Here is a 55,777-nt window from a genome sequence, read left to right on the forward strand (position 1 = left end):
GTGGCGACCGACCTCGCCGAACACGACGACGCCCAGCCGTGGCGCATCGTGCGCGAGAAGGAACACCCCGCGGACCCGATGACCGTCGACGACGCACTCTTCCAGATGGAACTCGTCGGCCACGACTTCTACCTGTTCCATGACAAGGACAGCGGCCGCCCGAGCGTCGTGTACCGGCGCCGCGGCTACGACTACGGCATCCTCAGCCTGGAGACGACCGCCTGACCTCAGGGCGAGGGTCCGCACGGCATCCGACAGGCCGCCGTGGAGAGCGCGGCTCCGGCCGGCGGACCACTCGCGCAGGACGGCGTCCGGCCGGCCGCCGCACAGACCGGCGTCCGGCCAGGTGTCGCACCGTCCCGCGCCGCAGGCGCAGGTCAGGTGCCGCATGGGACGGCGTCCCGCCGTTGCCGCCAGGAAGCCGACGCGTCACTGCCCGGCCGGGCTCACCACGTCCCCGGGCAGTCTGTCCGACCGGGCGGGCACCACAGCGCCCGCCGGTCGGCCACCGACCTGCAGCGGGGCGATCGCGCCGCCGATCGCCCTGCGACCCTTCCCGAGGAACGGCCGTGGTGCCGGCCGCGGGGCGGACAGCGGCGGCCGCCACCGCCGCGCGCCGAGAATGGCGGCCGATCGAAATCAGACAAGACGCCGCGACCCGCGCCTCCCGGCCGGCGGTCCCGGGTCACCCGTCCAGCCGAGCCCCCTCCGCCAGCAGATCCTCGGCCAGCAACGCGAACTGCACGTCGTCATTGCGCCGCCCGTCGCCTCCGGGCAGCCGCGACCGCAGGTAAGCCTCCCGCTTGAACCCGGCCTTCTCCAGCACCCGCTGCGACCCCAGATTCGTCGGTAGCGCCCCGGCGATCAGCCGTGCGATCCCCGTCTCCGCGAACGCCCACAGCGACAGCAACTGCGCGGCCCGTGTCGGATAGCCCCGTCCACGCCAGGCCGGCAGCATGCTGTACCCGATCATGGCTTGGCCGGTCGGCGGCTCCTGGTAGTAGAGGTCGATGCTTCCGGTGCTCGTACCGGTGGCCGTGTCGACGATGACCAGGTCCGCGCGGTCCCCGGCCAGCCAGTGTGCCTGAGCGCGGTCGCACCGGCGCAGCATCTTCTCGTCGCTGGGCGGCACCGGCGGCACCGAGGTCGCGACGACGTCCTCGAGCGTGTGCAGCTCCCGGTAGAAGTCGAGGTCCGAGGGCAGCAGCGGGCGCAGGGTGACCACGCCGTCGGTGAGTTCGCCGCCGGGGAGGTCGGGCAGCAGCCGGTCGGTGGGGCCGGGCGGGTCGTCGGCCAGGCGGGCGTACGCGAGGACGTCGTCGCGCCGGCCGTCGCGGTCCGGCAGCGCCCCGCGGCGTACGCCTTCGCGCTGGAAGCCGGCGGCGAGCGCGACGCGCTGACTCGGCACGTTCTCCCAATGGGTGAGCAGTTCCAGTCGTGACAGCCCGGTGTGGAAGGAGTGCTCGGTGAGCGCGCGGACCGCCGCGGTCGCCACGCCGCGTCCGCGGGCCCACCGGCCGGTCCAGTAGCCGATCTCCGCCTGGCCGCGTCCCGGTGAGACGCGGTCGATGCCCACCCCGCCGAGCAGCCGGTCCGTCACGGGGTCCGCCACCGCGTAGAAGCCGCCGCCCGCCGCGAACAGCCGCGGCACGAGCTCCGTCACGTACTCCTCGGCCTGGGCCCGGGTGAACGGCGTCGGCAGGTGCGCCAGCCAGCGCCGCATCTCCGGGTCGTTGTAGCCGGTCACGAGGTCGTCGAGGTCGTCCTCGCGCAGGCCGCGCAGGCGTACCCCGTCGCCCGGGATCGTGGGGGCGATCACGCCATGTCCTCCCTCAGCAGCGAACCGATCCAGCAGTCCCGGCGCGTGCCGCCGGTCACCAGTGCCCGCCGCAGCAGACCTTCCATCGTGAATCCCGCCTTCTGCGCGACCCTCCGGGACGCGTCGTTGCCCACTTCGGCACGCCATTCGACGCGCTCCAGCCCGAGCGCCTCGAAACCCCACCGGCAGACCGCGGTCAGCGCCGCCGTGGCGTAGCCCCGTCCGCGCGCCGCCGGCGCGACGAAGAAACCCACCTCGCCCGCCGCCGGGTCCGTGCCGCGCACTCTCAGATCAACCGATCCTTGGTACGCGTCATCGGCGCCGACAACCGCAAATACGGCTTCTTCGCCTCTGGACCACCACGCGGGCACCTCGACGGTGACATACCTGAGCGCGTCGTCGTGGGTCCACGGGTGCGCCACGCCGAACCATCGGGCGATCTCGGGATCGTTGTGGCACCCGGCGATGGCGGCGGCGTCCCGCTCCTCGGGCCTGCGGAGGGTGACGGGCCCCGCCTCGAGCCTCGGATGCCCGGTGCCGAAGGTTCGCGCGCTGCGGCGTACCGGATCGGCGACGTCCGTGCCCGCTTCCCGGCGGTGTTCCCCGGGCGTCTCGCCGCCCGCGGCCGGATCTTGACACGCCCGGGCGGCCGTTCCGGCGTCGCCGGGCGGCCGACGGCGGGCGGACGACTCGTCGGAGGGGGGATCCGGGTCCGGCACGCCGCCATCGTGCCCCGGCCCCGTTCCGCTCTGCCACCGCTTTGCGGCTCCGCTGTCAGCGAACTCTCAGCCCTGTTTCGTCCTCTTTGCGAGATTCCTGCGGGGCTCGGCTCACGGACTTCCCCACGAGACGCCTACGATGGTTCGGCAGACCGTCTAGGGGAGCGTTGACCCGTGTCGATTTTGGAAAAAGTCCTTCGTGCCGGCGAGGGCCGCATGCTGCGCCGCCTCAAGGCGATCGCCGAAGCGGTCAACTCGATCGAGGACGAGTACACCGACCTCACCGACGACGAGCTGCGCGAGCAGACCCAGCAGTTCAAGGAGCGCTACGCCGACGGCGAGTCCCTCGACTCGCTGCTGGTGGAGGCGTTCGCGGTGGCCCGCGAGGGCGCGCGGCGGGTGCTCGGGCAGCGGGCGTACGACGTGCAGCTCATGGGCGGTGCCGCCCTGCACTTCGGGAACATCCCGGAGATGAAGACCGGTGAGGGCAAGACGCTCACCGGCGTCTTCCCGGCGTACCTGAACGCGCTCAGCGGTGACGGCGTGCACATCATCACCGTGAACGACTACCTGGCCCAGCGCGACGCCGAGTGGGTCGGCCGGGTGCACGTCTTCCTCGGCCTGACCGTGGGCGTGATCCTGCCCAACCGGCCCGCCGCCGAGCACCGCGCCGCGTACCAGTGCGACATCACGTACGGCACCAACAACGAGTTCGGCTTCGACTACCTGCGCGACAACATGGCGTGGGCGAAGAGCGAGCTGGTGCAGCGCGGGCACAACTTCGCCATCGTCGACGAGGTGGACTCCATCCTCATCGACGAGGCCCGCACCCCGCTGATCATCTCCGGCCCGGGCGAGCACTCCGCCCGCTGGTACGGCGAGTTCGCCGCCCTGGTCGGCCGCCTGCAGAAGGGCAAGGACGGCGAGGGCGACTACGAGGTCGACGAGGCCAAGCGCACGGTCGCGATCACCGAGCGCGGCGTCGCCCGGGTCGAGGACCGCCTCGGCATCGACAACCTGTACGAGTCGGTGAACACCCCGCTGGTGGGCTACCTGAACAACGCCATCAAGGCCAAGGAGCTCTACAAGCGCGACAAGGACTACATCGTCGACGAGAACGGCGAGGTGCTCATCGTCGACGAGTTCACCGGCCGCATCCTGCACGGCCGCCGCTACAACGAGGGCATGCACCAGGCCATCGAGGCGAAGGAGGGCGTGGAGGTCAAGCAGGAGAACCAGACCCTGGCGACCATCACGCTGCAGAACTACTTCCGCCTCTACAAGAAGCTCGGCGGCATGACCGGTACGGCCCAGACCGAGGCCGGCGAGTTCAACCAGGTCTACAAGGTCGGCGTCGTGAGCATCCCGACGCACCGGCCGATGATCCGCGTGGACCACCCGGACGTCATCTACAAGACCGAGAAGGCCAAGTTCAACGCGGTCATCGAGGACATCGCCGAGCGGCACGCCACCGGCCAGCCGGTGCTCGTCGGCACCGTCTCGGTCGAGAATTCCGAGATCCTCTCCACGCTGCTCCGCCGCCGGGGCATCCCGCACAGCGTCCTCAACGCGAAGTTCCACGCCCAGGAGGCGCAGATCATCGCGCAGGCGGGCCGCAAGGGCGCGGTCACGGTCGCCACCAACATGGCCGGCCGCGGCACCGACATCCTGCTCGGCGGCAACCCCGAGTTCCTGGCCTCCGCCGAGCTGCACCAGCGCGGCCTGGACCCGGTCGAGAGCCCGGAGGAGTACGCGAAGGCGCTCGAGGAGGTCCTGCCGGCCTGGAAGGAAGCCTGCGAGGAGGAGGCGGCCCAGGTCATCGCCGCCGGCGGTCTGTACGTGCTCGGCACCGAGCGCCACGACTCGCGCCGCATCGACAACCAGCTCCGCGGCCGCTCCGGCCGTCAGGGCGACCCGGGCGAGTCCCGCTTCTACCTGTCGCTGCAGGACGACCTCATGAAGCGGTTCCGCGCCGGCGCGGTCGAGGCGGTCATGGAGCGCTTCAACATCCCGGAGGACGTCCCCATCGAGTCGAAGATGGTGACCCGCCAGATCCGCAGCGCCCAGACCCAGATCGAGGCGCAGAACGCCGAGATCCGCAAGAACGTCCTGAAGTACGACGAGGTCCTCAACAAGCAGCGCATGGTCATCTACGCCGAGCGCAAGCGCGTGCTCGACGGCGAGGACATGCACGACCAGGCCGAGCACATGATCGACGACGTGGTCGCCGACTACGTCACGGCCGCGACCTCCGACGGGTACGCGGAGGACTGGGACCTCGAGCAGCTCTGGGTGAACCTCAAGCGTCTGTTCCCGCTCAGCCTCACGATCGAGGACGTCATCGAGGAGGCCGGCGGCGAACGCAGCAGCCTCGACCAGGAGTTCCTCGTCGCGCAGATCAAGGAGGACGCGCAGCGGGCGTACAAGGCCCGCGAGGACGAGCTCGGCGAGGAGGCGGTCCGCGAACTGGAGCGCCAGGTCCTGCTCGCCGTGATCGACCGCAAGTGGCGCGAGCACCTCTACGAGATGGACTACCTGCAGGAAGGCATCAGCCTGCGGGCGTACGCCCAGCGCGACCCGGTGGTCGAGTACCAGCGCGAGGGCTTCGACATGTTCAACCAGATGATGGAGGGCATCAAGGAGGAGGCGGTCGGCTTCTTGTTCAACCTGGAGGTCCAGGTCGAGGAGGCCCCCACGGTCACGGTCGACGCCTCCCAGGCCCGCCCGCTGCCCACCGCAGAGGAGCCGGAACAGCACGTCGAGGTCCGCGCCAAGGGCCTCGGCGGCAACCGTCGCCCCCAGGCCCTCCAGTACACGGCTCCCGCCATCGACGGCGAAGCCGGCGCCGGCGCCCCGCAGATCCAGCACCAGGACCAGCAGGCCCCGGCCCTCGGCATCGGCCCGGCCCCGGTCGTCCCCGCCAGCCCCGCCCACACCGGAGCCCACCGCAGCGGCGGCGCCCGCACCTCCGGCCAGGCGGAAGCCAGCAACGGCCCCTCCCGCAACGCCCCCTGCTACTGCGGCTCGGGCAAGAAGTACAAGCGCTGCCACGGCGCCCCGGGCGCCGTCTGACCGGACCACCGACCGACCGGCCCGGCGCCCGCGACAACGCTTCGCGGGCGCCGGGCCGTTCCACTCCCGGGGCGCTGCCCACGTGCGAGCTGCCCAGGCGCTCGTTCGCTTCCCACCGCCGTTTCCTCGCTGCCGCTCTTCCTTCGGCCGCGATGCCGTCACGTCGCCGGCCCGCCCCGGATCATCGTCGCCGGTCTGCCCGGTCGGCGGTCTGCCCGGTCGCCGGTTTGCCCGGGCGGAGGTTCGCCCGGTCGCCGGTTTGCCCGGTCGCCGGTCTGCCCGGTCGCCGGTTTGCCCGGGCGGAGGTTCGCCCGGTCGGCGGTTTGCTCGGGCGGCGGTTTGCTCGGGCACCGGTCTGCCGCGGTCGCCGGCCTACTTCGGTCGCCGGCCACCTTCGCGCCGGCGCCGGGCCGCCGTCGGCGCGCTCGCGGCCGGATCCGCCGGGCAGGCGAAGCGGGCCCACGTCGGTCTGGTGGTGGTGAGGCCCAGGACGGCCGCCGCCTGCACTGCTCAGCGGACGCCCCGGGGGCCCGGCGTGGTCCGTGGCCGGTCGGCGTCCTGCCGGCTCAGATCAAGCGCAGCACCGTGGCCAGCCACACGTCGTCGTGACGTTCGAGGCGCAGCGCCATCGCCCACGCCCGGTCGCCGATGACCAGCACCGCCGCGGCTTCCACCGCTCCGGGCCGGGGCTCGCAGAGGCTCACCTTGACGACGGCCGCGGGGGCCGGGCGCCGCGACCGGGGATGCCGTTCGGTCCCGTGGCGAGTCGCCGTTTTCCGCCGGGCCTCGGCGACTCTGTGCGCGGCTGTTACGCCCTGCGCCACCACGGCGGCCGCTTCCCGGGGCTGGGCGAGTCTGCGGAGGTGCGCTGCCGGTCGGTAGCCGTTCACCACCTCGACGCACAAACCGATGAACCGGCGGACGGCCAGGCGCGCGTCCGGGGACACGCCCGTCGAGGACGCGGCGGCCGCCGCCCCCGGCCGGGTGGGAGCGGCGGGTCCCGCGGGCGCCTGACGGGCCGGGGGCCGACGAGCGGTGGGCGTGGCCAAGGCCGGGGCCGGCGTCGTGGTCGGGGCCGTCGGCAGGAGGCGGGCCAGGTCGAAGGCGAGTTGGTGTGGCGAGGACCAGGAATCCGGCTCGCGCTCGTCGTCGTACGGCGGGTCGCTGTGGGGCGCCCGCCGGAGCCTGATAGCGGGTTTCGTGTCCTGCCGAGTCATCTGCGCCGTCGACACACCGCACCTCGATCCTTGCGTTTGCCTTCGTTTGCCTACGACTAGAAGTGTCTAGAGGGCGCGCTCCACCGTCAATGCCAGGTTCGAGTCCTGTGGATAACGCGAGGGGGAAGCCGGGAGCGGAACGTCAGGGCAGGTCGGCGTCCCGCTCGTTGAGCGGGTTGTCCCGCACCCATGAAGCGGTCTCCGCGTACTTCTGCTGGATGTACTCCTCCAGCTTCGCCCGCTCCACCCGCCACTGTCCTCGCCCGCCGATCTTGATCGCGGGCAGTTCGCCGCTGCGGACCATGTGGTAGACCTGCGAGTCGGACACGTTCAGCTCCGCCGCCACGTCCGACAGCAGCATGAACCTGGCCTCCACGGCTCCTCCGCTCGCAATCCCGGCTCGATTCCTCGGATAGCCTCAGTTTGCCATCGTTTGGCCGATGGCAACCGGCCAGCCCTCTCCCTGTGGATCGTGCCTGCTACTCCTGGGGGTCGGCCGAGGACACGGCCCGGCCCGGCAGCGGGCTGGAGTACACCACGCTTGTCGTCACCGAGCCCAGACCCGAGATCCGGCCGGTGACCTCCTCGAGATGCCGCATCGACCGGCACAGCACCTTGAGCACGAAGCAGTCCTCGCCGGTCACGTGGTGCGCCTCGATGATCTCCGGGGTGGTGTCCAGCAGCGCGTGGAACGGCTTGTAGTTACCGGTCGGGTAGCGGAGCCGGACGAAGGCCATCACGGTGAGCCCCACCCGCTCCGGATCGATCCGCGCCCGGTAGCCGGCGATCACGCCGGTCTCCTCCAGCCGGCGTACCCGCTCCGCGACAGCGCTCGGCGACATCGCCACCGCGCGGGCGAGGTCGGCGTAACTGGCACGGCCGTTTCGCTGCAGCTCCGCGAGAAGCCGCCAATCCGTACGGTCCAAAGCGCTGTCAACGGCCACATCGGGAAACTACCGGGGATTCCACGGCGGCAACGTCGATCGTCCGTGGTTGTTTTCTGGAGCCGCCGCTTGATCGTTCGTAGCGTCGTGGCCATGCGTACTCCCGAGGAAGTCTTCGCCGAGCGCCTGGCCACGCAGACCGACGTCGCCGACGTCCGCGATGCCGAGCCCGGCGCCTTCGTCCTGGTCGACTCCCGGTCCCGGCAGGCCTGGGACCAGGGGCACATCCCCGGCGCCGTTCACCTGCCCACCGCCGACATCCCGCTGCGCGCCGCCGAGCTGGTCGACCGTGGGATCCCGGTCGTCACGTACTGCTGGGGGCCCGGCTGCAACGGCGCGACCCGCGCGGCGCTGGCGTTCGCGCGGCTCGGGTACGAGGTCAAGGAGATGCTGGGCGGCGTCGAGTACTGGATCCGGGAGGGTTTCGCGTTGCGGACCCCGGAGGGCGACGTGGCCCTGCCGCCCGACCCCCTGGTCGCCCCCGCCGGCGCCGCCTGTGGATGTTGACCCCCAGGACGGACACGACCTGTGGAAAAGCCTTCCGGTAGCGTGCGCGGCGGTGTACTACAGGGACGGTCGAGTCGCCGGGGGGATTGCTAGTGCCGATCACCGATCTGGTCCGGGTTTACGTGCCCGCCACCGTGCCGATGCTGGCGGCGCTCAAGTCGTCGGGGCAGCTGGGCGACGTCCCGGTGGTCGCGCACGCGGTCACGCCCGCGCTGCGGGAGTGGTACGCCGAGGGCGACGAGGAGGAACTGGAGTACGTCGCCTTCACCCGTGCCGCCCAGGCCGCCCTGCAGCTGTTGCGCCACGATCCGGCGGCCCCGCGGCGGCGGGTGGTGGTCTCCGCCGACGTGGCGTCGACCGCGCTGGTCCGCGAGGACGTCGAGCTCGGGTCGAGCACCGTGCGGCTGCCGCAGCCCCTCTCCCTCAAGGAGGTGGCGTCGATCCACGTGGACGGGGCCGACGCCGCCGAGCAGGTCGCGGCGGCCGCGGACGTGGTGGAGGAGGCGCTGGCGGGTGACCCGGACGCCCAGTTCACGGTCGACGGGGCCGAGGACCACGAGCTCGAGTGGTACGCGGTCAGCGAGCTCGACGACCTGACCTGACTGCCCGGTCAGTCGTCCTTGGCCGTGGCCGCCACGGCGGGGTCGTCCTCGCGCGCGGCCTTCTCGATCTCGTCCGGGTCGGCCGGCGTCGCCGCACGGGCCGGCGCCTCGGGCGCGGGGTCCGCCGGCGTGGGGGAGTCTACGGCGGGGGTGCCCAGCGTCCGACCGACCGCGACCATGGCCGTGAACGCGCCCACGAACAGCACGATCAGCCCGTTGTTGAGCCGGGAGCCACTGAGCATCTGCTGCACGGTCAGTTCGAGCGGGCTGACCTTCCCGGCGAGCTCCAGCACCCGCGATCCCGCCGTACGCGTCAGGACCTCGCCGGCAATCAGCAGCAGGCCCGGTCCGGCGCCCGCGAGGGCGAACAGGGGCCACCGGAGGTCCGCGTCGCTGCGGTGCCGGGCCCGGCGCAGGAAGCGGTAGGCGACGAGGCCGGCCGCCAGGCCGCCGAGCGCGCCCTGCGCGAAGCCGAAGTAGCCCGCCGCGTCGGCCTGCGACGCCGAGGTGTCGCCGGCGCCGAAGACGGGGAGCAGGTCGTCCTGCAGGAAGGTGAGCACCACGCCGACCAGGAACACCGCGACCGCGCCCCAGCAGACGGCGGCCATCACGCGCGGGTAGCGGAAGCCGGCCAGCGCGCCGCCGATCGTGGCCGCCGCGGCGACCGTGCCGCCGACGACCGCGTAGATCCAGCCCTCGGTGTTGATCGTGATGATCGAGACGGCGCCGAGCAGGCCCACGACGAGACCGGCGCCGGTAGCGATGAGGAAGCGAATCGTGGCCCCGGGCTCGCGCCCGCCGCGGGCGACGAACGCCATGACGGCGAGGGCGACGGCCGCGCCAGCGACCAGGCTCGCGGAGACGGCGCCGGGCAACGCGTACGCGGTGGAGGTGACCTCCATCTCGGCGTCCGTGCGGCCGGTGATCGTGGCCCGGGCCGACCACAGCATCGCGGCGGCCCAGAGGACGCCCACCAGGGCCAGGAGCAGGCCACGGGAGGTCGCCCGATCCGGCCCCTGATGCGCCGTTCCGGCCGCCCTGACCTCGCTGTCCGCCTCACTCATGGCCTTCAGCGTACGCGGGCCCACCGACGCTTTCCGACCCCCGGGGAGGGCCTCGCGCGCATGCGAGGATGGACCCGACACACGATGTCGCACAAGCCGAACCCACGAGGTCGAGGAGTACGTGATGGACGCCCAGTTTTCCGTGCCGGTGCCACGGAACGAGCCCGTACGCGCCTATGCGCCCGGCAGCCCCGAGCGGGCCTCGCTGCAGGCGCGCGTGGAGTCCCTGGCCGCCGAGCGGCTGGAGCTGACCAACACGATCGACGGCGTGCAGCGGATGGCCGGCGGCGAGCGGATCGACGTCGTCCAGCCGCACAAGCGGCACCACGTGCTGGGCGTCACCGGCAACTCCACGCACGAGGACGCCGCGGCCGCCGTGGCCGCCGCCAAGCGGGCCGCTCCGGCGTGGCGGGCGCTGCCGTACAGCGAGCGGGCCGCCGTGTTCCTGCGCGCCGCCGAGATGCTGGCGGGCGGCTGGCGGGACACCCTGAACGCCGCCACGGTGCTGGGGCAGTCGAAGTCGGCGTACCAGGCGGAGATCGACTCGGCCTGCGAGCTGATCGACTTCCTGCGCTTCAACGTCGGCTTCGGCGAACAGATCCTGGCCGAGCAGCCGCAGTCGTCGCCCGGCATCTGGAACAGGTTCGACCACCGGCCGCTCGAGGGCTTCGTGTACGCGATCACCCCGTTCAACTTCACCGCGATCGCCGGCAACCTGCCCTCCGCGCCCGCGCTGATGGGCAACACGGTGGTCTGGAAGCCGTCGCCGACGCAGCAGTTCTCGGCGCACTTCACGATGCGGCTGTTCGAGGCGGCCGGCCTGCCGCCCGGCGTCATCAACATGGTCACCGGCGACGGGCTCGCGGTCTCCGACGTGGTGCTCGCCGACCCCGACCTGGCCGGCATCCACTTCACCGGGTCCACGGCCACCTTCCGGCACCTGTGGCGCGAGGTCGGCTCGAACATCGACCGCTACCGGTCGTACCCACGGCTGGTGGGGGAGACCGGCGGCAAGGACTTCGTCTTCGCGCATCCCAGCGCCGACGTGGACGCGCTGCACACGGCGCTGGTCCGCGGAGCGTACGAATATCAGGGCCAGAAGTGCTCGGCGGCCTCGCGGGCGTACGTGCCGCGCGGCATCTGGGAGGGCGGCCTGCGCGACCGACTCGCCGCGACCGTCGCCTCGATCCACTACGGCGACGTCACGGACCTGTCGGTCTTCGGCGGCGCGGTGATCGACGGCCGCGCGTTCGCCAAGCACGCGGCGGCGCTGGACCGGATCAAGAACAGCGCGGCGTGCACGGTGCTGGCCGGCGGTACGGCCGACGACGCCGAGGGCTGGTTCGTGGCGCCGACGCTGGTGGAGTCGAGCGACCCGGCCCACGAGATCTTCACGACCGAGTACTTCGGGCCGATCCTCGGCGTGCACGTCTACGAGGACGGCGACTTCGAGGGCGCGGTGGCACAGGCCGAGTCGGTCTCCCCGTACGCGCTGACGGGCTCGATCTTCGCCACCGACCGCTCGGTCGTGGACTGGGCGGCGACCGCCCTGCGCAATGCGGCCGGCAACTTCTACATCAACGACAAGCCGACCGGCGCAGTGGTGGGCCAGCAGCCCTTCGGCGGCGCGCGCGGCAGCGGCACGAACGACAAGGCCGGCTCGGCGCTGAACCTGCTGCGGTGGGTGTCGCCGCGGACCATCAAGGAGACGTTCGAGCCGCCGACGTCCTGGCAGTATCCCCACATGGGCTGATTGTCCGGTTCGCGGGTCGTCGTCTTTTCTTCAGACTTTTTCCGGGGAAGAAAGGGCGGCGATCCGCGCCGTTTATGAGCGTTCCGGACTTCGAGCGCCGTCTGACCGTTTTCGCGCTCCATTTTACCGCGCGAGACCCGTCCTCAAGGGCGAAACGCCCGGTCGCGACCCTCGTGGTCGGACTGTCTGTGCGGGACAGTCGTTTGTGGAGACGCAAATTGGACGGATCGGGCGAAATCCTGGACGCCGGAGCAACAAAGTGGCAGCTTAGAAGGCATGCCCGACTCTCAGATCAACCCTACGGCTGCCGCTCTGCTCGGCCTGCTCCACGATGGGCCGATGACCGGCGGACAGCTCATGGCGGCCGCAGAACGCCGTCTCGGGCCCTACTGGTCGATGACGCGGAGCCAGGTCTACCGCGAATTGCCGGTTCTCGCCGAGATGGGATATGTCCGCCTCGGAAAGCCGGGACCACGGTCCAGCCAGCCCTATGCCATCACCGCCGCCGGCAAGCGTGCCTTCAGCCGGTGGCTCACCGAATCTCCCGGCCGCGACGCCATCCGTAATCCGGTCGCGCTGCGTGTCGCATTCGGTCAGCAGCACGCCGGTGGCCAGCTCAAGAACCTCTACACCGGCGCCAACGAGTTCCACTCGGAGGCCCTGGCCATGGCTCGCGAGCAGGCCAAGGAGGCCAAGAAGGCCGGCGACCAGTACGGCGCCGCCGCCCTCGAGTTCGCGGTCGCGTACCACAAGGCAGCCCTGAGCTGGCTCAAGACCGCACCGGCGGAGTAACGACGCATCATGGGCCGCCCGGCCTGCGTACGGGCCGGGCGGCGTATTCTTGACCGTCGTGAGTGCAGCCGACTTTCCTGACCAGCTCAAGGCCCTCGACGCCACCCTGCGCAACATCGAGAACGTGCTCGACCTCGACAAGCTGCGCCGGGACCGGGCGGAGCTCGAGGAGCAGGCCTCCGCCCCCGACCTGTGGGACGACCAGGCCCGCGCTCAGGACGTCAACTCCCGGCTGTCGTACGTCTCGGGCGAGATCTCGAAGATGGAGAAGCTGCGGACGCGGCTCGACGACGCAACCCTGCTGCTCGAGATGGCGCAGGCCGAGGGGGACGCCGACTCGGTCGCCGAGGTCGGCGACGAGCTGGTGAAGCTTCACAAGGCCATCGAGGAGATGGAGGTGCGCACCCTCCTCTCCGGCGAGTACGACTCCCGCGAGGCGGTCGTGGCCATCCGGGCCGGCGCCGGTGGCGTGGACGCCGCCGACTTCGCCGAGATGCTCCTGCGGATGTACCTGCGCTGGGCGGAGCGGCACGGCTACCCGACCGAGGTGTACGAGACCTCGTACGCGGAGGAGGCCGGCCTCAAGTCGGCCACGTTCGCCGTGAAGGTCCCGTACGCGTTCGGCACGCTCAGCGTCGAGTCCGGCACCCACCGCCTGGTCCGGATCAGCCCGTTCGACAACCAGGGGCGGCGCCAGACGAGCTTCGCCGGCGTCGAGGTGATGCCGGTCGTCGAGCAGACCGACCACATCGACATCCCCGAGAACGAGCTCCGCGTGGACGTCTACCGTTCGTCGGGTCCTGGTGGACAGAGCGTTAACACCACGGACTCCGCGGTGCGCCTCACGCACATTCCGACGGGCATCGTCGTGACGTGTCAGAACGAGAAATCTCAGCTCCAGAACAAGGCCTCCGCGATGCGCGTGCTGCAGGCGCGACTGCTCGAGCGCAAGCGTCAGGAGGAGGAGGCGAAGCTCGCCGGCCTCAAGCAGGACACCACCGGATCGTGGGGCGACCAGATGCGCTCGTACGTCCTGCACCCGTACCAGATGGTCAAGGACCTGCGCACCGAGCAGGAGACGGGCAATCCGTCGTCGGTCTTCGACGGCGAGATCGACGACTTCATCGAGGCCGGCATCCGGTGGCGCAAGCAGACGCAGATGGCGGCCGGCTGAGCCGGCGGCCCGGCCGACACGCCGTCTGAACGAAGAGTCAGGCGGCGTTCACGGCCCGTGTCGGAACGCCCCGGCGGCGGCCGACATCGTGCAAAAGACGGCGACCGCCGGGCTTGGCGATTTCGTTACACCGCGTAGACTCTCCACCCGTGATTCAGCTCGAGAACGTGACGAAGACGTATCCGAAGGCGTCTCGGCCGTCGTTGGACGATGTCAGCGTCGGTATCGAGAAGGGTGAGTTCGTCTTCTTCATCGGCCCCTCCGGTTCCGGCAAGTCGACGATCATCAAGCTCCTGCTGCACGAGGTCGCCCCCTCGCGCGGCAAGGTGGTGGTGAACTCCAAGGACGTCACCACGATGCGGTCGTGGAAGATCCCGCACTTCCGCCGCTCGATCGGCTGCGTGTTCCAGGACTTCCGCCTCCTGCCCAACCGCACCGCGTACGAGAACGTGGCGTTCGCGCTCGAGGTCATCGGCAAGACCAAGGCGGTCGCCCGCCGGGTCGTGCCCGAGGTGCTCGAGCTCGTCGGCCTCGGCGGCAAGGAGCACCGCTACCCGCACGAGCTCTCCGGTGGTGAGCAGCAGCGCGTCGCGGTGGCCCGGGCCTTCGTGAACCGGCCGCTGATCCTCCTGGCCGACGAGCCCACGGGCAACCTCGACCCGGACACCTCCATCGAGATCATGCGCCTGCTCGACCGGATCAACCGGACCGGCACGACGGTCGTGATGGTCACGCACGACTCCAACATCGTCAACCAGATGCGCCGCCGGGTCATCGAGATCGAGAGCGGGCGGATCGTCCGCGACCAGGCCCGCGGTGTGTACGGCTGAACCAACCGGGCCGCGCCCGCTCATCTTGCAGTCCTGATCTACGAACGCGGAGTCCCGGAAGGAACCCCCGATGCGTTTCAAGTACGTCCTCAACGAGGTGCTGGTCGGCCTGTGGCGCAACGTCACGATGACCATCGCCATGATCATCACCATGTCGGTGTCGCTGACCATGCTCGGCGCCAGCGTGCTGATGTACATGCAGGTCGACCAGATGAAGAACTACTACTACGGGGAGATCGAGGTCTCGATCTTCCTGCGTGAGGACGTCACCGAGGCCCAGCGCAGCGCGATCAACCAGGCGATCGACCAGAGCCCCCTGGTGCAGCAGAAGACCTACGAGAGCCGCGAGGACGCCTGGAAGAAGTTCCAGGTGCTCTGGGCGGACTCGCCGGACTTCGTCAAGTCGGTCGGGCCGGACAGCCTGCCGGAGTCGTTCCGCGTCAAGCTCAAGGACCCGGAGCAGTACCAGGCCTTCGCCGACCAGATCAAGACCCAGCAGGGCATCCAGGACATCGTCGACCAGCGCGAGCTGCTCGAGAAGGTCTTCAAGATCTTCAACGCGATCCAGGTGATGGCCTTGGTGGTGGCGGCCTTCATGGCCCTGGCGGCGCTGATGCTCGTCGGTAACACCATCCAGGTGGCCGCGTACAGCAAGCGCCGCGAGGTCGCGGTCATGAAACTCGTCGGCGCGTCCAACTGGTTCATCCAGGCGCCGTTCGTGCTCGAGGCGGTGGTCGCCGGCCTGATCGGCGCGATCCTCGGCTTCGTGTTCATCTTCGTCAGCAAGGTGGTGCTGCTCGACGGCCGCCTGCAGGCGCTGACGAACGTGCTGACGCCGATCCCCGACGGCAACGTCTGGCTGATGCTGCCACTGCTCGCCGCGGTCGGTGCCGGCGTCAGTGCGATCACCGCGTGGATCACCCTCCGGTTCTACCTGAAGGTCTGAACGAGCCGTTTCGCCCATCGCCGCGCCCTCCCGTACGGGAAGGCGCGGCGATGGCCGTTCTGGGGGATTTCGGCGATTAGTGACGTTACGTCAGGGTACGGTGACTCTTCGTGGAGTCCTATCGTCGTCGACATCGCCGGTTCCGTACCGCGCTGACCGCTGGCCTGAGCGTGCTCTGCGCCGCCGGCCTCGCGCTCGCCGCCCCCGGGTCCGCGTACGCCGACCCCAGCGCCGCCGACGCCAAGAAGGCGAGCCGGGCGGTGGACCGGGCGGAGGCGATCCTCGAGGACGCCACCGTGACGGCCCGCAACGCCGCCCGGCGCCTGGAGGCGGCCACCGCTGCCCTCCCGGCGGCTCAGACCAAGGTCGCCAAGACCCGCGGTGTGGTCGCCGCCGCGTCCGTGCAGGCGGCCACCGCCCGGCGCAAGGCCGACGCGGCCCGGGCGGCGTACGAGCAGACCGCGTCGAGCTTCCAGCTGGCCCAGGGCCGGGTCGACCAGGCGCACGACCGGGTCAACGAGATCGCCGCCGCCTCGTACAAGGGCGGCAACTTCGCCACCGTCAACGTGCTCGTCGGCGCGCGCGGCCCGCAGGACGCCATGGACCGGCTCGGCCTCATCGACCAGGTGATGCGCTCGCAGCAGGAGGACGTCGACGAGCTCATGGTGGCCCGCCGGGAGGCCCGCGTCGAACAGGACCGGGCCGGCCTGGCCAAGCAGGCCGCCGAGGACGCCGAACGCGAGGCCGCGGACAAGCTCAAGGCGGCGCGCGACGCGCAGGCGGCTGCCCAGCGCGCCCGCGCCGCCGTCATCGAGCTCGCGCAGAGCCGCAAGGCAGCCCTGCGCGTCGCCCGCTCCCAACGCGCCGCCGTCCTGGCCAAGTACGAGCAGGCCAAGGCCGAGGAGGCGCGCATCCAGGACGCGCTGCGCGGCTGGGCGCACAAGAACGGCGGCGGCCGCTACGCCGGCGGCGTCCTGCTCATGCCGGTGCACGGATGGAAGACGAGCGACTTCGGCTCCCGGTACGACCCGTACTACCACGTGTGGCAGCTGCACGCCGGAACCGACATAGCCGCGCCCGGGGGCACACCGATCCACGCGGCGGCGAGCGGTCGCGTCATCCAGGCCGGCTGGAACGGCGGGTACGGCAACTACACCTGCATCGTCCACGGCAAGAAGCAGGGCCGCAGCTTCTCCACCTGCTACGGCCACCAGTCCAAGATCCTGGTCCACGACGGCGAGTACGTCCGCCGCGGCGAGGTCATCGGCAGAGTCGGCACGACGGGCGCCTCCACCGGGTACCACCTGCACTTCGAGACGCGCTTCGACGGCGTACCGAAGAATCCGCTGAGCTATCTGCCCGGCTGTCTCTGCTGACCGGAGCGCTAGGATGGAAAGGTCCGGCCGAACGGCCGGGCCTTTTGTCTGTAAGGAGCCCGGACATGCCGCGCGAACAGGGGCGCAAGGTCGTGGCCTCGAACCGCAAGGCGCGGCACGACTACACCATCCTCGACACGTACGAGGCGGGCATGGCGCTGACCGGCACCGAGGTCAAGTCGCTGCGCGCCGGACGGGCCTCGCTGGTCGACGCGTTCGGCCACGAGAACCACGGCGAGATCTTCCTGCACGGCATGCACATCCCCGAGTACACCCAGGGCACCTGGACCAACCACGAACCCCGCCGGGTCCGCAAGCTGCTCCTCAAACGCGAGGAGATCCACAAGCTGATGGGCAAGCTGCGCGACGACGGCGTCACCCTCGTGCCGCTGCAGGTCTACTTCCACAACGGGTACGCGAAGGTCGAGCTCGGGCTGGCCAAGGGCAAGAAGGCGTACGACAAGCGGCAGGACCTCGCCGCGCGCGACGCCAACAAGGAAATCCAGCGCGCGATGGGCCGCCGCAGCAAAGGCATGGACTGACCTGTAACCTCGCCGGGCCCCCTGCTGTCTCGCGCGAAGGACCCGCCGTTGCCCGGCAAGCACTCCACAGGACAACTCGGCCTGCCCCGCTACTCCTTCATCGCGGCGGCCGCGACCCTGCTCGTGATTCTGGTCGCCTGGGTCGCCGTCCGGGCCGCCGGCCCCAGCGAGCACCCGAAGGCTCCCGTGCTGGTCGTGCCCCCGTCGACGCCGGTGGTCGAGGCCGGAGCGGTGCTGCCGGCCACGACCCCCGCCTCGCCTTCGGCCTCGGCCTCGCCTTCGGCCAGTGCATCACCCTCGCGTACGCCCTCAGCGAGCCCGACGCCGTCCCCGTCCCGCACGTCGGCCAAGCCGTCGGCCCGCGCCACCACCAAACCGGCGCCCGTACGTACCACCACCCCACCGCCGGCCGCCGCATCCTTCACCGCCCGCTACCAGACCGGCGCCACCTGGGACCGCGGCCTCATCGCCGGCGTCCAGGTCACCAACACGGGCGCAGCCCCCGGCACCTGGCGGGTGACGATCAGCTACGACTCCCGCGCCGGCATCCGCGTCACCAACGTCTGGAACGCCCAGGTCAGCGGCGGCGGCAACACCTGGACCTTCACCGGCGGCCCGCTCGCCCCGGGCGCCGGCATGAGCTTCGGCTTCCAGGCCACCAAACAGACCCGCGGCACCGTACGCCCCACCGCCTGCGCCATCGGCGGCACGCCGTGCAGCGGGGCCTGATACCGGAATGAATCCCGGGAGCGGACGCGTTAGGCTTACATAGCTGGCGCAGAAGCGGCAGCCCTACGAGGGGGTGACTGGTTTCGACTTCGTACGTGGAGACAGGGGAAGCGAGCCGAGGAAGCCGACGTCGTCTCGAGAATCGGTCGTCGGAAACCAATAAGCGCCAAGGATAACTCCCGCGCTGACTTCGCTCTTGCCGCCTGAGGTAAGTAGCAAGTCTGTCGGACTGAGCACACCTCCGGCTCAGATCTCCGGCATCAGCTAGGAGGTTGGCCAACCGGTCCCGGTCGCGGGGACCGCACGGCGAGATCAATCAGCGACTGGGCCCGTCACACCGACTCGCTCACATGATCGGTGGGGCCGAGTAGAGGCACAGTGAGCTGCGCTCGGAGAAGCCCTGACAAAACAACGAAGGACCCGGGTTCGATTCCCGGCACCTCCACCAGAGGGTTGTTACTTGAACCCATAGCGGCACCGCCCACCAGGGCGGTGCCGCTGTCGTCTCGGACGTAGGTGACCAGCGGAGACACCAGGTCGGCCAGTTCGTCGGCCGCCACGTACGGCCCCTGGTCGTCGGCGTCGAGGTAGAGCTTCGCGAAGAACGCCTGGTTGAGGACCCGTCGACCCCGCTCGCCGGCCCGGCGGTACAGCACTTCCGGGTCCGCCAGCAGGTCGAGCAGGTGGGCGACGGTACCCCGTGCGGCGTCGAAGCCCGGCGCCTGGTCGTCATCGGTCTGCCGTTGCAGACGGGCGCGCTCGTCTCGGACGTCCCTCAGCCGCGCCGCGATCTTGTCCTGCGGCCAGTCCGGGTCGCCCAACAGGTCGAGGAAGCGATCCTCCTTCACGCTCAGCTCTCGCAGCCGGGTTCTTACGCGCGCCTGCACCTCGGCTTGAGCTTCGTGGGAGCCGGTGACCACGTCGTCCATCAGAGCCGTGATCCTGGCCCCGAGGCCCGTGGGCAGAGCCACCGTGGCGTAGTTGTCGAGGACCGCAGACTCGACCTTGGCGATCGGCAGGTAGGGCAGGTCGCAGACGTGCTGCTGACGGCCCCGGCAGAAGTAGTAGAAGTGCAGGGCGCCGGTCTTGCTCTTGCCACGCATGACCATCAGCCGGCGCTTGCAGCGGGCGCACCAGACTGCGCCCTTGAGGTAGTGGTTGTGAGTCCGCTCGCGGACGCCGCCCGCGCGCCGCAGCTCCAAGGCCTGCTGCACCTGCTCGAACAGATCGGGCGTCACGAGTGGTTCGTGCCGACCCTGGAACTCCTGCCCTCGGTATTCGACCCGGCCGAGGTAATAGCGGTCGCGAAGCAGGTTGCCGAGCGAGTTGATCGAGATGGGCAAGCCAGTGGGGTAGCGGCGCGTCGGCTTGGTGCGTAGACCGGCGTCCGTGAGGGCTTCGATGAGCGCGTGGAAGCCGTAGCCCCCCGTGGCGTACAGCTCGAAGGCCATTCGGACCAGCGGGCCTCGGACTGGGTCGACGGCGACAGTCCGTACCTCGCGTCCCTCGAAGGTCTCGCGGACGTTGAGGTAGCCGATCGGTGCCCGGCCGACCGAGCCGCCGCGCATGATCTTCTGGCCCATCTTGTAAGCGATGTCGGCGCCGGACGCCCGAGACTGGTACTCATTGACGCCGTCGAGCACGGTCGCCACCAGGTCTCCGATGGCGTTGTCCTCGGTGTAGTCCATGACCGAGATCAGCGTGACGCCGGCCTTGCGTAGGTCCCGCTTGGTGATCGCGGCGTCGATGCTGTTGCGGTGCAGCCGCGAGCGGGCGTAGACGAGCACGTAGTCGATGCCCTGCTCGGCCTTGAGGCGGGCCATCATCTCCTGGAAGACCGGCCGCCGATCCGTCGAGGTCGCGGAGCGTCCCGGCTCCACGAACTCCGCGACGATGTCCGCGCCCAGCTCGCCGGCGCGGCGCTGGACGGCCGCTCGTTGTGCCGGGAGGGAGATGCCCTCGGGGTCGTAGTCGGTGTTGACCTGGCCGGCCGACGAGACCCGCAGGTAGGCGAAGGCCCGCTTGCGGTCGGTGCTCGTCGGCCGGTCGTGGCGGCGCGTGCTGGGCGCCATGTCGTCCTCCATCACTTGTCGTCGGTGCGCTTCTGTCGTTCTCGGGCTATGTCCTCGGCGATGAGGGCCAGAGCGCGGGCGAGGAGGTGTTCATCGACCCTCACCACGCGCCGCTCCCGCTTTCGGCGGCGGCCCGTCACGGATGTCCGCGAGTCGTCCGTCCGCGCGTCGACAGGCGCAGACGCGCGCGTGACGGCGGACGTCCGTGCGGACGATTACGTCTCCGCACGCCACCTGCCCCGGCTGACCTGGCGTGCCTCGCCGTCGGTGGCGAGCTGTTGCAAGCGGTCGTAGATCCATGTGCGTCCCATTCCGGTGAGGTCCTTGAGTTCCGGCACGGACAGGCCGGCCTCTGGCGCGGTGCTCAGTGCTTCGCGCAGGGTCTGTTCGGGATCCGGGAGGGTGACCAGCTCCCGGCGTAGGGGTTCGAGGGTGCGATCGATGGGGTACCTGGCCGCGGTGCGACGGACGTCGTCGTCGGTGACCAGGAATGCGCGAGCGCGGCGTGGCTGGTTGAAGCCTTCGGCCGAGATGAGGAACTTGCCGGGGGCGTCGAGCGTGTGAGCGTGCCAGCCGGCGGCGAGCATGCCCTTGTCCAGGACGAGATCGACGTCCCGTCGTTCACGGACCCTCAGGCAGACGCGTACGTCCATCTGTGAGCGGATGGTGCCCTCGCCCATGGCTTTCTGAGTTGGTCGCTGTGTCGCGGTCAGCAGGGTTACCAGGGGCGCGCGTCCCCTGCGGCCGATAGAGTCGGCCGCCTTGACGGCGTCCGGTGCGTTGTCCGGCAGTTCGGCGTACTCGTCGACGACGACCACCAGGGCCGGCGCTTGCGGCGTGGGCGTCCAGATACGTGCCGACTCGTCGCCCAGCGCCCGAGCGCGTCGTTCGAGCCGTGCGACGGCCTCCTTCATGAGCGCCGTTGCCTCGGCCGGGGTGGTAGCCAACTCCTTGAGGCACGACTCCCACGGGCGCAACTCCATGCCGCCCTTGAGGTCGACGCCCCACAGCTCGACGTCCTCGCAGGCGACCAGATTGCCGACGATCGTGTTGAGGACGCCGCTCTTGCCCGAGCCCGAGATCCCGCCGATCAGCACGTGCCGACCCAGGATCGAGATCTGCACCGGCTCGGCATCCTCGAAGACGCCAAGCGGGATCGGGTCAGCGATGGACCGAATCGATGGCCCCGGCCACGGCAGGACGTTGGCATGTGGGTCTTCCGCCAGTACTCGAACCGATACGCGTCCCGCGTGGGCCGGGTCCGCCTCCACTCGGACGGCACCCGGCCGGGTGCCGAAGCTGGACTCGATCGCAGGAACCCGAGCTATGACGTCGGCCGTCGTCTGGCCGTTTTGCAGGGCGATGCGGGCACGCCAGCCCCACGCGTCCACGACGGCCGACATGACGCGGGAGCCAGCCAGACCGATCTTCTCGGCAACGTCGGGCCACGCCTCGATGGTGCGTTCCACGCGGACGCGAGCCCGGCGCCGGCGGTGCGCCCACCAGGGCGCGCCACCAACGACGGTGATCAGCAGCAGTACTGGTTGAAGCGGGTCGCGGGCCGGTCCCAGCGCTGTGGCGATGCTGAGCCAGACGCCCGCAGCAGCCGTCGCGATGGCGGCGTAGCGGCGTTCCGCCCGTCGTTCGACCAGCGGGCTTAGGAGCAACACCACGACCCCGCAGAGGGATAGCCCGGCGATCCACGGCCACCAGGCAGGGTCTCGGTGATGGAGGTACAGGGCGGCCACGTCCAGGGCCGCAGCCGTGCCGATCGGTGCGAGTTCTGAGCGATAGCGGAAGATCAGGCGGCCCAGGGCCGCGAGCGCGTCGAGGAACCGGGGCTCGTTGGGGGCGAGCAGGACCGGCTGGGTATGGCGATTGCGCCAGCGACGGTGCCGCCGGTTGAGGGCTCTCATCGCGGCGTGATCTCGTCGCGAAGGTACGACAGGTGGTCTGGCTCGCCTTCGGCGTACGCCGCCAGTGCGGCACGGACGGCGGCCAGCAGGTTGGCGTACAGGAGTCGCGCGTCGGTCGCGTGTATACCGAGCCGGTCGATCTCAGCGAGTAGGAGCGGGATGTCCGCGAGCGCCGTCCAGACCGCGAGTGGTGTGCGGGCGTCGAGGGCTTGGGCGAGGTGGTTTCGGATGGCCTCCTGGTCGAGTACGTGGCCGATGAGTCGGTCCTCCTTCCGGTAGGGGTCCATCAGATGTGCAGTCCGGCGATGAAGCGGGCGAGGCCGCGGAGCGCGTCGCCGAGGTACGGGCCGAGTGACGAGGCTGCGAGGAGATAGCCGAAGACGATGCAGACCAGCGCTTGCCAGATCGGGAGCCGGGCGTACCGCCAGAGCAGGTAGACGAGCAGGCCCAGCAGGAGCGTGGCGGACACGGACAGCGTCAACGCGCACCCCCTTCCGAGTGACGTCGAGCTGGGCGTACGTGTCCCTTCCGTCGCTGCCAACGGGTGCGGGCGAGGCACTTCCGGCAGGCCGAGCCGTTTCGATCGGACGGGATGGCGCCGCAGATGCACCGGGGGTTGTTGATGAGATGCCTCCTTCCTCGTGAAGCCGCACCCCGGTCTCCGATCCGCTCGACACTCCTAGACATGTACATCATGTTCAGAGGTGCCGCGACGGCCAAGACGTCTTATGTGGAGATTCGGGATCCGCGACTTCGTGCTCCGAGCGAGGCGATTGCCTCGATGTCGTAGAGCATGTGGGAAGACGGCAGGACGTGATCAGGTCATGGCTGGACGTGCTGAAGATGTCTCGCCTATCGTGAGCTTTCTGTCCAGACGTCCCTTTCTCGCTCGCTCGCCGTCCCTAGACGTCCTAGCCGAAGAAGACGATGCCGAACGAACGCCTGCGCACGACCATCTTGGAAAAGGGCCTGACGCCCGTCGAGCTGGCCGCCGCCCTGAACGTCGATCCCAAGAGTGTCGAGCGATGGATCAGCGGCCGTACGCCCTATCGACGTCACCGGTACGCGGTCGCTGCCAAGCTGGGAGTGGATGAGGCGTACCTCTGGCCTGATGCGCTCACCCGCGACCAGGTCGCCAGCGCCTCAGAGAGCGAGATCGTCAACGTCTACCCGCATCGTTGGACTGTGCCTTCCGAGCTGTGGCGCAACGTCTTCACCAACGCGGAGCGGGAGATCGGGGTCCTGGTCTACAGCGGTTTCTTCCTTGCGGAGGATGCCGGCGTGCAGCGGGTTTTCCGGAAGAAGGCCGACGAAGGCGTACGGGTTCGCATACTCCTCGGCGATCCGGACAGCCCCTCCGTTTCCCAGCGAGGGAAGGACGAGGGCGTAGACGACGCGATGGCCGCGAAGATCAGAAACGCCCTCGTGCTGTATCGACCGCTACGCGACGTGGACGGCATCGAGTTTCGACTGCACGACACGGTGCTCTACAACTCGATCTACCAGTCCGATGACCAGCTCCTGGTTAACACCCACATCTACAAGACTCCCGCGACGTCCTCGCCCGTGCTGCATCTGCGACGGGTGGCCGGCGGCGACATGGTGTCGACATACCTTGAGAGCTTCGAGAAGGTGTGGGACGAAGCCCGACCCTTGGACGAGGCGTAATGGCAGCCAGCCGCATCGACTCTTTCGACGACCCGACGGCCCCAAAGGCGAACAGCCTGGTGCCGTCGGTGAACGTTGTCGTCGTCAACGAAGCCGGCGACATCCTGCTCATCCGCCGGAGCGACAACGACAACTGGGCCCTGCCCGGCGGCGCCATGGATCTTGGTGAGTCGCTACCTGACGCCGGAATCCGGGAGACGCTGGAAGAGACGGGGATCAGCGTCGAGATCACGGGTCTTGTCGGCATCTACACGGATCCACGCCACGTGATCCTCTACACCAGCAACGGTGAGGCACGGCAGGAGTTCTCCGTTGTCTTCACGGCTCGGCCGATCGGTGGTCAGCCGACGCCGAGCGATGAGTCGCGCGAGGTGGTGTGGGTTTCGCCATCCGATGTTCAGCAGCTCACGATGGATCGCTCGATGCGGATGCGTCTGGAGCACTACCTGGGGCAGGGCGAGACCCCGCATCTTGGATAGCGATTGGGTCGGTGCTGGCGCGGACGTCTTTGCAGCGCTCGGCACGGTAGGCGCCTTCGCCACAGGTTTTCTGTTGCTGCGTCGAGAGATGCGGCGGGAAGCGAGCCGCACGGAAGACGAGCGCCGTACTCAAGCCGCCCAGATCAGCGCGTGGGTGGAGCTGTACACACGCCCGGACGGATCACGGGAGCTGGCTTTTCACATCCACAACGCGAGCGCCATGCCGATCTATGAGGTTGAGCTGCCCCTGCCCGGTGCAGAAGGCACGGAGAACGTGGAGTTCGTTGGCCTGGTGCCGCCAGGCCAGACGATCCGCAGGCCGGCGCCGTCTGACTGGTTGCGCACCTACAGGGATCCTGAGCCGGTGGAGATCGAGTTCCAGGACAGTGCTGGGCGACGTTGGCGGCGTGATGAGCAGGGGACGTTGCGCGAGTCCAGTTAGCCGGCCTGGCGGAGGAGTTCTAGCACGCGCTGTTCCGCCGCAAGGATGCGCGGGGTGGCCTCGCTGATGGACCGGGCGACGACGTCGCCTTCCGGATAGCGCTGCAAGATTTCGTCCAGCCTGGCGCGTCCTTCTACGGGATTGCCGTCCGGACTGGTGGTCATGTCGCAGTAGATGAGCGCGTCCAGGAGTGCGGCGTTCGGCGGCGCGAACTCGTCCGCCAGGACGTCTCCCAGGCCGCGGTTCCTGGCCTCGATATCCGCGCAGGAGTGGTAAGCCACCAGCGAGCAAATCTCCTCGGCCGCGCCCGCATTCCGTAGGTACCGGGCGCCGTCGAGCGAATGCAGTCCCGTGTCCTGCACGGTGGGGGAGTAGCCGATGTCATGCAGCCATGCCGAGCAAATCAGAAGATGTGCGCCGTCACCCGCGATGTGCGCAACGGTCTCCGCCTTGCGGCCCACGCCCTGCGAGTGGTTCCACCGCCGGGGAAGCGCAGCGGCGAGCAACTGTTCGGCCAGGTCGCGAGCCCACTGATCAGGATCCACAAGCTAGAGGGTAGGTGACTTCGTCCCCGACCTGTCGCTGACGAATCGGCCTTTGCCGTGGACAGGGTGGACCAGGCCGGCGCCCTCCAGCTCGGCCAGCGCGTGCCGAGCGGTGCCCCGCGATACTCCGTAGCGTCCAGCCAAAGCCGCTTCGCTGGGTATGGCTTCACCGGGCTGTATGGAGCCGGATTCGATCAGCTCTCGGAGTTCTCGGGCTATCCGCCGGTACTGCGGCGTCTGATCCGCGGCGCCTTCGGTCTGCCCGACGACCTGTCGGCCCCGGCCCGGGGAACTGCTGAGGAGGCCGTCTGCGGCCAGCACGTCGAGTGCCCGCCGGAGCGTGTTCCGGGCGACGCCGTACTCGCCGCACAACGCTGACTCTGACGGGAGCAAAGAGCCAGGTGGGAACTCGCCATTCTCGATCCGACCACGGATCGCCGCTGCAATGGCGTGGTAGGCGCCCCATGCGGTTGCCCGTGCGCTCACCCGGCTCCTTCGGTCTCCTGACCTCAGTGAGCCTAACGGTGAGCTGTCAGTCGGCCGTATCCACGACGCCGGCCGCCGTCGCCCGGTTGAGGATCCTCGCCAGCTGCTCTGCCACGGCGGGCGTCACAGGGCCGAGGATCACGATGGCCTCGCCATCACGATTCAAAGCGCCGGTTAGCAGTGGGAAGTGCCGGCCGACGTCGAAGCCGGCGTCCTCCAGCGCAAGCGCGAGGATGTCCGCCGTCCTCTGAGCCCACGGTTCTGGACCTGACTGCACCGACACGACGGCCACCTTTCCTGCTGCAAGACGTGCGCTCAGCGTCTCGTCTGCATCGATCGTGGTGAACCGCAGCGGTGGGACGTCTAGGGACGTCTTGGGTAGGCTGGGTGTCTGTTTCCTTGGCCGGAAGGGGTCCGAGGAATGAAGCATCCGCTTGCCCGGGCACTGAAAGGTGCCGGCCTCACTCGGAACGATGTCGCGTCTCGGTTAGGCGTTGACCCGAAGACCGTTGACCGCTGGATGGCTGGTCGGACGCCGTATCCGCGCTATCGGACGGCCCTGCGGCGCATGACCGGCTGGGCTGAGGCGGACCTGTGGCCGGTTGGCCCGCCCGACGAGCTGGCGTCGTCGGACGAGCTGGTCTGCATATACGGGCAGAGGTCTGCGGTGCCCGTAGAGGTGTGGCGGCGCCTGCTCGGTGAGGCTGTCCAGGAGATCGGCATCCTGGCATACAGCGGCCTCTTCCTCGCCGAGGATGCGACGGCGCAACGGATGCTTCGCGAACGTGCGCGGGCTGGCGTACATGTGCGGATAGTGCTCGGTGCCTTGAACGGCGAGCAGGTCGAACGGCGGGGAGCCGAAGAAGGCATCGAGGAAGCCATGAGCGCCAAGATCCGGAATGCGCTGGTGCTCTACCGGGCGCTGTCGGACGAGCCCGCGGTCGAGGTAAGGCAGCACGACACGGTGCTCTACAACTCGATCTACCGCGCTGACGATCAGCTCCTGGTCAACGCCCACGTCTACGGACAACCGGCGTCCCACGCTCCGGTGCTCCACCTCCGTCAAACGTGTGGAGACGGGATGGCGGACACCTACCTCCACTCGTTCGAGCAGGTCTGGGCATCGAGTCGCGTAGTCGGTTAGTGTCCGCCTGAAGCAGGACGTGGCCCGCGCCCACCGCTGCCGCGCCAGGCTTGCGCGGGCGTCAGTAACGGGGTCAAGGGCAGGGTCTGTCCGTTCCAGGCCGGCGTTGCGCTCGGGTGACGCACAGACTCAATAGGCGCCGCTCGCTTGGACAGCCGGTCGGCCGTGGAACGACACTCGCTAGGACTCGGAGCGCCACAGGTGCAACGCGCAGTCCAAGGCGCCCACCACCGCCGAACACGTCGGTGACCCGATCGCTTGCTGTGCTGCGGACGATACATAACCGGTCCTCGCGGCTCGGGCAGCCCGGCCGCACGAGCTCACAGGTCACGTACGGCCGGGGCCTCTCGGAAGCCGGCGGTCCAATGTTTAGCGATCTGACATCCGGCTGCTCCATGACTCTGCCGACCGCGTTGCAACACCGACACCGCGTCTAGCCGGACGTCCTGGCATGTCAAGTCGTCCACGGTGCTCTGCTAGAGGTGTAAGCAGCGGAAGGCCGCGTTTGAAGACGACGTGCGGGAACGTTCGTTCTTGGCCTGTCAGTCCTGTGCTGTGGCGGAGCCCTTCGGCAGCCCGCGACGCGGCTCGAACTGAAAGGGCTCCCGTCGGCAGAGCCTGCCGAGCCCGGCGATGCCGGAACCCCGCGGCCCGCCGCCCGCACGCAGGACGGGCAGTCGGGGACATGCAGCACAGCAGCGCTCACTCGGAGCCGCCGTTGCTGCGCCAGCGTTGCCCGTGGGTCAGTAATGAGGTGAACGAGACGGTCGGTTCCTCCGCAAGCTGGCGAACAGTAAGCCCAAGGGTTGAGCCAGTACCCAAGTCCACGCGACTTCGCGCCTGCGTGCCATCTGGAAGGTGACCGAGCCAAGCACGCAGCTGGACTTCAACATTCGGTGACCAGTCGCTCGCCCTGGGTTCGCGATCATGAGCGGAACGATGTGCTACGAGTGTCATATCTACGTTCGGGCGGCCCAGGATAGAGTACGCCAGGAACGAATCAAGCGACCAAGCTGCGAGAAGGCTTGGCCTAGCGCCAGCCAGGCAGAAATCGTTAGCGGTATGCATCGACGCCAGGTGAGCGGCTAGCGGGGCCGAGAGGGGAACACGTGGACACCGTCGCCGACGTAGTGCGAAGGTTGTGGGGGCTTTGCAATGCCCTACGAGACGATGGAATCTCGTATCACGAGTATCTTTCTGAGCTAAGCACCTTACTCTTTCTTAAAATGGCTGAGGAACGAGCAGTCGTAGACCGCCTCGGGGATGTTCCCTCGTGGTCCGACCTCTCCGGGCAGGAGGACGACTCGCTGCTTGAGCGCTATCGGTACCTACTTCGCGCAGCGACAGCATCAGCGGATCCTCTGATTAAAGAAATCTTTTCTGAAACCGACACGAAGATCAAATCTTCGCACGCTCTTCGCAGACTCGTTGACGGAATTTCGGAAATCGAGTGGTATCAAGGCGGCTCGCAGATCATCGGCGACATCTATGAAGGGTTGATTGAGAAGAACGCCTCTGAGTCTCGATATGGCGCTGGCCAGTACTTCACACCCCGCGCCCTAGTAGAGGCAATGGTTACTGTTACCTCGCCGGCACCCGATGACGTCGTTTATGATCCGGCGGCGGGTACAGCGGGATTCTTGGTATCTGCTGCTTCTTTTAGTGATGTCGGCGGCAAGTATGCGGACATCCGTGGGCAAGAACTGGTACAGGATGTTCATCGCATGGCTCTGATGAACGTTCTGCTGCACGGCTATCGAGGCGACTTAGGCCTAGGCGACACCCTTTCGCTCGACCCGAGTCGGTTGGGCGCTACGCTTTGCCTAAGCAACCCTCCCTTCGGAATCCGGGGGGGATTGGCACCTAACCAGCAAACATTGTTGCGCTTCCCCACATCGAATAAACAGTTGGCCTTCCTGCAGCACGCTTACACATCTCTGCGTGCCGGTGGGCGGGCAGCCGTTGTGGTTCCCGACAATGTCCTTTTCGAGACGGGGGTTGCGTCTTCAATTAGGACTCACCTCCTAGACAATTTCGACGTGCACACCATTCTCCGCCTTCCGCCAGGGATTTTTTATGCGACAGGCGTGCGGACATCGGTGCTGTTCTTTGCGAATACGAAGCCGACAAGTGTCGTATGGACCTACGATCTACGATCCAGTGGCGTCTCTTTCACGAAGAAACGCCAACTTATGTCTGCCGACCTCAAGCATTTTATCAGCGTATTCGGCGCAGACCCATTAGGTGCGGCGGAGCGAACGGCCGAGGACCTTTTTTACCCTACCGATCGGGCCTCGTTGCGCGGCCTGGGAGACACACTTGATATCCGTTCGCCGAATGTGCGTGGTCAAGCGACTCGCTTGACCCCAGAGGCGATGATCGAATCATTGGTCGAGGAACTCCAGAGTGCGTTATCGGTAGCGCACGACATGGCTCAGCTAATCTCGGAGCCATATCCGAGGGACGCATCGCAATGACTATTCCGAAGAGTTGGTTGGCTTATCGGATTGATCAGGTTGGCGACGCTGCCGTTGGCCAACAGAAGCTTCGAGAGGCATCAGGTACCCGGCTCCCCTATCTCCGAGTAGCCAATGTTCAAGATGGCTATCTGGACTTGACCGAGATTTCAGAGATGACGTTTTTGGACGCGGAGCGTCATCTGCTGAGACCGGGAGACGTCGTCCTGTGTGAGGGGCAAAGTAAGGAGCTTGTGGGGCGCGCGGCGCTTTATAGTGGCGAGCTAGATACTATTGCTATACAAAATCACATCATTCGCTTCCGAGCTGGGCCCCTAGTCCTACCGGAATATGCGCTGCAGGTGTTCCGTGCTTACCAAAAATCCGGTGTTTTCTCGAGAATTTCCAAAGGAACAACTGGCATCGTGAACCTCGGCATTGGGCGATTCCGTGCCCTGCCGTTCCCACTGCCGCCTTTAGACCTGCAGCGAGAATTAGCCTCTAGATGCGAGGAACTGCAGCTTCTTGTTGACCAGACCTCATCCATACTCGGCTCTGTAGAGAAAACACTCAAGGACCTGGTTCCTATTGCGGCCGATGACGCTATCCTCGGCAATCACTCCTCATCATGGAGCCAAGGTAAGTCCGGCGTTAGCCCTTGGCCGCTTAAGGCCGCCGCCGACGTGGTCGAGTCTGGTGCACCCATCACGTACGGGATTCTGAAGCCCGGACCAGACGTTGAGGACGGGATCCCCTACATTCGCGGGCAGGATCTGCAGCAGTGGCATATTCGTACGGACAAACTACTGCGTTGCGGCACGGAAGTCGCTCAACGCCACGTGCGGTCCAAGTTGCGTCCCAACGATGTCCTGTTAGGAATCATTCGGCATACCAGGGTGGCTCTGGTGCCTGAGGAACTTAATGGCGCTAATATCACTCAGGGCACTGCTCGGCTGCGAGCGGCTAGCGGTATCGATCCAAGATATTTGGCGCATTGGCTCTCCAGTCGAGCAGCTCAGGCGTGGCTTCAGGGCCATATGCGCGGTATCGATATGCCTGGTCTTAACCTGCGAGATGTGCGGCGCCTGCCAGTTCCGATTCCTGACCCAGTTGAACAAGGTCAGATCGTGGATCGCTTAGAACAGTTAACCGCTAAGGTCGCCTCGCTGGAGCAGTTACTTACTACCGGTAAGGCTTGGATCGAGACTCTCGAACGAGAGGTCTTTAAGTCGATCGTTTACGGCGACATTGCAGCGCGGGCTTCCGATGAGTGGAGGGAGGCCGTAACAGATTGGAGACCAAACGTTCAAATCCCAGAACTTCTGCCAGTCGCCGATGCCATCTTGAGGAAGGCGCTTACGGGGGCTGAAGCCGATGCCGAGGCGGCCAGCCAGGATGTGTCTGAGACAAAAGATCAGGGGGTGTCGGTTCCAGTGTCGGGAGCACAGACGGTCAAACCAAGCGAACTCATTGCGGCACTGGTCGATCTAGGCGGAGACGCCAGCCCTGAGGACCTGTACACCCGGCTCGGTTTGAGCGAAGCAGGCGTCGACAGTTTCTATCTAGCGCTTAGAGAATCAGTTGCCAGTGGCGATATCCGTTTGACCTCTGAAGGTCGGACCGAACCGCAGCGGCTGGTAGTGGCTCAGTGAAACTTCAATCTCTGTACCTAGAATCCTTCAAGAATCTGAAGGATTTTACGATAACGTTCGATGGCGGTTCTTCGGTTACTGCTCTCGTTGGTCGCAATGGAACAGGAAAATCGAACGTTCTCGAAGCCTTAACACTAATCTTTCGTGACCTCGATCTTGGCCAGGCGGCGTCGCTCACCTTCAAGGTTGTATACGAGTGTCGCAGTAGCAAGGTTGCGGTTAGTGGTACTGCCGGCGGGAGAGATTACCGAGTAGAAGTGGATGACGTCTCGGCCCCGGCGCGTTCGGTTGTTGGCGAGAGCGGTAGGCGGCTAAGGCCGGACTTTGTCTTTGGATACTACTCCGGTCCATCGAACCGGCTCGAGCAGCACTTTGTACAACATCAAGAGCGTTTCTATCAAGACTTGGTTAAGGGACGAGAAAACCCTTTAAGGCCTTTATTCTATGCGCGGGCAGTTCACTCCAATTTCGTTCTTCTAGCCTTTTTTCTTGAGGACGATCCTCAAGTGCGGAAGCTCTTGCAGGAACACTTAGAGATCGAGAGCCTGGACTCTGTATTATTTGAGCTCCAGCAGCCGGAGTGGAAAAGTCGATCGGGCGATCCACGTTTTTGGAATTCGCGTGGCACTGTCCAGGTTTTTCTAGACGCGCTATACAAATACTCCATGGCGCCGATGCGACTCAATCCGCGAGTTGCCTCGGGCGGTCGCCGTCCCGTGCGAAGAGAGCATCTCTACCTTTTTCTTCCTTCAGCCGAAGAGATTCGTCAACTGCGATCCTTTTATGGTAGTAATCAGGAGTTCTTTAAAGCGCTCGAAAGTACGTATATCTCAGACCTTATTTTCGACGTTCGCATCCGCGTCATACTTCGTAAGGCCGGCGCGCCGCTCACGTTCAGAGAACTTAGTGAGGGCGAACAGCAGCTGCTTCTAGTGCTCGGCTTGATGCGATTCACTAGAGAAGATGAATCGCTTTTTCTTCTGGATGAGCCGGATACCCACCTTAACCCCTCCTGGAGCGCACAATACAGACGATTCCTTGAGAGGTTCGGCGGCCTTGACGATAAGTCCCACGTAGTCTTGGCGAGCCATGATCCGCTTGTTGTAAGTGCGCTTAAGAGGCGCGAAGTCAGGATTCTACAGCGAGCGGCTGGTGGTTTGGTTCGAGCTGTTGAGCCTGAGGAAGACCCTCAAGGAATGGGCGTTAGCAACCTCCTGATGAGCGACGTCTATGGACTACGTGCGCCACTCGACGTCGAGACTCTTGAGAAGATCGATAGGAAGAGGATTTTGGCCGCTCAAGACACGCTCGACGAAGCGGAGGCGGTTGAATTGGCCGCTTTGGCCGAAGACCTGTCGGCTATGGGGTACCTGATGGAGGATCAAGATCCTGATTATGCAAGGTATCTTCAAGCTAAGTACGGCGCGGACCGTGGAATGACCTTTACCTTCGATACTAGTGCCAGCGAGATCGTCGATGATGTCTTAAGCAGTGGATCTGGAGAGTGAAGTATGAGGCATGTCGCTCTCGAGCGAATCGAGGCGGTAATTCCGGGGCAGTGGCATTCCAGAGCCAAGCAGGTAAACGACGAATTGATGGCAGCAACTGACGCCGGTGCTCGTAGGAAGATAATCAAAGACAACTCAGACCTCTGGCGGGAAGCGGGCCGGTATCTCGCCACCGTAATGGAGGGAAAATGTTGGTACTGCGAAGTTCGCGATGTTCGTTCCGATCATCCTGTCGACCATTTTCGACCAAAGGGTCGGGTATCTGGTGAAGTTCATGGTGGGTACTGGTGGCTTGCGTTCGCTCTAGAGAACTATCGTTACTCTTGTACCTTTTGTAACAGTCGACGCATAGACGTTGAGGGTGGCTCGGATGGGGGAAAGCAGGATCACTTCCCTCTCTCGTCTAATGGTGTGAGGGCGAAGGGTCCTGGTGATCCTCTGAGCCTTGAGTATCCTCTCCTATTGGATCCGGCTGATGATCACGATGTTTCGTTGTTGCTTTTCGACGAAACTGGCATCCCCTCCGTCAATGCAGCTCACGCAACTCCGAACGACGCGAAGAGAGTCGCGACTAGTATCGACCTGTATCACTGGCGACATCGAGCACTGACGTCTGCTAGGAGGATGGTATTCCGGAAGGTGGCCATCGTATGTGCCGAAGCGGACGCGCTTCTTAGGAAATTCGAGAGTACAGGGGACGACGCTTTACGGCTACAGCGACTAAGGATGATCCGGGGTCTCAGCCAAATGGCTGATAGGGCGTCTGAGCACTCTGCTGCTGCCTTCTGTGCCTTGCGTGGACTCCGTACTGCGAGTAGGAGCGCGACGGAAGCCCTAGAGCTGCCGTAGAAGGCTGGCGCCGCAGGGGTAGTCGTTCACCGACATTTTTCTTCTAGTCCGGAACGCAGTGTCGCATCGTCGCGTTGAGTACATGTAGCTCAAATTCGCCGTTTGCGGATACCACTCCGACATTGCTGGTGCCACGTGATCGCGATTCCTCGCTGTTGGCTGTGCGTCAACAACTTCGCTCGGAGTCTTCGAGGGTGATTGACGAGGGCGGTGCTCAGCCGAGCCAGCCGGCGGTGGGAGCTCAAGTAAGCGGTACTCCTCGGCGACTCGGACAGTCCTTCCGTGTCACAGCGAGGTAAGACGAAGGCGCCGACGACGCGATTGCCGTGAACACTTGGGGCGCCCTGGTGCTGTGCCGGCCACTGCGCGACGTGGACGGCTCCTCCGTCGGGTGATGCGTGATAACGCTGAGCGCGGGGTTGGAGTCCGCTCGCCCGCAGAATCCTGACCGACTGATCCGCGCCTCCCACGACGGGTGAGATCGAGCCGTTCGTACGAGCGCGTCATGTCGCCCGGCGAGCGCGGGGAACTAGGATTTGAAGATGGCTACTGCAAAAGTTGTGATCGAAGATACTGGCGAGCAGGTCGGCACTGCCGAACGAGATGAAACGTCCAATGCCAGTCGAGTCACGGTCGACGGTGTGGAGTACGACGTCGTCCGGGAATCCTGGTTTGGTCCGGAACTCGTGATCGGCGTGCGATCTTTGGCGGCTGAATAAGCGGAATGCGTGTAGGGGTGGGTGCCCATAGCCCGTCCATCGTTGGTTCGGCCGGGGCGGCCAAGTGCCCGTCGAGACCGCGTGATGGTCCTGCAAGGGCTTGGACAACATCACGAGGTCTCATCTGCGGTCGCATCGGAATGCATCACGTCTCCGAGGGCAGCGCGCAGAGTGCCCATGTCCACTACTGGGTTCGAATAAGCGGACAGCAGCTCCACGGCTGACGGCCCCTTGTTCGCGGACTGCGCGAACCGGGGGCCGTTCCGGTATTCCGCTCCGGGGGCCGAGCCCTCGGACGCCCCGCGGTGCGATCGTCGCGCTGGGTAGGTGGGCTCGGCGGGTTGGGTTCGGGGCACGTGCCGTCGACTCGCTGACGCTGCGCCTGCCTGTACCGACGCCATGATGGCGTTAGGCTCGCAGACCATGGGGCCGCTCATCTTCAGTCTCAACGTCACCCTCGACGGTTGCGTCGACCACCAGGAGGGGATCGCCGACGACGAGACGCACGCCTTCTTCACCCGTCTCATGGACGAGAGCGGGGCAATGCTGTGGGGTCGCGTCACCTACGAGATGATGGAGAGCTCCTGGCCGGCCGTCGCCCGCGACGAGGAGGCGCCGCCGGCCATGCGTGAGTGGGCGGTCAAGCTGGAGGCCAAACCCAAGTACGTGGTGTCGTCGACGCGTACGGACTTCCCGTGGGCCAACAGCCACCACATCGCCGGTGACCTGCGCAAGGGTGTGCAGAAGCTCAAGGACGTGACCCCGGACGGGATCCTGCTCGGGAGCGGCAAGCTGGCCACCGAGCTCGACCGGCTGGACCTGATCGACGAGTACAGGATGCTCGTCCAGCCCATGATCGCCGGTCACGGCCCGACGCTGCATGAGGGTGGGCTGCCCGGCACGCGCCGGCTCGAGCTGCTCTCGGCGGAGCCGCTCCGCAACGGCGCTGTGGCTATGCACTACCGCCGCGCGCGCTGAATCACAGAAGTCCCGCGCCACCGGTTCACCGGCAGCCCGGCATTCTCCTCGGGCTCGCCTGGGCCTCGTGGCGCCGACCGGAAGGTCGGCGCCACATCTGTCTCGAGCGGTATAGAGGTCACTCCTCCTTGGCGCGTCGGTGGCGGACCACCAGCGCCTCGAGGGCGCGGAGCTCTGCTTCCAGGGCGCGGCGGCCGGTGGGCGTGATGGCGATCCAGGTTCTCGGTCTGCGGCCCTCGTATCCCTTTGTCACGTCGATCAGCCGGGCCTCTTCGAGGACTGCGAGGTGGCGGGAGAGATTGCCGCCGGTCAGGTTGAGGATGTCCCGCAGGTACGTGAACTCGACTCGTTCGGCTTCCGCCGCGATGGTCAGGATGCCGAGGCGGTGCCGCTGGTGAACGGTGTCGTCGAGCGCCTGGGTGGGGTGTGGGGGTGCGGCCGCGTCCGCCGCCTCGGAGGGGCCGGGTGGGGTGGTCATGTGCGGGTTCGGCGTGCCCGGATCGTGGCGATGACGCCGGTGATGACCAGGAGAAGGGCCGGTAGAAGCACGGTGGGAAGATATCCGAACCGGGGGAAGTCGTCGCCGAACGGCGCCGTGTTGACGTACACCGGTGCCATGGCCAGGAGGGCGACCAGCAGCGCTCCGGTCGCGGCGAGCAGACGGCTGCGTTCGAGCCGGGCCAGCACCAGCAGGCCGACGGCGACCACGAGCACCGGAATCAGCCCCAAGTTGAGCAGTACGTAGATCGGGTTGAAGACCAGCCGGGCGGTGTTCGAGACCGATGTCGCGGTGTTGGTTGCCAGGAACTGCAGGACCGGGCCGAGCACCAACCCACCGACGACCCCGAAGATCCCGGCAGTCAGGTAGCTGCGTGTCCGGGTCTGGACTCCCACCTTGAGGGCGTGTCGGCGATACCACCACAAGGTGCCGAGATATCCGCCGAGAAGGGCGGCCAGCCAGTACCAGCCGATGGCCTCGGAATGCTGGAGCAGATCACCGCCGAGCCCGGAGAGCGCGGGATTCTCGTACGGCGCCCGCAGGACGTCCGGGCCGGTGGCGTCGAGGTAGAGCGGCATGGCGGCCAGCGTCAGCATGCCGAAGAGCAGCAGTGCAAATGCGTACGCGTGCCGGTCGCGGCGAACGGCACCGCGTATGCGCGTCAGGTCGGCCAGCACCCGCTCGGGGCGTCCGGTCTCTTCGTCTCGTGCGAACTCAGCCATTCAGTGCCTCCTGTGTGCGTTAGCAATCAGTTTGGATCGCAAACAAGAGAACCGCAAGGGGTTCCTGGCGTGACGTTCCAGCATGGCGACGCGGTGTCCTGAACCGGCTCAAGCCCAGGGCGGCCTGTCAGGGATGCGGTTGGAGCAAGCGTCGTCTTGTTCCAAGCCGCTCAGAGCGCCGGCCCGGCGGAGGGTGCCGGCCCGGCGGAGGGTGCCGGCCCGGCGGTGGGCGCCGACGTGGTGCGTGACGGTGTCGATGTGCCGCCGGCGTCGCAGCCGCGCCGCTGGCGTCAGCCCTGCGCCTGGAAGGCTTCGAACGCCTTCCGTGCCGCGGACCTCGCCGTCGGGCCTACGCCGGGGGCGGAGATTCGGACGGCGGGGTGGGTGCGGTGATCTGGCCGGCTTCGGCCGAGGGGTCTCCGGTTGGTGTCCGGGGTGCGGGGGAGAGGGCCTCGGTCAGCTGGACGGAGAGGGCGGCCAGCTGGTCGGCGTTGAGGTTGCGGACGCGCTGGGCCGACAGTTCGAGCCGGGCGCCGTCCGGGCGGCGCACCGTCAGGCGGGTGGTGCCGGTGCGGTGTCGGATCCACGTCAGCAGGATGGTGGTGAAAGCGCCCAGGGCCGTCGGGCTGAGGTCGACGAGGAGGGTCGTCAGGGTCTCGTTGAGGCCGGAACCGTGGTGGCGTTCGGTGCTGAGCTGGGTGCGGCCGCGCAGCTGAGCGTGGCTGTTCAAGGCCGTGGAGAGGTCGTTGACCGCAGAGCCGGGACGGTCGCCACCGCCGTCCAGCCGCAGGCTCACTCGCACGAACCGGCTCCTCCCCCGTCGGTGAAATGGGGCGGCGGCGCCGGTCCCGTGTGGACCATACTCGCTCCGTTCGGCATTGACTGTCTTGATGGTGAGGTGGCGGCGCGGTGGTTGCGGAGAAGGCGCCCGGGGCGGGAGCGGAGCCGGATGGGCCCGGCGCGGGCTTGGCGGAGCGGGCCACCGTGGGGCGGCCGGACAACTTCCCGAGCGTGCTGGTGTGGTTCCGGTACGGCGTACTGCGCAATGCGCGTGGGGTGCTGACCGCGTTCATCGCGGCGTGGCTCTACGTTCCCGCGGCGCTGGCCTCGGCGGCGATCCTCGCGGTCGGCGCGGGCGGCGTGGCATTCGTCTACAGCGGGGTGCAGGGCGAGCGCACGCTTCCCCAGGAGGTGCGGGACGTGCCGCTGCTCGGGGACGCCATGGAGAATCTGCTGCTGCGCTCCAGCGGCGTACAGGCGGCTCTTGTGGGTGTTCTTGTCGGCGCCCTGCTGGGGTTCGTGGTGGGGCTCATCTGGGTCTTCATCGGACCGTTCCAGGACGGCGTGCTGGACGGGCTCGCCACCGTGCTGGGCTCTGTCGTCCTGGGCGTCGTCGTCGGCCTGCTCTACACCGTCTACCGGGTGGTCTTCGAGCGCCGCATCCTCGCGGTCACCGGTGCGCGGCGGCTCAGCCGGCGGGAGGTCGCGTACCTGATGCCGCTGGTCGCCGAGGCGGCGCAACGGCTCGGCCTGGCGAACCATCCGCCGGTGCTGATCGACGACAGCCGGGAGCCCAACGCGTACGCGTACACCCGGCACCTGGTGATCAACCAGGGGCTGCTGGAGGAGTTCAACTACGAGCGCGAGCCGATCGCCGCGGTTCTGGCGCACGAATTGGTGCATTGGCGCAACGGCGACCCGCTCTCGGCGGTCTTCGTCCGCGGTATCGCGCTTCCCCTCTATCTGGTGCAGGCCGGTGGTGGCTGGCTGCATGCCCGGGCCCGCAATTCCGTGTTGCGGTTCCTGGTCTGGCTGGCGTTCTGGCCGGTCTTTCTGACCGTGCGCTATGTCGTGGTCCCGATGCAGGCCGCCGATTCCCGGCAGGCCGAATACCGCGCCGACGAGGGCGCTGTCCTCGCCGGCCACCGGGCCGGGATGCGGCGGGTGCTGGCGCGATTCCGTCGCTCTTTCGAAGGTGGACGCAACGGCTGGGTCGCCGCTATCTGCGCGTCGCATCCGCCGAACGAGTTGCGTCTCGAGCGTCTCGAGGAGCCTGGGCGTGACTACCCCCTGCCGGATGAGGACGCCCCGGCCCTGCCCCTTCCCGTTCTGCTGACCGATTCGCCGTACGTGGGCTGAGGGAGCGACATGCCGACGCTGACCTCCTGCCCGCACTGCCGGACCGTGGCCGTGCCGCGGCTGGAGTCGTGCCTGCGCTGCGGGCGCGCGCTCGCGGCCCCGGCCGTTGCATGCGCCGGCTGCGGCAACCCGCACGACGAGCAGGACCGGTTCTGCTCGCGGTGCGGCCGGTCGCTGACAGCTCCCGTCGAGCAGGCGCCGCCGCCTGCGGGCGTACCTCCGTTTCTGCCCGGGCCGCAGCGTTTTCCTCGAGGGCTCGTCGCCCTGCTCGCCGTATTCGCCGCCCTGGTGTTGGTGGTGGCCGGTCTCAAGATTGTCGACGTGCGGTATTTCCAACCGGGACGTGCGGTCGTCGCCTTCTTCAGTGCCCTCGCCGACCGTGATGCGGACGCGGCGGTCGCACGATTGGCTGTGCCCCCGCCCGGGGACTCGACGCTTCTGCGAACGGCTGTGCTCCGCTCGGACGGCTATATACCGCCCTCCGGCGTACATGTGCGGGCGTCCGACATCGTGGAAGAGCGAGCGACGGTCGAGGTCGAATTCCGGGTCGGTGGAACCGGCCATCGGCGGGAATTCTCGCTGGTGCGCGACACCTCGGCGACGGCCGGGGTCTTTCATCGCTGGCGGATCGACGGTGGTGTCTTCCCGCTCGACGTCGCGGCCGGCGGTGTGGACACCGTTCTTGTGGCAGGGGTGCCTGTCGCGCTTGCCGCATCGGAATACGGCCGGCGTTCGGTGTCGGCATTCCCCGGGTCCTATCGGGTGACGCTGCCGGAGCAGCCGTTGCTCGAAGCCCCGGAGTCCGTCGTCCACGTGGGAACGTCCGACCCGGAATACGCCTCGGTGCTGGTGGAGCCGGTGATCAAGAGTGGCGCTCGCGCGGCGGTCGACCAGCGGATCCACGCGTACCTCGACGATTGCGCCGAGCAGACGGTTCTCGCGCCGGTCGGCTGCCCGTTCTCGTCCTACTCCTTCGGTGAAGTACGCGACGTCCGCTGGAAGATCGTCGAATATCCTCGGTACGACCTGACGGTGGACGAAGGCGGCACGATTCTGACCGACGTCGAGTACGGGACGGCCACGGTCACCGGGAAATCGGCGTCGAGCTTCGCCGGCGGGACGTACCCGTACAAGGACACGGTGTCGTTCACGGTCGCCGGAACCGTCACGTCGTCGAACGGGACGATCGACTTCCTGCCGGCCGGTGACTGATTCCTCCTTGCCGGCGTTCGTTGAGGTGCGGTTCGGAGTAGGGGTGGCCCTACCTCGAACCGGACGGGCTGCCGGATGGTGGTGGCGGTGGCGAATTCAGATGCTTGACCGGTCCTTTCCGACCGGCAGGAGAATCATGATTCGTCAAGTGAAGCTGCTCGCGGTGGCGGGTGTCGCTGCCTCGCTCGCGGCGGTCACCGGCATCGCGTACGGGAAGACCGGAGACTTGCGGTGGGAGCCGTGCCCGGCTGGTGACGTGCCGATCGAGTGCGCGTCGGTGGCCGTACCCGTGGTGTGGGAGCGGGCCGATGGGCCGACGCTGACGCTCAAGGTCGCACGCTTGCGGGCGACCGGTGAGCGGCAGGGTGTGGTGTTCGCCAATCCCGGTGGGCCGGGGGTGTCCGGGGTGCGGTCGTTGCCCGGCATGGCGCGGAAGTTCGGGGCAGCGGTACGGGAGTCGTACGACATCGTCTCGTGGGATCCGCGCGGGATCGGTGGGTCGTCGCCGTTGAGCTGCCCGCCGGGTGCGGACGCCGAGTTCGCCGGCCTGCGGGTGCCGGAATCGGTCGGTGAGCGGGTGCGGTACGAGCACGGTGCGGCGCGGTGGGCGCGGGCCTGCCGTACGCAATCCGGGCCGGTCTTCGACCACGTCGACACCCTGAGCAATGCGCGCGACCTCGACCGCCTGCGAGAGGTGCTGGGCGAGCCGAAGCTGAACTACGCCGGCTTCTCGTACGGCACCCGCATCGGGCTGCTCTACGCCGATCTCTTCCCGGCGCGGGTCGGCCGGATGACGCTCGACTCGGCGGTGGACCCCACGAGTGACGAGGCGGACTTCTTCGCGGGGCAGGCGCGCGCTGCGGAGCAGGCCTTCACCGACTACCAGGCGAGTTGTCCCACCCGCGACGGGTGCCCGCTGAGCGATCTGACAGTGCCGCAGGCGCGGGCCTGGCTCGCTCCGCTGGTGCGCCGGGACGCCGAGCTGAACGGGCTGCTGCCGAACATCCTGCGCCAGCCCGCGACGTGGCCGTCGCTGGACCAGCTGCTCGGCGAGCTCCGCGCCGGGACCTACCAGCCGGGCGGGGACGGTACGGGCGGCAGCGAGGTCGCTTCGCACGCGGTGAACTGCCTGGACCTGCCCGACCACCGCTCCCCGGCGCAGATCATGGCGCAGGCCGAGCGGGCCGCCGTCCGGTACCCGCTCTTCGGCCGCCTCATGGTCGGCAGTGTGGTCTGCACCGAGTGGCCGGTGCCGCCGACGTACCGGCCGCACCCGATCACCGCTCGCGGATCGTCGGCCATCCTGGTCGTCGGCACCACGCACGACACCGCCACCCCGTACGACTGGGCGGTGTCGGCGGCGCGGTCGCTGTCGGCGGGGCGGCTGCTGACCGTACGCGGTACCGGGCACGTCGCGTACGGGACCAACGCCTGCGCGACCGGCGTGATCGACCGGTATTTCCTCACCGGAGCGCTGCCGCCGGCCGGGACGGTGTGTCCGACGCGGGCATAGCGCTCTGCCGCGGTTCCTGGCCGGAGTCCGCCGCATCGCCGGCAGGCTGAGCCGACCCCGGTCCGCCGATTCCGCGGACCGGGGTCGCTGCATGTCGGTCATTCGTGGGTGGCGTCGACACCCAAGGGTGATGTGTCGCCATAGGACACAGCGCAAGGATGGCGGCATGGCGGTCTTTCAACGGTTGTTCGGTCGGCGACCAGCTCCGGACGTGACGCCGGAAGTGACACCCGCTTCCGCCGACACGCCACTGCTGCTGGGCGGCGTCGAGGACCTGGAGGTGGTCGGCGAAAGCAACTATCAGGCCGCGCTGTGGCAGATCGCCGGAGGAAGGAGGCTGGAGCGGGTTCGCGTCCCCGTCCAAGCCGTTCTCCTTCCGGAGCAGGACAACCCGTACGACGCCAACGCGATCTCTGTCTGGATCTTCGGGTTGAAGATCGGCTATCTGTCCCGTGCTGACGCAGCGGTCTACCGCTCCGGACTCTTGGCCCTGCAAACACGCCATGGACGGCGAATCGCCTTGAGCGGCGTCGTCGTCGGCGGAGGGCTGAGATCAGACGGCCCTGGGATGCTCGGAGTGTGGTTGTCTCATGATCCTCGCGACTTCGGCCTCGTGCCGGTCGTGCCGGTCGTTCCGGCACTGCAGCAGGCGATGCGCACCGGGCTGTCGGAGGCCTTCGCCACCGACGCCGCCGACGACTCGTACGACCTTTCCTGGCATGACGAGCTTCCCGACGACTCCGCGGCGGCGATCAAGCGGCTCAGGACCTTGCTCCGTGAGGTTTCCAATCCCCTCGACCGCCATTTCATGTACTGCGAGTTGGAGCGGAATCTGTACCGCTCCCGAGACGTCTTCGATTCAGCGCTCGAGCAGTACGACGAAGCGTGTCGTCAGCACGACGCCGAGATGGAGGTGATCCGGACCGCTCTCTTCACGAAGTTCGGGGCGGTGCCGCTACTTGAGACGTACACCCAGATGTCCATACGCCAGCAGAAGGCCAAGAACTGGGCGGAAGCGCTCTGGTGGGCGCGACGTGGCATTTCACTGTACGGGGCCGACGCCGCTCGTCCGGAAGCGGTCACGGACCTGGAAAACCGAGTGGAAGCCTATGTCCGCAAGCTGGAACGGGCCTCGGCTCAGCCACGGACAGCACGACCTGCTGCGCAGCATCGCGACCCGGAGCCCGTCATGGAGATACTCGTGTGTCACAGATGTGGAAGATCTTTTGAACGTCTCCGCACGCGGGGGAGGAAACCGACGCAGTGTGACGACTGCCGTTGAGATCAGGTAGCTGCCGCTCTCCGAACGGCCTCACTTGTCGAGGTAGTGCCCGTAACAGGCGGCAATCTCCAGGTCGTTTCCACGTACGCGATAAATCAGCCTGTGCTCGTCGCTGATGCGGCGGGCCGTCTTCATGTCGTGGCGTAGCCAGGCGTCGTAGTCCTGCCAAGCGTTGGGCGTGAAGACAACGCGCAGGCTCACCCTGCCTCCTTGCCAGCTCCCGGCGGGACCGAACCGGAGTCGAACTGCGGGTGCTCCTCGAGGAGCCCGGCATCGGCTTGCGCGATGCTCTCGAGCAGGCGGCGGGCATTCGGGGCCGATCCCAGAGCGTGCAGCGTCTCGTTCATGGCGTTCCACTCGTCGAGCGACACGATCACAACTGCCTTACCGCCGCCACGAGGGATCACGCACTCTTCCGCGTCGTCGATCACTGCATCCACGACGGCCGCAAGATTTTTACGGACGTCACTGATAGTGAGCACCTTCATAGCGACTCCAGCTCTGCACGTCGTGTACATCCTCGCGTACGTCCGAGCGTACGATAGAGGGTCGAGTTCTTGCGGTGGTTCCGGCCGCGGCATATTGCCGAACGCGGCGATGCGGTACCGGCCTTCGAGCCGGTACCGCATCGCCTTGCTCTGTTCAAGCGGGTCAGTTGACCGTCGCGCAGATCGCGTACGCCGTCACGGAGCCGTTGTTGGAGCGGTTGGTGACCGTCCAGGCCGACTGCGACGAGGGGTAGCTCGCGCCGATCGTGGCGGTGGCCGAGCTGTTGGCCCCGCCGCCGATGACCTTCTTGCCGCTCGGGCAGGAGGCGGTGGAGGAGTTGTTGCCAGCCGAGGCGGTAACGAGCTGCCAGCCGCTCACGCCGTCCGCGCCGGTGTCGCCCTTCGGGCCCGCCGTGCCGGTGTCACCCTTGAGGCCCTTGGCGCCGGGCTCGCCCTGGGGGCCGGTGTCGCCCTTTTCGCCCTGGGGGCCGGTGGCGCCGGTGTCACCCTTCTCGCCCTGCGGGCCCATCGCGCCGGTGTCGCCCTTCTCGCCCTTGTCGCCGGGCAGGCCCTGCGGGCCCATCGGGCCCTGCGGACCGACCGCGCCCTGTGCGCCGACGAGGCCGGCCAGGAACTCGGTGACGGTGCCGTCGGCGTTGCCGTCCATCGACCGCCACGCCTCGAACGCCGACGCGCCGGTGGCGCCGGTGTCACCCTTTTCGCCCTGTGCGCCGGTGTCACCCTTCTCGCCCTGCGCGCCGGCAGTACCGGTCGCGCCGGTGTCGCCCTTCGGGCCTACCAGCGACAGGAGGAAGTCGTCGAGGGATCCGGTGTGGGAGTCGCTCCACAGCTCGTACGCGGACTTGCCGTCGAAGCCCTGCGCGCCCGTGGCGCCGGTCTCGCCCTGCGCGCCGACCAGCGAGGCGAGGAAGTCGTCCACAGTGCCGGCGTGGCCGTTGGCCAGCCAGAGCTGGTAGGCCGACAGGCCGTCGGCGCCGCGCTCGCCCACCAGCGATGCCAGGAAGTCACCGACCGTGCCGCTGTTGCCCTCCTGCAGCCACAGTTCGAAGGCGGGGAGCCCGTCGGTGCCATCCGCCCCGGCGGCCCCCGTCGCTCCGGTTGCGCCGGTGGCTCCGGTGGCACCGATCGCGCCCACCGGGCCGGTCGCGCCGGTTCGGCCGGTAGCGCCGGTAGCGCCGGTAGCGCCGGTAGCGCCGGTTCGGCCGGTGGCGCCGGTAGCGCCGGTGGCGCCCGGGAGGCCTTGGATGCCGGGTACGCCTTGGAAGCCGCGAGGCCCCGTGGCGCCCGTCTGTCCCTGCGGGCCGACGCGGTTCCAGGAGATCAGGGTCTCGCCCGACTTGCAGCGGCGCCCTGCGGCGTAGTCGATGACGCGGACCGCGCCGGTCTTCTTGTTGGCGCAGGCGTAGATGGTGTTCGACGGCGCCGAGCTGAACTTGCCGGCCGCGGTGGCGGCTGCGGCCGAGCCCAGCAGCAGCACCGACACCGAGGCGGCGGCGATGCCGATGCGCTTCTTCGAGGTGTTCATGGGGAGCCTTCCTCGGGGCGGGGGTACGCCCGGCTCGGGTGGCGACAGCCGGCCCGGTCTGGAACGTCGTCCTGGTGGAAGGTCACGTTAGGTAACGAAATGTCCCCGGCGGAAGCGCACGGTAACGGATATGGCCGTACGGTTAGCCCGGATAGTCGCTATAGACCGTACAAATCCGGACTTCAGGTACGAGCGGGGACCGTGAAGTCGCCCTATGTCACAGAGCGTGGTGTTCCCCTTCGTGCTCTCGGTGAGCGGAAGGGTGCGGCGGCATGCTGGCCGGTGGACATTTCCGAGCGGCTGCCCGGACACACCGTGTGCGCCGGCATGCGGGACGTCGCGAGCCGCAAACGCGCAGGCCGCGGCCGGCCTGACGGAACACGCGCGTGCTCACGGCGTACGGATGAAGGCAATGGAGATGGACGCAGCGCCTCGTCCGCGTGGTCGGCCTGCCCCGCGGTGGGCGCCCGTTCCGCGTCTACATCGACCCGGCGTAGGACGGCGCCGAGGAGGTCTCCCGCATCGGCGACCGCATCCGGTGCGAGTTCTACCGTTCCGTCAGCTACGAGGACCTGCTCGGGCCCGCTACGGAAGCTCCAGCGGGAGCTTGATGCCGTCGAGGGCGCTCCTGCACGGGCAGGAGCGCTCCCGGGGCAGCCTGGGCACGGCGTCCAGGAGCACCTCGCGCAGCTTCGCCGTGTTGTCCGCGAAGACCTTGAAGACCTCCTCCTGGGTGACCCCGTGGTCCCCGTCGACGCCCGCGTCCAGGTCCGTCACGAGCGCGATGGAGGTGTAGCAGAGCGCCAGCTCGCGGGCGAGTACCGCTTCCGGGTGACCCGTCATGTTCACGATCGTGCCGCCGATCGAGGTGAACCAGCGCGACTCGGCTCGCGTCGAGAACCGCGGCCCCTCCACCACCACCATCGTGCCGCCGTCCACCGGGCTCACCGCCGCGCCGGCCGCCAGCACCGCCCGCCGGCCGGCCGGGCAGTACGGGTCCGCGAACGACACGTGCACCGCGCCGCTGTCGTAGAACGTCTGCTCGCGCCCGCTCGTGCGGTCGATGAGCTGATCGGGCACGACGAACGTGCCGGGCCCCAGCTCAGGCCGCAGGCCACCGACCGCGCAGGGCGCGATGATCTGGCGTACGCCCAGGGAGCGCAACGCCCACAGATTGGCCCGGTAGGGAATCCGGTGCGGCGGGAATCGATGGTCGCGGCCGTGCCGCGGGAGGAAAGCGACCCGCCGGCCGCCCACGTCGGCCAGCGTGATCCGGTCCGAGGGAGCACCGTACGGCGTGGACACCTCGCGCTCCGTCGCGCCGTCGAGGAGCGCGTACAGCCCCGATCCGCCGATGACGCCGATCTCCGCCTCAGGGTGTCGCTCGTTCATGCGCAGACCTTATCGGTGGCGGGAACCGCAAGCTAATGTCCAAGCATGGCGCGAAGGCGAGGCTGTGGTGTTCAGTGAAGAGCAGCGCATCGGAGGTCGATCGGTGGAGTCGATGACCGGGCAGCTGCTGGTCGCGACCCCGACCCTCAAGGACCCCAACTTCGACCGTACGGTCGTGCTGCTCGTCGCCCACGAAACCGGGGGCGCGCTGGGCGTGGTGCTCAACCGCGCCACCGAGGTGCCGGTCGCGGAGGTCCTCGGCGACTGGGGCACCCTCGCCGGCGATCCCGCCGTGCTCTTCGAGGGCGGCCCGGTCCAGCCGGAGTCGGCCATCTGCCTGGCCCGTACCCGCCCGGAGGTCAAGAAGCGGGTCACCGGCTTCCACCAGGTCGCCGGCGCCCTCGGCACGGTCGACCTCTCCGCCGACCCGGACCGGCTGCGCGAGAGCGTCGCGGGCATCAGGGTCTTCGCAGGGTATTCGGGGTGGTCGCCGGGGCAGCTCGAGGACGAGATCGCGTCCGGCTCGTGGTTCGTCTTCGACGCGCTGCCGGGGGACCCGTTCGTGAACCGGCCCGATGACCTCTGGGCCATGGTGCTGCGGCGGCAGGGCGACATCCTGGCCGCGGTGGCGCACTTCCCGCCCGACCCGTCTCTGAACTGAAGTTCGGGGCCCCCGCGGTGGAGGCCGGCGGGGTGTGTACTATTTCCTTCGTGCCCGGGCGACCGGACATGGCAAGGGGCTGTGGCGCAGCTGGTAGCGCACCACACTGGCAGTGTGGGGGTCAGGGGTTCGAGTCCCCTCAGCTCCACGTCTGGCGGCTCCCTGTTCGCGGAAAGCGCGAACTGGGGGCCGTTTCGCGTTTCTGCTCCGGGGGCCGAGCCCCCGGACGCCCCGCGGTGCGGTTGCCGCGCCTCGGAGATCCCGTCGCGGTGGCTTCGGGTCTCGATCGTGGTCCCTGGCTGCCGGTTGGACTCGTGGGACTGGGCCTATGAGAGGGGCTTGGGGATGCAGTTCACGATGATCGGGATGGCGGTCGCGGCGGAGAACCCGACGGCGAGCGCCGCGTGGTTCGTTCAGCATTTCGGGTTCCGGGTCGGCGTCGATCTGGGCTGGTACGTGAACACCCAGCATGCTGATCACCCGACCATGGGCCTCGACTTCGTGCAGCGGGATCACCCGTCGTGGCCGCAGGCGACCCGGGGCCGGACGGTGGTCGGTACGTTGCTGGCGTTCGTGGTCGCCGACGTGGAGGCCGAGTACGAGCGGGCGCGGTCGGCGGGCCTGGAGATCGTCATGCCGTTGGTGACCGAGCCCTGGGGGCAGCGCCGGTTCCAGGTGGCGGCTCCCGATGGGCTGTTCGTCGAGGTGCTGCAGGCGGTGGCGCCGGATCCGCAGTGGCTCGCCGACAACGGGCTGGCCGGAGAGCCCGGCGCCTGAGGACGGAGGCGGTCCGGCGGCGCTAACCGTTGATCGGCGTCCACAGGCGGTCGACGGGCATGATGTGGATGCGGTCCTCGTAGGTGAACGAGCGCATCCCGGTGCTGAGCGCCACTCCGGCGATGAATCTGTCGCCGAGCGTGTCCCGTAGCGTCCGGAGGCCTTTGAGGTCGGCGCCGGCGACGCGTTCGTTTGCCTTGACTTCGAACGCCAGGACCCGGCCGTCATCGAACTCGATGACGTAGTCCACCTCGTCCCCGTCGTGAGTGCGCCAGTGGCCTGTGGAAACCTGCTCGTCGAGCCAGGAGACCTGCTTGCGAAGCTCGCCGACGACGAAGGTCTCGAGCAGGTGTCCGAATTCTGCCAAGGCTGTCGGGTCGAGGGCGGAGAGCTTGGCGGGTGTGACCCGCATGAGTCGAGCGGCCACCCCGGAGTCGATGACATGCACCTTCGGCGCTGCCGCGGCTCGCGCGCGTAGCGTCTTGCCCCAAGCGGGAAGACGGTCGATGAGGAAGAGGTCTTCGAGGAGGCGGACGTATTCCTCGATCGTCTTGCGCTCGCCGGTGAGTCCTTGGGAGGCGTTGGACAAGTTCAGCACCTGGCCGGTGCGTCCGGCGAGCCGACCCAGCAGTTCACGCAGCATGGAGCGCTGACGTATCCGGACGAGTTCGATGGCGTCGCGTTCCAGGGACTGGCGGACATAGTCGTCGAACCACCGGTCTCGCGCGGGTCCTGCCCGGCGCAGGGCCAGCGGGAACCCTCCGGCGCAGAGCCGGTCGACATACTCCGTGCGGGCGGTCGTCGAGGCAGGGCGGGCGGCGACGGCCGCGTCGGGCTCCGCGCGAAGCGCCGGCAGGAAGTCCTCCGTGACGCCGCTTATCTCGCCCTGCGACAGAGGCCAGATCGTCATGGTGTGCAGCCGACCGGTGAGCGCCTGCGCCGTGCGGGGCAGCGCGTCCTGGCGGGTGGATCCGGTCAGCACAGCGGTCCCCGGCAGCGTGCCCTCGCGGTTGAGTCGAGCCTTCAGCGCATCGAGGATCTGGGGAGCGTGCTGGTATTCGTCCACGCACAGCAAGCCGATCGTCCCCACGGCCGTCTGCGGGTTGGCCACCACGGCATCCCGGGTCCCGAGATCGTCCAGGTCCAGAACGGGCGCGTGTCGAGCGTCGGCCAGGGCCCTCAGAACCGTTGATTTGCCGACGGAGCGCGGACCGTGCAGGGCGATGACCGGCTCTTCTCGGAGCAGACCTTCGATCAGCGCGGACACGCGCCGCTCGGCGATCTTGGCGAGTGGCGCGTCCATGCTTGTCCCCCGAGATCTCAGGCACCTCGACCGAGGCTGAAACTACCAAAATCGGAGGCTCTTAGCTACCAAAATTGGAGACAGCTGAACTACCCAATTTTGAGCAGGAAACGCAAGCGATGGTTGCGGTTCTCGGATGGGTGGGCGTAGGTTTTGTGCAACCAAAGGTTGCAGGAGGGTTGTCATGGAGTTCGAGTCCATCGAGCGGGAGATCTACGTCGAAGCCGCCCCCGAGGTCGTCTTCGAGGTGGTGAGCAGCCCCGACCACGTCAAGCACTGGTGGCCCGACGAGGCCCGCTACGACCCCACCCCCGGATCCACCGGCGAGATCGTCTTCGGTGACTGCAACGCCGGCGGGAAGGTTGTCGCGTTCACCGTTGTCGACGTACGGCCGCCGACGCTGTTCTCGTTCCGGTGGACTCAGCCCGCCGACGAAGCTGCCGCCGTCGGGAACTCGCTGCTCGTCACCTTCGATCTGACCCCTTCCGGGGACGGGACCGTGCTCAGGATGACCGAGACCGGGTTCCGGGAGATGGGCTGGGAGGCCGCCGTCCTGGAGGAGACGTACCGGGACCACGTCAGCGGGTGGGGTCACTTCCTGCCGCGGCTGGTGGCGTACGTGGCGAGCCTGCGGGTGCGGCCGTGAGCGCCGTCGCGGAGGTGGATGACGCGCTGTGGTCGGCGATCGGGGATCCGACGCGGCGGCGGATGCTCGATCTGCTGCTGGTCGACGGGGTCGGCACCGCCACCTCGCTGAGCCGGCAGATGCCCGTCACGCGGCAGGCCGTCGCCAAGCATCTGGGGGTTCTCGACCGGGCCGGGCTGGTGCGGGGGACGCCGGACGGCCGGGAGCGGCGGTACCGGGTCGATGATGCGCAGTTGGCGCGGGCGGTAGCTCAGCTTTCCTCCGTGGGGTCGGCGTGGGACGCGCGGTTGCAGCGGATCAAGCGGATCGCCGAGACGATTCAGCGTCAGCAGCAGGATTGACGAGAGCGAGGAAGCGACATGGCCGACATTCTGCATCGGGTCGGGGTCGAGACCCCGACGCCGGAGAAGGTGTACGCGGCGCTGACCACGGTCGACGGCCTCCGGGGGTGGTGGACGGACGACACGAAGGAGAGCGACGGTGTGCTGCAGTTCCGGTTCCCGCTGGGCGGCTTCGACATGGAGGTCGTCGACCGGCGGCCGAACGAGCGGGTGACGTGGCGGGTGGTCGACGGGCCGGAGGAGTGGGTCGGGACCACGATCGACTGGGGGCTCCGGCAGGACGGGGACTACACGATCGTGCTGTTCAAGCATCAGGGGTGGCGCGAGCCGGTGGAGTTCATGCACCACTGCAGCACGAAGTGGGGCACGTACCTGATGAGTCTGAAGTCGCTGGTGGAGACCGGGGTGGGGGCTCCCTCGCCGCGGGACGTACGGGTCGACGACTGGGATTAGGGCGCGGGCCGTCAGGGGTGGCGGTGCAGGCGGCGCAGCGCCAGGGCCAGCTGGAGCCGGAGGCGGCCGTGCGGGTCGCGTACGGTCCAGCCCAGCAGGTGTTCGGCGTGCGCGACGCGGTCCTGCAAGGTCGAGTGGTGGACGCGGAGGGCCGTCGCGGCCGCGCGGAGGCTGATGGTGTCGGCGACCGCTTGCAGGGTCGCCGGCATCCAGGGCGCGGCCGAGGCCGCGTGGTCCAGGGCCCGGACGTCGGGCAGCGACGACCGGTCGCCGAGCTCGGCGAGCAGGGCCAGCGCGCCCAGGTCGTCGTGATGGACGACGGTCGGTCCCGGATCCTCGTCCGTGCCGTCCGCCGCGAAGCGCAGGGCGACCCTGGCCGCCGTCCAGGACGACGGAAGATCCAGCACGGGTACGGCCGGGCCGATGCCGGCTCGGCCCGTCACCGGCGGCGGGGTGCCGGCGAAGACCCGCGGGCCCGTTTCCAGTGCGACGGCTGCCGCTTTTCCCGCGGGGTCCAGGCCGAGGCGGCGGGCGGCCTGCCGGCGTACGTCCGGAGGGGCCGACGCGTCCACGACCAGCTCGACCGACGCGGGGTCGGCGGCCGGGGCGCGGCCCCGGGTGCGGTCGAGGACCGCCTTCGCCGCGCCCGCCGCCCGTTCCAGGATCATCGCTTCCACCGGTCCGGGCGGCCCGGGTCTCTCCAGTGTGAGGGTCGCCGGACCGGCCGCAGCCGACAGCCAGGCCGGGTCCGGCGGACCGTCCGTCCAGGCGCTCTCGCCCCGCTGGGTGACGCGCAGGCGGACCCGGCGCTGCTCGTCGACGAGCCGGGCCGGGCAGTCCGCCAGGACCGCCGCGCCGCGCACGATCGCGGTGAGACCCGCGTGCGACTCCATCAAGCTGTCGAAGTACGCGATCACGCGCAGCGCGGCGCCCGCGTCGGCGTCCAGCGCGGCGAGGCGGACTGCCAGGTCCTTCATGGTGGAAGAGGTTAGGCGTCCAGAAGGCGGCGGAGCCACCGTACGCGGGCAGCCTTGGCCTCCTGGGACAGCGCGGCCTGCGGCACCATGCCGTCGAAGCCGTGGAACCCGCCGGGCCAGACGTGCAGTTCCGCCACGCCGCCGGCCTGCCAGATGCGGGATGCGTACGCCACGTCCTCGTCGCGGAACGTCTCCGCCGAGCCGACGTCGATGAACGCCGGGGGCAGGCCGCCGAGATCCGTGGCGCGGGCGGGCGCGGCGTACGGCGACACGTCCGGCCCGCCGCGCGCGTCGCCGAGCAGGGCCGTCCAGCCGGTGTCGTTGGCCGTACGGTCCCAGACGCCGAGCCCGGCCATCTGGATCGCCGACGGGGTGTCGTTGCGGTCGTCGAGCATCGGGCAGATGAGCACCTGACCCTTGAGCGCGGGACCACCCTTGTCCCGGGCCATCAGCGCGAGGGCCGCCGCCAGCCCGCCGCCCGCGCTCCCGCCGGCCACCAGCAGACGGTCCGGGTCGAAGCCGAGCTCGTCGGCGTGCCCGGCGGTCCAGAGCAGGCCCGCGTAGCAGTCGTGGACCGGGCCGGGGTGCGGCGTCTCGGGGGCGAGCCGGTATTCGACCGACACCACGACCAGGCCGAACTCCTCGGCCCAGTCCAGCATCTCGGGTACGCCCGTCCGGTTGTCGCCGATGATCATGCCGCCGCCGTGCGTGTGGTAGACGCAGCCGAGCGCGCCTGCGGGTGCGGTCGGGCGGCAGATGAGCAGGGAGACGTCCGGGTCGCCGTCGAGGCCGGGTACGAGCCGCTCCTCGATCGTGAACTTGCCGTCGCGGCGCAGCTCGTCGTCGGTGGGGCGGGTCAACGGGCTGTCGGCGCGCAGGGCGGGGATCAGGTCGGCGGTCAACTCGCTCGGCCGCTCCTCGGCGACGGCGGCCAGTGCGGCGCCCAGCTCGGGGTCGAACGGCGGTGGCGTGGCCACGGACAGCGTCATGCGAGCCTCCTGGAGGGTACGGCCGGTCACGGCCGGGGCGATCGGTGTGATCAGAATGGTCCGTCCGGGACGGGCCGGGCCAGCGCCAGGCGGCGGACGTTACCCGCCATTCGGCGGTTCTGCCCGTGGCAGAACGGGGTCGTGCGGGGCGGCGGCGGGCCGGCCGGGCCGCCATCATCGGGGCATGGCCGGCTTCTCGCTCCAGGTGCAACCCGTCGACGCCGCCGAATGGATCGGCACCGCCCGCCGGGCCGAGGCGGCCGGCTTCGACACGCTGACCGCCGCGGATCATCCCGGCTCGTGCGCCGCGCCGTTCGTCGCGCTGGCGGCCGCCGCCGCGGTCACCACCCGGATCAAGCTCGGGTCGTACGTGGTGAACGCCGGGGTGCGGGAGCCGATGCTGCTCGCCGCCGACGTCGCCACGCTCGACGTGGTGTCGGGCGGTCGCGCGGTGCTGGGCATCGGCGCCGGTCACACGCCCGTCGAGTGGGAGGCGGTCGGCCGGGTCCGGCCCGGCGTGCAGGCCCGCGCCGACCGCTGCATCGCCGTCATGGAGGCGACGCGGCGGCTGCTGGCGGGCGACAAGGTGACGGTCGACATTCCCGAGCTGACCATGCACAACGCGCTGCTCGACCGGCCGAGACCCGTGCAGGAACCCGTACCGCTGCTCGTGGGCACGGCGAATTCGCGGCTGCTGCGCTGGGCGGGGGAGCACGCCGACATCGTCGGGCTGACCGGTTTCGGCCGGACGAAGGCCGACGGTCATCAGCACGAGGTGCGCTGGCGGCTCGCCGACATCGACGCTCAGGTGGGTCTGGTCCGCGCCGGGGGCGATGCCGTGCTCGAGGCGCTGGTGCAGCAGGTGGAGATCACCGATGACGCGGACGCGGCGCTGGCACAGACCGCCCGTGACCTCGGCATGAGCGTCGGTGAGCTGCGCGAGGTGCCGTTCCTGCTGGTCGGCTCAGCCGACGAGATCGTCGCGGCGGTGCGCCGGAACCGGGAGCGGTGGGGCATCACCCGGTACGCGGTCCGCCGCCCCGCCCTCGAAATGCTCGGGCCGCTGCTGCCCCGCCTGGCCGAGGTCTGATCCTCTCCGCCTGCCGTACGACGAGGACGGAGCGGAAGCCGGCGCCGGCCGACGGCAGCTCACTCCCGGAAAAGCTCGCGCTCCACCGTGGCCCGGTAGTCCACGTAGATCTGTTTGTACCGGGCGATCGCGTTCTCGTTGTCGCCGCGTTCGAGCAGCTCCAGCACCTCGTCGTGGCCCTTGATCCAGACATCCCAGAGGTCGCTGTCCGCGCCCATCGCCAGGATGCGCAGGGTGCGGGCGACCACCAGATCGACCATGGACTGCAGCTCGCGGTTGCCGCTGGCCAGGATCACGATGGTGCTGAAGTCGGCGCCGGCCGCGCCACCGGCGAGGACGTTGCCGGCGCGCAGGCCCTCGACGAACTCCTTCTGCCGCTGGCGCATGAGGTCGAGGTGGGTCGCGGTGAGGTTCTCCACCCCCCACTCGAAGCCGGCGCAGGCGAGCACGCTCATGACGTCGATGAGCTCGAGAGCGTTCTTGTGGGTCACCTTGGTGACGTGGCGCGTGCGGTTGGGGGCGATGTCGATCAGCCCCTCGACGGACAGCTGGGCGATCGCCTCGCGGACCGGCGTGATGCTGACCCCGAGACGCGCGGCGAGCTCCGCGTCCTTGATCAGAGTGCCGGGCGGGAGTTCGCCGGTGACTATCTCGTTGCGCAGCTGACGCACCACGGCGGCCGTGCGGGTCGGCGGAACCGTGTAGGACATACCCGGCAGCCTACCCACCGTGACGACGCGGCGGGAGCGTACCCGTGACGGCTTTTCCCGGGGCATGCTGAACGGGTGCCGGACGCCGTACCGCTGATCGATCTCGACCTGGCGCCGCCGCCCCCGCGGGCCGAGCCGGCGCTGCTGCGCCGGCGGCTCGCCCCGCCGCGGGCCGCGCTGATCGCGGCTCTGCCGGCCGTGCTGCTGCTGACGATGACCGCGGCGACGCCACCGGCGCCGGCGCTGGTCCCGGTCCTGTCCGCCGGGGGCACGGCCGCGGCGGCGTTCACGCTCGGGCCGGCCGCCCTCTACACGGCGACCTTCGGTCAGAACCCCGACAGCGAGTCCGGGGTACGCCGGTACGACCTGCCGGGCGGAGCGCAGGTGTGGGCGACGGCCCTGCCACAGAACGTGCAGTCGCTGCGACTCGAGCCGCAGTCCGGCGTCCTGCTGGCCCGTTCCGGCTCGGATCCCCGGATGACGTTCCTCGATGCCGCCGACGGGACGGTGTTGTGGCGCCTGGCCGCGCCGGGCATCTCGGCGGTCACGATGGTCGGCGGCAAGGTGCTGTTGCGGACGGACCTCGCCGGCGACCGGATGGAGCTGAAGCTGGCGGACGCGCGGACCGGCGCACCACTGTGGACGCGCACGCTGGACGGCAATTCGGAACTGCGCGACGACGCCCTCCGCGGGCGGCCGCCACGGCGGATCGTCGTGCTCGGCCGCGACGGCCACGTCACCACGCTCGATCTGGCCGACGGGCGCGTGCTCGGCGAGGGGGAGCTGGGCGTACGGCTGCCCGCGGAAGAGACAAGCGGCACCGGTGTGGACGTCTCGGGCGACGAGGTTTACGTGTCGCGGCGAGACGAGGGGCGGGTGTCGCTGACGGCGTACCGGCTGCCCGCTCTGACGCTCACGTGGCAGGTCCAAGGTGGACTTTCCGGGACGGTGTACGACTGCGGCCGGGTGCTCTGCCTCGCGGACGGCCGCCGGGTGAGTGCCCTCGACCGCGCCGACGGCTCGGTGCTCTGGTCCAGCCTGGCGTGGGGCTCGGCCGGCCCGACCCGCGACGGCCGGCTGATCGCCGCCACCGGGCAGGACGACCCCGAGACGGCCGAGATCGATCCCCGGTCCGGCGTGGTGCTGCGGCCGCTGGGCCACACCTTCTTCGTCGGCGACGCCGAGCTGCGCGGCGACACCACGATTCCCGGCCGCACCTGGGTCCGCGTCACCGGTAGCGACGGCGCCGCGCACACGGTCGGTTCGCTCGACACGGCGGCGCCGTACGGGTGTGAGGCGAGCGGGCCCTACCTCGCGTGCCCGACGACCGCGGGCCCCACCGGCGTCTGGCGCTTGCCCCTCACGTAGCGGGAGGACCTAGCGTCAGGGTCATGAGCACGGACGAGACCACCTGGGCCGTCGGCGAGCTGGCCGAGGCCACCGGCCTGACCGTGCGCGCCCTGCACCACTACGACGAGATCGGCCTGGTACGCCCGTCGCGCCGCAGCTCCGCGGGACACCGCCGCTACACCGCGGACGACGTACGGCGGTTGCACCGGGTTCTGGCCCTGCGCGGCTTCGGGTTCGCACTGGGCGAGATCGGCGCGCTGCTCGACGACCGGGCAGACGGGCCGGACGTGCGCGAGCTCCTGCGCCGCCAGCTCGACCAGGTCGTCGACCGCATCACGCGGGCTCACGACCTGCGCCGGCGGCTCGAGGCGGTGCTGGGGCGGTTGGAGGCCGCGGGCGAGGCGTCCGCGGCGGTGCTGGTCCGATTGATCGAGGGGATGACCGCTGTGGAACACACGTACACGCCGGAGGAGCTGGAACGGATGGCCGCGACGAGGCGTGAGATGGCAGAGAGACTGAGCCCGGAGGAACTCGCCGCGATGGCGGAGCGCCGCCGGGCGGCCTGGGAGAGCATGACGCCGGAGCAGCAGGAAGAGATGCGGCGGAGCCGCCCCTCACTGTCGCAGTGAAGGGCGGCCGCCCACGTCACTTCTCCTTGGTGTTGCTGAGCACCAGCGGCGCGTTGAA

At 68.4% G+C, this 55,777-nt stretch carries 57 protein-coding genes, 1 tRNA gene, 1 other RNA gene and 1 pseudogene (2 of these 60 only partly in view); 35 read left to right on the forward strand and 25 right to left on the reverse strand.

Annotation, left to right across the window (positions count from 1 at the left end):
* Positions 1-225, forward strand: partial view of a ribosome hibernation-promoting factor, HPF/YfiA family gene (gene raiA / locus AB0K03_RS25165; RefSeq protein ID WP_364688951.1) — the 3' portion only. It extends 396 nt beyond the left edge of the window; the window shows 225 of its 621 coding nt (coding positions 397-621); the start codon falls outside the window, past its left edge; its stop codon occupies positions 223-225.
* Positions 226-685: 460 nt separating this feature from the next.
* On the opposite strand, the gene AB0K03_RS25170 is transcribed toward raiA, so the two are convergent.
* The gene (locus AB0K03_RS25170; protein WP_364688954.1) at positions 686-1,819 is read right to left on the reverse strand and encodes a GNAT family N-acetyltransferase; all 1,134 of its coding nucleotides are present in this window, start codon (positions 1,817-1,819) and stop codon (positions 686-688) included.
* The gene (locus tag AB0K03_RS25175; protein WP_364688957.1) at positions 1,816-2,538 is read right to left on the reverse strand and encodes a GNAT family N-acetyltransferase; all 723 of its coding nucleotides are present in this window, start codon (positions 2,536-2,538) and stop codon (positions 1,816-1,818) included. Before AB0K03_RS25175 ends, AB0K03_RS25170 begins: the two co-directional genes overlap by 4 nt.
* Before the next feature lie 174 nt (positions 2,539-2,712).
* On the opposite strand from AB0K03_RS25175, the gene secA reads away from it, so the two are divergent.
* Entirely contained in the window at positions 2,713-5,610 is a 2,898-nt protein-coding gene (gene secA, locus AB0K03_RS25180) for a preprotein translocase subunit SecA (protein ID WP_364688960.1), read from the forward strand.
* A 566-nt stretch (positions 5,611-6,176) separates the two neighbouring features.
* On the opposite strand, the gene AB0K03_RS25185 is transcribed toward secA, so the two are convergent.
* The 3 genes from AB0K03_RS25185 to AB0K03_RS25195 all read right to left on the reverse strand — a co-directional run bounded on the left by AB0K03_RS25185 (position 6,177) and on the right by AB0K03_RS25195 (position 7,771).
* The gene (locus tag AB0K03_RS25185; protein WP_364688963.1) at positions 6,177-6,842 is read right to left on the reverse strand and encodes an Rv3235 family protein; all 666 of its coding nucleotides are present in this window, start codon (positions 6,840-6,842) and stop codon (positions 6,177-6,179) included.
* A 127-nt stretch (positions 6,843-6,969) separates the two neighbouring features.
* Complete coding sequence (locus AB0K03_RS25190) at positions 6,970-7,188, reverse strand: helix-turn-helix domain-containing protein (protein ID WP_364689232.1); 219 nt, start codon at positions 7,186-7,188, stop codon at positions 6,970-6,972.
* A gap of 118 nt (positions 7,189-7,306) precedes the next feature.
* Positions 7,307-7,771 carry an Lrp/AsnC family transcriptional regulator gene (locus AB0K03_RS25195; protein ID WP_364688966.1) on the reverse strand — a complete coding sequence of 155 codons (465 nt, stop codon included), beginning with the start codon at positions 7,769-7,771 and terminating at the stop codon, positions 7,307-7,309.
* Positions 7,772-7,864: 93 nt separating this feature from the next.
* On the opposite strand from AB0K03_RS25195, the gene AB0K03_RS25200 reads away from it, so the two are divergent.
* Both AB0K03_RS25200 and AB0K03_RS25205 read left to right on the forward strand, forming a co-directional pair.
* Positions 7,865-8,278 carry a rhodanese-like domain-containing protein gene (locus AB0K03_RS25200; RefSeq protein WP_364688969.1) on the forward strand — a complete coding sequence of 138 codons (414 nt, stop codon included), beginning with the start codon at positions 7,865-7,867 and terminating at the stop codon, positions 8,276-8,278.
* Positions 8,279-8,418: 140 nt separating this feature from the next.
* Positions 8,419-8,880: a DUF6912 family protein gene (locus AB0K03_RS25205; protein WP_364689235.1), complete on the forward strand. Its 462-nt coding sequence runs from the start codon at positions 8,419-8,421 to the stop codon at positions 8,878-8,880.
* Between the two features lie 8 nt (positions 8,881-8,888).
* Here AB0K03_RS25205 and AB0K03_RS25210 read toward each other — a convergent pair whose 3' ends face one another.
* Positions 8,889-9,944, reverse strand: coding sequence for a hypothetical protein (locus AB0K03_RS25210; RefSeq protein ID WP_364688972.1), 1,056 nt, complete (start codon positions 9,942-9,944; stop codon positions 8,889-8,891).
* A 124-nt stretch (positions 9,945-10,068) separates the two neighbouring features.
* On the opposite strand from AB0K03_RS25210, the gene pruA reads away from it, so the two are divergent.
* From pruA to ssrA, 9 genes are all read left to right on the forward strand, one after another.
* Positions 10,069-11,697 (forward strand): L-glutamate gamma-semialdehyde dehydrogenase, encoded by a 1,629-nt coding sequence (pruA, locus tag AB0K03_RS25215; RefSeq protein WP_364688975.1) that lies wholly within the window; start codon positions 10,069-10,071, stop codon positions 11,695-11,697.
* A 276-nt stretch (positions 11,698-11,973) separates the two neighbouring features.
* Positions 11,974-12,489, forward strand: a complete 516-nt coding sequence (locus AB0K03_RS25220; RefSeq protein WP_249609223.1) for a PadR family transcriptional regulator — start codon at positions 11,974-11,976, stop codon at positions 12,487-12,489.
* Between the two features lie 58 nt (positions 12,490-12,547).
* Positions 12,548-13,663, forward strand: coding sequence for a peptide chain release factor 2 (gene prfB, locus AB0K03_RS25225; protein WP_364688978.1), 1,116 nt, complete (start codon positions 12,548-12,550; stop codon positions 13,661-13,663).
* Between the two features lie 149 nt (positions 13,664-13,812).
* A complete protein-coding gene (ftsE, locus tag AB0K03_RS25230; protein ID WP_106128051.1) occupies positions 13,813-14,493 on the forward strand; it encodes a cell division ATP-binding protein FtsE in 681 nt (226 codons plus the stop codon).
* 70 nt (positions 14,494-14,563) lie between these two features.
* Positions 14,564-15,439 (forward strand): permease-like cell division protein FtsX, encoded by an 876-nt coding sequence (gene ftsX / locus AB0K03_RS25235; protein WP_364688982.1) that lies wholly within the window; start codon positions 14,564-14,566, stop codon positions 15,437-15,439.
* Between the two features lie 110 nt (positions 15,440-15,549).
* The gene (locus tag AB0K03_RS25240) at positions 15,550-16,815 is read left to right on the forward strand and encodes a M23 family metallopeptidase (protein ID WP_364688985.1); all 1,266 of its coding nucleotides are present in this window, start codon (positions 15,550-15,552) and stop codon (positions 16,813-16,815) included.
* Between the two features lie 65 nt (positions 16,816-16,880).
* Complete coding sequence (smpB, locus tag AB0K03_RS25245) at positions 16,881-17,357, forward strand: SsrA-binding protein SmpB (protein WP_364688988.1); 477 nt, start codon at positions 16,881-16,883, stop codon at positions 17,355-17,357.
* A gap of 48 nt (positions 17,358-17,405) precedes the next feature.
* A complete protein-coding gene (locus AB0K03_RS25250) occupies positions 17,406-18,086 on the forward strand; it encodes a cellulose binding domain-containing protein (protein WP_364688991.1) in 681 nt (226 codons plus the stop codon).
* Between the two features lie 69 nt (positions 18,087-18,155).
* Positions 18,156-18,534: a transfer-messenger RNA gene (gene ssrA, locus AB0K03_RS25255) on the forward strand.
* Between the two features lie 592 nt (positions 18,535-19,126).
* On the opposite strand, the pseudogene AB0K03_RS25260 reads toward ssrA, so the two are convergent.
* The 4 genes and pseudogenes from AB0K03_RS25260 to AB0K03_RS25275 form a co-directional block, all read right to left on the reverse strand.
* A pseudogene (locus AB0K03_RS25260) lies at positions 19,127-20,170 on the reverse strand (recombinase family protein); the annotation flags it as partial.
* 203 nt (positions 20,171-20,373) lie between these two features.
* Positions 20,374-22,074 (reverse strand): FtsK/SpoIIIE domain-containing protein, encoded by a 1,701-nt coding sequence (locus AB0K03_RS25265; protein ID WP_364688994.1) that lies wholly within the window; start codon positions 22,072-22,074, stop codon positions 20,374-20,376.
* Complete coding sequence (locus AB0K03_RS25270) at positions 22,071-22,361, reverse strand: hypothetical protein (protein WP_364688997.1); 291 nt, start codon at positions 22,359-22,361, stop codon at positions 22,071-22,073. The genes AB0K03_RS25265 and AB0K03_RS25270 overlap by 4 nt, the downstream gene beginning before the upstream one ends.
* Positions 22,361-22,555 (reverse strand): hypothetical protein, encoded by a 195-nt coding sequence (locus AB0K03_RS25275; RefSeq protein WP_364689000.1) that lies wholly within the window; start codon positions 22,553-22,555, stop codon positions 22,361-22,363. The genes AB0K03_RS25270 and AB0K03_RS25275 overlap by 1 nt, the downstream gene beginning before the upstream one ends.
* 446 nt (positions 22,556-23,001) lie before the next feature.
* Between AB0K03_RS25275 and AB0K03_RS25280 the strand changes: the two genes are divergently transcribed.
* Genes AB0K03_RS25280 through AB0K03_RS25290 form a run of 3 tightly spaced genes read left to right on the forward strand, consistent with a single transcriptional unit; the run spans position 23,002 to position 24,663 of the window.
* Positions 23,002-23,742: a DUF5919 domain-containing protein gene (locus tag AB0K03_RS25280; protein WP_364689003.1), complete on the forward strand. Its 741-nt coding sequence runs from the start codon at positions 23,002-23,004 to the stop codon at positions 23,740-23,742.
* A complete protein-coding gene (locus AB0K03_RS25285) occupies positions 23,742-24,221 on the forward strand; it encodes an NUDIX domain-containing protein (RefSeq protein ID WP_364689006.1) in 480 nt (159 codons plus the stop codon). The genes AB0K03_RS25280 and AB0K03_RS25285 overlap by 1 nt, the downstream gene beginning before the upstream one ends.
* The gene (locus tag AB0K03_RS25290; protein ID WP_364689009.1) at positions 24,214-24,663 is read left to right on the forward strand and encodes a hypothetical protein; all 450 of its coding nucleotides are present in this window, start codon (positions 24,214-24,216) and stop codon (positions 24,661-24,663) included. The genes AB0K03_RS25285 and AB0K03_RS25290 overlap by 8 nt, the downstream gene beginning before the upstream one ends.
* Here the strand turns inward: AB0K03_RS25290 and AB0K03_RS25295 are convergent.
* From AB0K03_RS25295 to AB0K03_RS25305, 3 genes are read right to left on the reverse strand one after another with little or no spacing between them, the layout of a single operon-like run.
* A complete protein-coding gene (locus tag AB0K03_RS25295) occupies positions 24,660-25,208 on the reverse strand; it encodes an HD domain-containing protein (RefSeq protein WP_364689012.1) in 549 nt (182 codons plus the stop codon). The two genes, AB0K03_RS25290 and AB0K03_RS25295, sit on opposite strands and share 4 nt — an antisense overlap.
* 3 nt (positions 25,209-25,211) lie before the next feature.
* On the reverse strand, positions 25,212-25,694 hold the full coding sequence (locus AB0K03_RS25300; RefSeq protein WP_364689015.1) for a GntR family transcriptional regulator: 483 nt from the start codon (positions 25,692-25,694) through the stop codon (positions 25,212-25,214).
* A 46-nt stretch (positions 25,695-25,740) separates the two neighbouring features.
* Positions 25,741-25,977, reverse strand: a complete 237-nt coding sequence (locus tag AB0K03_RS25305) for a hypothetical protein (protein WP_364689018.1) — start codon at positions 25,975-25,977, stop codon at positions 25,741-25,743.
* Between the two features lie 138 nt (positions 25,978-26,115).
* Between AB0K03_RS25305 and AB0K03_RS25310 the strand changes: the two genes are divergently transcribed.
* From AB0K03_RS25310 to AB0K03_RS25335, 6 genes are all read left to right on the forward strand, one after another.
* Positions 26,116-26,838: a helix-turn-helix domain-containing protein gene (locus tag AB0K03_RS25310; RefSeq protein ID WP_364689019.1), complete on the forward strand. Its 723-nt coding sequence runs from the start codon at positions 26,116-26,118 to the stop codon at positions 26,836-26,838.
* Between the two features lie 1,109 nt (positions 26,839-27,947).
* A complete protein-coding gene (locus AB0K03_RS25315) occupies positions 27,948-29,315 on the forward strand; it encodes an N-6 DNA methylase (protein ID WP_364689022.1) in 1,368 nt (455 codons plus the stop codon).
* On the forward strand, positions 29,312-30,946 hold the full coding sequence (locus tag AB0K03_RS25320; RefSeq protein ID WP_364689025.1) for a restriction endonuclease subunit S: 1,635 nt from the start codon (positions 29,312-29,314) through the stop codon (positions 30,944-30,946). Before AB0K03_RS25315 ends, AB0K03_RS25320 begins: the two co-directional genes overlap by 4 nt.
* Positions 30,943-32,454, forward strand: a complete 1,512-nt coding sequence (locus AB0K03_RS25325) for an AAA family ATPase (RefSeq protein WP_364689028.1) — start codon at positions 30,943-30,945, stop codon at positions 32,452-32,454. The genes AB0K03_RS25320 and AB0K03_RS25325 overlap by 4 nt, the downstream gene beginning before the upstream one ends.
* Positions 32,455-33,845: 1,391 nt before the next feature.
* Complete coding sequence (locus AB0K03_RS25330; protein ID WP_364689031.1) at positions 33,846-34,022, forward strand: hypothetical protein; 177 nt, start codon at positions 33,846-33,848, stop codon at positions 34,020-34,022.
* A 423-nt stretch (positions 34,023-34,445) separates the two neighbouring features.
* The gene (locus AB0K03_RS25335; protein WP_364689034.1) at positions 34,446-35,000 is read left to right on the forward strand and encodes a dihydrofolate reductase family protein; all 555 of its coding nucleotides are present in this window, start codon (positions 34,446-34,448) and stop codon (positions 34,998-35,000) included.
* 118 nt (positions 35,001-35,118) lie between these two features.
* On the opposite strand, the gene AB0K03_RS25340 is transcribed toward AB0K03_RS25335, so the two are convergent.
* The 3 genes from AB0K03_RS25340 to AB0K03_RS25350 all read right to left on the reverse strand — a co-directional run bounded on the left by AB0K03_RS25340 (position 35,119) and on the right by AB0K03_RS25350 (position 37,023).
* Entirely contained in the window at positions 35,119-35,478 is a 360-nt protein-coding gene (locus tag AB0K03_RS25340) for a transcriptional regulator (RefSeq protein WP_364689037.1), read from the reverse strand.
* Positions 35,475-36,221, reverse strand: a complete 747-nt coding sequence (locus AB0K03_RS25345) for a hypothetical protein (RefSeq protein WP_364689040.1) — start codon at positions 36,219-36,221, stop codon at positions 35,475-35,477. The genes AB0K03_RS25340 and AB0K03_RS25345 overlap by 4 nt, the downstream gene beginning before the upstream one ends.
* Positions 36,222-36,570: 349 nt before the next feature.
* Entirely contained in the window at positions 36,571-37,023 is a 453-nt protein-coding gene (locus tag AB0K03_RS25350; protein WP_364689043.1) for an effector-associated constant component EACC1, read from the reverse strand.
* Positions 37,024-37,130: 107 nt separating this feature from the next.
* Between AB0K03_RS25350 and AB0K03_RS25355 the strand changes: the two genes are divergently transcribed.
* From AB0K03_RS25355 to AB0K03_RS25370, 4 genes are all read left to right on the forward strand, one after another.
* Entirely contained in the window at positions 37,131-38,360 is a 1,230-nt protein-coding gene (locus tag AB0K03_RS25355) for a M48 family metalloprotease (RefSeq protein WP_364689046.1), read from the forward strand.
* A 45-nt stretch (positions 38,361-38,405) separates the two neighbouring features.
* Entirely contained in the window at positions 38,406-39,572 is a 1,167-nt protein-coding gene (locus AB0K03_RS25360; protein ID WP_364689049.1) for a hypothetical protein, read from the forward strand.
* Positions 39,573-39,708: 136 nt separating this feature from the next.
* Positions 39,709-41,085 carry an alpha/beta hydrolase gene (locus AB0K03_RS25365; RefSeq protein WP_364689052.1) on the forward strand — a complete coding sequence of 459 codons (1,377 nt, stop codon included), beginning with the start codon at positions 39,709-39,711 and terminating at the stop codon, positions 41,083-41,085.
* A gap of 166 nt (positions 41,086-41,251) precedes the next feature.
* On the forward strand, positions 41,252-42,367 hold the full coding sequence (locus tag AB0K03_RS25370; RefSeq protein ID WP_364689055.1) for a hypothetical protein: 1,116 nt from the start codon (positions 41,252-41,254) through the stop codon (positions 42,365-42,367).
* Positions 42,368-42,397: 30 nt separating this feature from the next.
* Here AB0K03_RS25370 and AB0K03_RS25375 read toward each other — a convergent pair whose 3' ends face one another.
* From AB0K03_RS25375 to AB0K03_RS25390, 4 genes are all read right to left on the reverse strand, one after another.
* Positions 42,398-42,568, reverse strand: coding sequence for a type II toxin-antitoxin system YoeB family toxin (locus AB0K03_RS25375; protein ID WP_364689057.1), 171 nt, complete (start codon positions 42,566-42,568; stop codon positions 42,398-42,400).
* Positions 42,565-42,855 carry a type II toxin-antitoxin system prevent-host-death family antitoxin gene (locus tag AB0K03_RS25380; RefSeq protein ID WP_364689060.1) on the reverse strand — a complete coding sequence of 97 codons (291 nt, stop codon included), beginning with the start codon at positions 42,853-42,855 and terminating at the stop codon, positions 42,565-42,567. Before AB0K03_RS25380 ends, AB0K03_RS25375 begins: the two co-directional genes overlap by 4 nt.
* 163 nt (positions 42,856-43,018) lie before the next feature.
* Entirely contained in the window at positions 43,019-44,401 is a 1,383-nt protein-coding gene (locus tag AB0K03_RS25385) for a hypothetical protein (protein WP_364689062.1), read from the reverse strand.
* A gap of 585 nt (positions 44,402-44,986) precedes the next feature.
* Positions 44,987-45,793 (reverse strand): S-methyl-5'-thioadenosine phosphorylase, encoded by an 807-nt coding sequence (locus tag AB0K03_RS25390; RefSeq protein ID WP_364689064.1) that lies wholly within the window; start codon positions 45,791-45,793, stop codon positions 44,987-44,989.
* A gap of 112 nt (positions 45,794-45,905) precedes the next feature.
* On the opposite strand from AB0K03_RS25390, the gene AB0K03_RS25395 reads away from it, so the two are divergent.
* From AB0K03_RS25395 to AB0K03_RS25405, 3 genes are all read left to right on the forward strand, one after another.
* The gene (locus AB0K03_RS25395; protein WP_364689238.1) at positions 45,906-46,454 is read left to right on the forward strand and encodes a YqgE/AlgH family protein; all 549 of its coding nucleotides are present in this window, start codon (positions 45,906-45,908) and stop codon (positions 46,452-46,454) included.
* Between the two features lie 75 nt (positions 46,455-46,529).
* Positions 46,530-46,602, forward strand: a tRNA-Ala gene (locus AB0K03_RS25400).
* A 197-nt stretch (positions 46,603-46,799) separates the two neighbouring features.
* Positions 46,800-47,231 (forward strand): VOC family protein, encoded by a 432-nt coding sequence (locus AB0K03_RS25405; protein ID WP_364689066.1) that lies wholly within the window; start codon positions 46,800-46,802, stop codon positions 47,229-47,231.
* Positions 47,232-47,253: 22 nt separating this feature from the next.
* On the opposite strand, the gene AB0K03_RS25410 is transcribed toward AB0K03_RS25405, so the two are convergent.
* On the reverse strand, positions 47,254-48,534 hold the full coding sequence (locus AB0K03_RS25410) for an ATP-binding protein (RefSeq protein ID WP_364689069.1): 1,281 nt from the start codon (positions 48,532-48,534) through the stop codon (positions 47,254-47,256).
* A 184-nt stretch (positions 48,535-48,718) separates the two neighbouring features.
* Here AB0K03_RS25410 and AB0K03_RS25415 point away from each other — a divergent pair, with 184 nt between their 5' ends.
* Genes AB0K03_RS25415 through AB0K03_RS25425 form a run of 3 tightly spaced genes read left to right on the forward strand, consistent with a single transcriptional unit; the run spans position 48,719 to position 49,974 of the window.
* Positions 48,719-49,180 carry an SRPBCC family protein gene (locus AB0K03_RS25415; protein ID WP_364689072.1) on the forward strand — a complete coding sequence of 154 codons (462 nt, stop codon included), beginning with the start codon at positions 48,719-48,721 and terminating at the stop codon, positions 49,178-49,180.
* A complete protein-coding gene (locus AB0K03_RS25420; RefSeq protein ID WP_364689074.1) occupies positions 49,177-49,521 on the forward strand; it encodes a metalloregulator ArsR/SmtB family transcription factor in 345 nt (114 codons plus the stop codon). The genes AB0K03_RS25415 and AB0K03_RS25420 overlap by 4 nt, the downstream gene beginning before the upstream one ends.
* A gap of 18 nt (positions 49,522-49,539) precedes the next feature.
* A complete protein-coding gene (locus AB0K03_RS25425; protein ID WP_364689077.1) occupies positions 49,540-49,974 on the forward strand; it encodes an SRPBCC domain-containing protein in 435 nt (144 codons plus the stop codon).
* 11 nt (positions 49,975-49,985) lie between these two features.
* On the opposite strand, the gene AB0K03_RS25430 is transcribed toward AB0K03_RS25425, so the two are convergent.
* A complete protein-coding gene (locus tag AB0K03_RS25430; RefSeq protein ID WP_364689080.1) occupies positions 49,986-50,951 on the reverse strand; it encodes a helix-turn-helix domain-containing protein in 966 nt (321 codons plus the stop codon).
* A gap of 11 nt (positions 50,952-50,962) precedes the next feature.
* Positions 50,963-51,940, reverse strand: coding sequence for an alpha/beta hydrolase (locus AB0K03_RS25435; protein ID WP_364689083.1), 978 nt, complete (start codon positions 51,938-51,940; stop codon positions 50,963-50,965).
* 184 nt (positions 51,941-52,124) lie between these two features.
* On the opposite strand from AB0K03_RS25435, the gene AB0K03_RS25440 reads away from it, so the two are divergent.
* Complete coding sequence (locus tag AB0K03_RS25440; RefSeq protein ID WP_364689086.1) at positions 52,125-53,030, forward strand: LLM class flavin-dependent oxidoreductase; 906 nt, start codon at positions 52,125-52,127, stop codon at positions 53,028-53,030.
* Between the two features lie 59 nt (positions 53,031-53,089).
* On the opposite strand, the gene AB0K03_RS25445 is transcribed toward AB0K03_RS25440, so the two are convergent.
* Positions 53,090-53,740 carry a GntR family transcriptional regulator gene (locus AB0K03_RS25445; protein WP_364689088.1) on the reverse strand — a complete coding sequence of 217 codons (651 nt, stop codon included), beginning with the start codon at positions 53,738-53,740 and terminating at the stop codon, positions 53,090-53,092.
* Between the two features lie 75 nt (positions 53,741-53,815).
* On the opposite strand from AB0K03_RS25445, the gene AB0K03_RS25450 reads away from it, so the two are divergent.
* Positions 53,816-55,108, forward strand: coding sequence for a PQQ-binding-like beta-propeller repeat protein (locus AB0K03_RS25450; protein WP_364689091.1), 1,293 nt, complete (start codon positions 53,816-53,818; stop codon positions 55,106-55,108).
* Between the two features lie 23 nt (positions 55,109-55,131).
* Positions 55,132-55,719, forward strand: a complete 588-nt coding sequence (locus AB0K03_RS25455; RefSeq protein ID WP_364689094.1) for a MerR family transcriptional regulator — start codon at positions 55,132-55,134, stop codon at positions 55,717-55,719.
* 16 nt (positions 55,720-55,735) lie between these two features.
* Here the strand turns inward: AB0K03_RS25455 and AB0K03_RS25460 are convergent, their stop codons facing one another.
* Positions 55,736-55,777, reverse strand: the end of a protein-coding gene (locus tag AB0K03_RS25460) for a ricin-type beta-trefoil lectin domain protein (RefSeq protein ID WP_364689097.1). It continues 1,521 nt past the right edge of the window; the window shows 42 of its 1,563 coding nt (coding positions 1,522-1,563); its start codon lies off the right edge, out of view; the stop codon is at positions 55,736-55,738.

The sequence above is a fragment of the Actinoplanes sp. NPDC049316 genome, assembly GCF_040677315.1.
In the GTDB taxonomy this organism is placed as follows: Bacteria; Actinomycetota; Actinomycetes; order Mycobacteriales; family Micromonosporaceae; genus Actinoplanes.

Coding starts and splice junctions, on each gene's coding strand:
- AB0K03_RS25395 (WP_364689238.1), top strand. CDS start 45,906: ATGACCGGGCAGCTGCTGGTCGCGACCCCGACCCTCAAGGACCCCAAC.
- AB0K03_RS25370 (WP_364689055.1), top strand. CDS start 41,252: ATGGCGGTCTTTCAACGGTTGTTCGGTCGGCGACCAGCTCCGGACGTG.
- AB0K03_RS25455 (WP_364689094.1), top strand. CDS start 55,132: ATGAGCACGGACGAGACCACCTGGGCCGTCGGCGAGCTGGCCGAGGCC.
- AB0K03_RS25390 (WP_364689064.1), bottom strand. CDS start 45,793: ATGAACGAGCGACACCCTGAGGCGGAGATCGGCGTCATCGGCGGATCG.
- ftsX (WP_364688982.1), top strand. CDS start 14,564: ATGCGTTTCAAGTACGTCCTCAACGAGGTGCTGGTCGGCCTGTGGCGC.
- AB0K03_RS25405 (WP_364689066.1), top strand. CDS start 46,800: ATGCAGTTCACGATGATCGGGATGGCGGTCGCGGCGGAGAACCCGACG.
- AB0K03_RS25270 (WP_364688997.1), bottom strand. CDS start 22,361: ATGGACCCCTACCGGAAGGAGGACCGACTCATCGGCCACGTACTCGAC.
- AB0K03_RS25410 (WP_364689069.1), bottom strand. CDS start 48,534: ATGGACGCGCCACTCGCCAAGATCGCCGAGCGGCGCGTGTCCGCGCTG.
- AB0K03_RS25320 (WP_364689025.1), top strand. CDS start 29,312: ATGACTATTCCGAAGAGTTGGTTGGCTTATCGGATTGATCAGGTTGGC.
- AB0K03_RS25280 (WP_364689003.1), top strand. CDS start 23,002: ATGCCGAACGAACGCCTGCGCACGACCATCTTGGAAAAGGGCCTGACG.
- AB0K03_RS25380 (WP_364689060.1), bottom strand. CDS start 42,855: ATGAAGGTGCTCACTATCAGTGACGTCCGTAAAAATCTTGCGGCCGTC.
- AB0K03_RS25210 (WP_364688972.1), bottom strand. CDS start 9,944: ATGAGTGAGGCGGACAGCGAGGTCAGGGCGGCCGGAACGGCGCATCAG.
- AB0K03_RS25310 (WP_364689019.1), top strand. CDS start 26,116: ATGAAGCATCCGCTTGCCCGGGCACTGAAAGGTGCCGGCCTCACTCGG.
- AB0K03_RS25365 (WP_364689052.1), top strand. CDS start 39,709: ATGATTCGTCAAGTGAAGCTGCTCGCGGTGGCGGGTGTCGCTGCCTCG.
- AB0K03_RS25205 (WP_364689235.1), top strand. CDS start 8,419: ATGCTGGCGGCGCTCAAGTCGTCGGGGCAGCTGGGCGACGTCCCGGTG.
- AB0K03_RS25440 (WP_364689086.1), top strand. CDS start 52,125: ATGGCCGGCTTCTCGCTCCAGGTGCAACCCGTCGACGCCGCCGAATGG.
- AB0K03_RS25330 (WP_364689031.1), top strand. CDS start 33,846: ATGGCTACTGCAAAAGTTGTGATCGAAGATACTGGCGAGCAGGTCGGC.
- AB0K03_RS25430 (WP_364689080.1), bottom strand. CDS start 50,951: ATGAAGGACCTGGCAGTCCGCCTCGCCGCGCTGGACGCCGACGCGGGC.
- AB0K03_RS25435 (WP_364689083.1), bottom strand. CDS start 51,940: ATGACGCTGTCCGTGGCCACGCCACCGCCGTTCGACCCCGAGCTGGGC.
- AB0K03_RS25220 (WP_249609223.1), top strand. CDS start 11,974: ATGCCCGACTCTCAGATCAACCCTACGGCTGCCGCTCTGCTCGGCCTG.
- AB0K03_RS25285 (WP_364689006.1), top strand. CDS start 23,742: ATGGCAGCCAGCCGCATCGACTCTTTCGACGACCCGACGGCCCCAAAG.
- pruA (WP_364688975.1), top strand. CDS start 10,069: ATGGACGCCCAGTTTTCCGTGCCGGTGCCACGGAACGAGCCCGTACGC.
- smpB (WP_364688988.1), top strand. CDS start 16,881: ATGCCGCGCGAACAGGGGCGCAAGGTCGTGGCCTCGAACCGCAAGGCG.
- AB0K03_RS25425 (WP_364689077.1), top strand. CDS start 49,540: ATGGCCGACATTCTGCATCGGGTCGGGGTCGAGACCCCGACGCCGGAG.
- AB0K03_RS25415 (WP_364689072.1), top strand. CDS start 48,719: ATGGAGTTCGAGTCCATCGAGCGGGAGATCTACGTCGAAGCCGCCCCC.
- AB0K03_RS25265 (WP_364688994.1), bottom strand. CDS start 22,074: ATGAGAGCCCTCAACCGGCGGCACCGTCGCTGGCGCAATCGCCATACC.
- AB0K03_RS25385 (WP_364689062.1), bottom strand. CDS start 44,401: ATGAACACCTCGAAGAAGCGCATCGGCATCGCCGCCGCCTCGGTGTCG.
- AB0K03_RS25335 (WP_364689034.1), top strand. CDS start 34,446: ATGGGGCCGCTCATCTTCAGTCTCAACGTCACCCTCGACGGTTGCGTC.
- AB0K03_RS25345 (WP_364689040.1), bottom strand. CDS start 36,221: ATGGCTGAGTTCGCACGAGACGAAGAGACCGGACGCCCCGAGCGGGTG.
- AB0K03_RS25340 (WP_364689037.1), bottom strand. CDS start 35,478: ATGACCACCCCACCCGGCCCCTCCGAGGCGGCGGACGCGGCCGCACCC.
- AB0K03_RS25190 (WP_364689232.1), bottom strand. CDS start 7,188: ATGCTGCTGTCGGACGTGGCGGCGGAGCTGAACGTGTCCGACTCGCAG.
- AB0K03_RS25445 (WP_364689088.1), bottom strand. CDS start 53,740: ATGTCCTACACGGTTCCGCCGACCCGCACGGCCGCCGTGGTGCGTCAG.
- AB0K03_RS25200 (WP_364688969.1), top strand. CDS start 7,865: ATGCGTACTCCCGAGGAAGTCTTCGCCGAGCGCCTGGCCACGCAGACC.